General features: G+C 66.5%; 59 protein-coding genes and 4 tRNA genes (2 of these 63 only partly in view). 43 read left to right on the plus strand and 20 right to left on the minus strand.

The window, feature by feature from the left end; genetic code table 11:
* The 6 genes from mbhE to MSB02_RS00335 all read right to left on the minus strand — a co-directional run.
* On the minus strand, positions 1-644 hold the 5' portion of the coding sequence (gene mbhE / locus MSB02_RS00310) for a hydrogen gas-evolving membrane-bound hydrogenase subunit E (protein ID WP_267193233.1). Its footprint begins 301 nt before the window's first position; the window shows 644 of its 945 coding nt (coding positions 1-644); the start codon lies at positions 642-644; the stop codon falls past the left edge of the window.
* A complete protein-coding gene (gene mnhG, locus MSB02_RS00315; RefSeq protein ID WP_267193234.1) occupies positions 641-958 on the minus strand; it encodes a monovalent cation/H(+) antiporter subunit G in 318 nt (105 codons plus the stop codon). The genes mbhE and mnhG overlap by 4 nt, the downstream gene beginning before the upstream one ends.
* Complete coding sequence (locus tag MSB02_RS00320; RefSeq protein WP_267193235.1) at positions 955-1,215, minus strand: monovalent cation/H+ antiporter complex subunit F; 261 nt, start codon at positions 1,213-1,215, stop codon at positions 955-957. Before MSB02_RS00320 ends, mnhG begins: the two co-directional genes overlap by 4 nt.
* Positions 1,212-1,724, minus strand: coding sequence for a Na+/H+ antiporter subunit E (locus MSB02_RS00325; RefSeq protein ID WP_267193236.1), 513 nt, complete (start codon positions 1,722-1,724; stop codon positions 1,212-1,214). The genes MSB02_RS00320 and MSB02_RS00325 overlap by 4 nt, the downstream gene beginning before the upstream one ends.
* 146 nt (positions 1,725-1,870) lie before the next feature.
* Positions 1,871-1,944: transfer RNA gene (locus tag MSB02_RS00330), tRNA-Cys, on the minus strand.
* A gap of 89 nt (positions 1,945-2,033) precedes the next feature.
* Positions 2,034-2,109, minus strand: a tRNA-Gly gene (locus MSB02_RS00335).
* 113 nt (positions 2,110-2,222) lie between these two features.
* Between MSB02_RS00335 and MSB02_RS00340 the strand changes: the two genes are divergently transcribed.
* Positions 2,223-2,297 (plus strand) — tRNA-Val (locus MSB02_RS00340).
* Positions 2,298-2,406: 109 nt separating this feature from the next.
* Here MSB02_RS00340 and MSB02_RS00345 read toward each other — a convergent pair.
* Both MSB02_RS00345 and MSB02_RS00350 read right to left on the minus strand, forming a co-directional pair.
* Complete coding sequence (locus MSB02_RS00345; protein WP_267193237.1) at positions 2,407-3,546, minus strand: tyrosine-type recombinase/integrase; 1,140 nt, start codon at positions 3,544-3,546, stop codon at positions 2,407-2,409.
* On the minus strand, positions 3,524-4,357 hold the full coding sequence (locus MSB02_RS00350) for a hypothetical protein (protein ID WP_267193238.1): 834 nt from the start codon (positions 4,355-4,357) through the stop codon (positions 3,524-3,526). The genes MSB02_RS00345 and MSB02_RS00350 overlap by 23 nt, the downstream gene beginning before the upstream one ends.
* 71 nt (positions 4,358-4,428) lie before the next feature.
* On the opposite strand from MSB02_RS00350, the gene MSB02_RS00355 reads away from it, so the two are divergent.
* The 8 genes from MSB02_RS00355 (at position 4,429) to MSB02_RS00390 (ending at position 9,975) form a co-directional block, all read left to right on the plus strand.
* On the plus strand, positions 4,429-4,608 hold the full coding sequence (locus MSB02_RS00355; RefSeq protein ID WP_267193239.1) for a helix-turn-helix domain-containing protein: 180 nt from the start codon (positions 4,429-4,431) through the stop codon (positions 4,606-4,608).
* On the plus strand, positions 4,605-5,606 hold the full coding sequence (locus MSB02_RS00360; RefSeq protein ID WP_267193240.1) for an AAA family ATPase: 1,002 nt from the start codon (positions 4,605-4,607) through the stop codon (positions 5,604-5,606). Before MSB02_RS00355 ends, MSB02_RS00360 begins: the two co-directional genes overlap by 4 nt.
* Positions 5,607-5,710: 104 nt before the next feature.
* Positions 5,711-6,088, plus strand: a complete 378-nt coding sequence (locus tag MSB02_RS00365; protein ID WP_267193241.1) for a hypothetical protein — start codon at positions 5,711-5,713, stop codon at positions 6,086-6,088.
* Positions 6,081-8,363: a tape measure protein gene (locus tag MSB02_RS00370; RefSeq protein WP_267193242.1), complete on the plus strand. Its 2,283-nt coding sequence runs from the start codon at positions 6,081-6,083 to the stop codon at positions 8,361-8,363. Before MSB02_RS00365 ends, MSB02_RS00370 begins: the two co-directional genes overlap by 8 nt.
* Positions 8,364-8,390: 27 nt before the next feature.
* Positions 8,391-8,591, plus strand: coding sequence for a hypothetical protein (locus tag MSB02_RS00375; RefSeq protein WP_267193243.1), 201 nt, complete (start codon positions 8,391-8,393; stop codon positions 8,589-8,591).
* 10 nt (positions 8,592-8,601) lie between these two features.
* Positions 8,602-9,318, plus strand: a complete 717-nt coding sequence (locus MSB02_RS00380; protein ID WP_267193244.1) for a tetratricopeptide repeat protein — start codon at positions 8,602-8,604, stop codon at positions 9,316-9,318.
* Positions 9,318-9,563 carry a hypothetical protein gene (locus tag MSB02_RS00385; RefSeq protein ID WP_267193245.1) on the plus strand — a complete coding sequence of 82 codons (246 nt, stop codon included), beginning with the start codon at positions 9,318-9,320 and terminating at the stop codon, positions 9,561-9,563. The genes MSB02_RS00380 and MSB02_RS00385 overlap by 1 nt, the downstream gene beginning before the upstream one ends.
* 73 nt (positions 9,564-9,636) lie before the next feature.
* A complete protein-coding gene (locus tag MSB02_RS00390) occupies positions 9,637-9,975 on the plus strand; it encodes a hypothetical protein (protein WP_267193246.1) in 339 nt (112 codons plus the stop codon).
* A gap of 79 nt (positions 9,976-10,054) precedes the next feature.
* On the opposite strand, the gene MSB02_RS00395 is transcribed toward MSB02_RS00390, so the two are convergent.
* The gene (locus MSB02_RS00395; protein ID WP_267193247.1) at positions 10,055-10,204 is read right to left on the minus strand and encodes a hypothetical protein; all 150 of its coding nucleotides are present in this window, start codon (positions 10,202-10,204) and stop codon (positions 10,055-10,057) included.
* A gap of 323 nt (positions 10,205-10,527) precedes the next feature.
* On the opposite strand from MSB02_RS00395, the gene MSB02_RS00400 reads away from it, so the two are divergent.
* Entirely contained in the window at positions 10,528-12,234 is a 1,707-nt protein-coding gene (locus MSB02_RS00400; RefSeq protein ID WP_267193248.1) for a cell wall-binding repeat-containing protein, read from the plus strand.
* Here the strand turns inward: MSB02_RS00400 and MSB02_RS00405 are convergent, their stop codons facing one another.
* The gene (locus tag MSB02_RS00405; protein ID WP_267193249.1) at positions 12,235-13,182 is read right to left on the minus strand and encodes a diacylglycerol/lipid kinase family protein; all 948 of its coding nucleotides are present in this window, start codon (positions 13,180-13,182) and stop codon (positions 12,235-12,237) included.
* A 95-nt stretch (positions 13,183-13,277) separates the two neighbouring features.
* Between MSB02_RS00405 and rnd the strand changes: the two genes are divergently transcribed.
* The 10 genes from rnd (at position 13,278) to hemG (MSB02_RS00455) (ending at position 25,127) form a co-directional block, all read left to right on the plus strand.
* On the plus strand, positions 13,278-14,459 hold the full coding sequence (gene rnd, locus MSB02_RS00410) for a ribonuclease D (RefSeq protein WP_267193250.1): 1,182 nt from the start codon (positions 13,278-13,280) through the stop codon (positions 14,457-14,459).
* A complete protein-coding gene (xseA, locus tag MSB02_RS00415; RefSeq protein ID WP_267193251.1) occupies positions 14,452-15,789 on the plus strand; it encodes an exodeoxyribonuclease VII large subunit in 1,338 nt (445 codons plus the stop codon). The genes rnd and xseA overlap by 8 nt, the downstream gene beginning before the upstream one ends.
* Positions 15,790-16,032, plus strand: coding sequence for an exodeoxyribonuclease VII small subunit (gene xseB, locus MSB02_RS00420; protein ID WP_267193252.1), 243 nt, complete (start codon positions 15,790-15,792; stop codon positions 16,030-16,032).
* Positions 16,029-16,388: an HIT domain-containing protein gene (locus MSB02_RS00425; RefSeq protein ID WP_323748470.1), complete on the plus strand. Its 360-nt coding sequence runs from the start codon at positions 16,029-16,031 to the stop codon at positions 16,386-16,388. The genes xseB and MSB02_RS00425 overlap by 4 nt, the downstream gene beginning before the upstream one ends.
* 4 nt (positions 16,389-16,392) lie before the next feature.
* A complete protein-coding gene (locus MSB02_RS00430; protein ID WP_267193253.1) occupies positions 16,393-17,241 on the plus strand; it encodes a DegV family protein in 849 nt (282 codons plus the stop codon).
* Positions 17,242-17,732: 491 nt separating this feature from the next.
* The gene (gene acs, locus MSB02_RS00435) at positions 17,733-19,724 is read left to right on the plus strand and encodes an acetate--CoA ligase (protein ID WP_267193254.1); all 1,992 of its coding nucleotides are present in this window, start codon (positions 17,733-17,735) and stop codon (positions 19,722-19,724) included.
* 195 nt (positions 19,725-19,919) lie between these two features.
* Positions 19,920-20,990 (plus strand): uroporphyrinogen decarboxylase, encoded by a 1,071-nt coding sequence (hemE, locus tag MSB02_RS00440; protein WP_267193255.1) that lies wholly within the window; start codon positions 19,920-19,922, stop codon positions 20,988-20,990.
* Positions 20,991-20,998: 8 nt separating this feature from the next.
* Positions 20,999-21,994, plus strand: a complete 996-nt coding sequence (gene hemH, locus MSB02_RS00445; RefSeq protein ID WP_267193256.1) for a ferrochelatase — start codon at positions 20,999-21,001, stop codon at positions 21,992-21,994.
* A 61-nt stretch (positions 21,995-22,055) separates the two neighbouring features.
* Positions 22,056-23,561, plus strand: a complete 1,506-nt coding sequence (gene hemG / locus MSB02_RS00450; RefSeq protein WP_267193257.1) for a protoporphyrinogen oxidase — start codon at positions 22,056-22,058, stop codon at positions 23,559-23,561.
* Between the two features lie 57 nt (positions 23,562-23,618).
* Entirely contained in the window at positions 23,619-25,127 is a 1,509-nt protein-coding gene (gene hemG, locus MSB02_RS00455) for a protoporphyrinogen oxidase (RefSeq protein ID WP_267193258.1), read from the plus strand.
* Here hemG (MSB02_RS00455) and MSB02_RS00460 read toward each other — a convergent pair.
* Positions 25,124-25,933 carry an inositol monophosphatase family protein gene (locus MSB02_RS00460; RefSeq protein ID WP_267193259.1) on the minus strand — a complete coding sequence of 270 codons (810 nt, stop codon included), beginning with the start codon at positions 25,931-25,933 and terminating at the stop codon, positions 25,124-25,126. The two genes, hemG (MSB02_RS00455) and MSB02_RS00460, sit on opposite strands and share 4 nt — an antisense overlap.
* A gap of 84 nt (positions 25,934-26,017) precedes the next feature.
* Between MSB02_RS00460 and MSB02_RS00465 the strand changes: the two genes are divergently transcribed.
* From MSB02_RS00465 to MSB02_RS00475, 3 genes are all read left to right on the plus strand, one after another.
* Complete coding sequence (locus tag MSB02_RS00465; protein ID WP_267193260.1) at positions 26,018-27,934, plus strand: transketolase; 1,917 nt, start codon at positions 26,018-26,020, stop codon at positions 27,932-27,934.
* Between the two features lie 78 nt (positions 27,935-28,012).
* Positions 28,013-28,699 carry a response regulator transcription factor gene (locus MSB02_RS00470; protein WP_267193261.1) on the plus strand — a complete coding sequence of 229 codons (687 nt, stop codon included), beginning with the start codon at positions 28,013-28,015 and terminating at the stop codon, positions 28,697-28,699.
* On the plus strand, positions 28,696-29,829 hold the full coding sequence (locus MSB02_RS00475; protein WP_267193262.1) for a sensor histidine kinase: 1,134 nt from the start codon (positions 28,696-28,698) through the stop codon (positions 29,827-29,829). The genes MSB02_RS00470 and MSB02_RS00475 overlap by 4 nt, the downstream gene beginning before the upstream one ends.
* On the opposite strand, the gene MSB02_RS00480 is transcribed toward MSB02_RS00475, so the two are convergent.
* The 4 genes from MSB02_RS00480 to MSB02_RS00495 all read right to left on the minus strand — a co-directional run bounded on the left by MSB02_RS00480 (position 29,826) and on the right by MSB02_RS00495 (position 34,106).
* A complete protein-coding gene (locus tag MSB02_RS00480; protein WP_267193263.1) occupies positions 29,826-30,443 on the minus strand; it encodes a hydrogenase maturation protease in 618 nt (205 codons plus the stop codon). The genes MSB02_RS00475 and MSB02_RS00480 overlap by 4 nt on opposite strands.
* Before the next feature lie 148 nt (positions 30,444-30,591).
* On the minus strand, positions 30,592-31,224 hold the full coding sequence (locus tag MSB02_RS00485; protein ID WP_267193264.1) for a cytochrome b/b6 domain-containing protein: 633 nt from the start codon (positions 31,222-31,224) through the stop codon (positions 30,592-30,594).
* A gap of 81 nt (positions 31,225-31,305) precedes the next feature.
* Positions 31,306-32,892: a nickel-dependent hydrogenase large subunit gene (locus MSB02_RS00490; protein WP_267193265.1), complete on the minus strand. Its 1,587-nt coding sequence runs from the start codon at positions 32,890-32,892 to the stop codon at positions 31,306-31,308.
* A complete protein-coding gene (locus MSB02_RS00495) occupies positions 32,892-34,106 on the minus strand; it encodes a hydrogenase small subunit (protein ID WP_267193266.1) in 1,215 nt (404 codons plus the stop codon). Before MSB02_RS00495 ends, MSB02_RS00490 begins: the two co-directional genes overlap by 1 nt.
* A 512-nt stretch (positions 34,107-34,618) precedes the next feature.
* Between MSB02_RS00495 and MSB02_RS00500 the strand changes: the two genes are divergently transcribed.
* Entirely contained in the window at positions 34,619-34,879 is a 261-nt protein-coding gene (locus MSB02_RS00500) for a DUF2249 domain-containing protein (protein ID WP_267193267.1), read from the plus strand.
* A gap of 7 nt (positions 34,880-34,886) precedes the next feature.
* On the opposite strand, the gene MSB02_RS00505 is transcribed toward MSB02_RS00500, so the two are convergent.
* Positions 34,887-35,582: an HAD family hydrolase gene (locus tag MSB02_RS00505; RefSeq protein ID WP_267193268.1), complete on the minus strand. Its 696-nt coding sequence runs from the start codon at positions 35,580-35,582 to the stop codon at positions 34,887-34,889.
* Between the two features lie 221 nt (positions 35,583-35,803).
* Here MSB02_RS00505 and MSB02_RS00510 point away from each other — a divergent pair, with 221 nt between their 5' ends.
* The gene (locus tag MSB02_RS00510; RefSeq protein WP_044352235.1) at positions 35,804-36,448 is read left to right on the plus strand and encodes a Crp/Fnr family transcriptional regulator; all 645 of its coding nucleotides are present in this window, start codon (positions 35,804-35,806) and stop codon (positions 36,446-36,448) included.
* Positions 36,449-36,537: 89 nt separating this feature from the next.
* A complete protein-coding gene (locus MSB02_RS00515; protein ID WP_044352236.1) occupies positions 36,538-36,765 on the plus strand; it encodes a cytochrome b5 domain-containing protein in 228 nt (75 codons plus the stop codon).
* Here the strand turns inward: MSB02_RS00515 and rlmD are convergent.
* On the minus strand, positions 36,762-38,090 hold the full coding sequence (gene rlmD, locus MSB02_RS00520; protein WP_323748471.1) for a 23S rRNA (uracil(1939)-C(5))-methyltransferase RlmD: 1,329 nt from the start codon (positions 38,088-38,090) through the stop codon (positions 36,762-36,764). The two genes, MSB02_RS00515 and rlmD, sit on opposite strands and share 4 nt — an antisense overlap.
* Before the next feature lie 100 nt (positions 38,091-38,190).
* On the opposite strand from rlmD, the gene MSB02_RS10515 reads away from it, so the two are divergent.
* The 6 genes from MSB02_RS10515 to MSB02_RS00555 all read left to right on the plus strand — a co-directional run bounded on the left by MSB02_RS10515 (position 38,191) and on the right by MSB02_RS00555 (position 43,610).
* Entirely contained in the window at positions 38,191-39,903 is a 1,713-nt protein-coding gene (locus tag MSB02_RS10515; protein WP_323748472.1) for a PilT/PilU family type 4a pilus ATPase, read from the plus strand.
* Positions 39,904-39,973: 70 nt separating this feature from the next.
* The gene (locus MSB02_RS00535) at positions 39,974-40,414 is read left to right on the plus strand and encodes an OsmC family protein (RefSeq protein WP_267193270.1); all 441 of its coding nucleotides are present in this window, start codon (positions 39,974-39,976) and stop codon (positions 40,412-40,414) included.
* Positions 40,407-41,117, plus strand: a complete 711-nt coding sequence (locus MSB02_RS00540) for a glycosyltransferase family 2 protein (RefSeq protein ID WP_267193271.1) — start codon at positions 40,407-40,409, stop codon at positions 41,115-41,117. Before MSB02_RS00535 ends, MSB02_RS00540 begins: the two co-directional genes overlap by 8 nt.
* Positions 41,110-41,790, plus strand: a complete 681-nt coding sequence (gene bshB1, locus MSB02_RS00545) for a bacillithiol biosynthesis deacetylase BshB1 (protein ID WP_267193272.1) — start codon at positions 41,110-41,112, stop codon at positions 41,788-41,790. Before MSB02_RS00540 ends, bshB1 begins: the two co-directional genes overlap by 8 nt.
* Positions 41,791-41,794: 4 nt before the next feature.
* Complete coding sequence (locus tag MSB02_RS00550) at positions 41,795-43,375, plus strand: hypothetical protein (RefSeq protein ID WP_267193273.1); 1,581 nt, start codon at positions 41,795-41,797, stop codon at positions 43,373-43,375.
* Positions 43,376-43,433: 58 nt separating this feature from the next.
* On the plus strand, positions 43,434-43,610 hold the full coding sequence (locus tag MSB02_RS00555) for a ferredoxin family protein (RefSeq protein WP_267193274.1): 177 nt from the start codon (positions 43,434-43,436) through the stop codon (positions 43,608-43,610).
* A gap of 66 nt (positions 43,611-43,676) precedes the next feature.
* Here MSB02_RS00555 and MSB02_RS00560 read toward each other — a convergent pair whose 3' ends face one another.
* A complete protein-coding gene (locus MSB02_RS00560; RefSeq protein ID WP_267193275.1) occupies positions 43,677-44,399 on the minus strand; it encodes a glycerol-3-phosphate acyltransferase in 723 nt (240 codons plus the stop codon).
* Positions 44,396-45,298: a diacylglycerol/lipid kinase family protein gene (locus MSB02_RS00565; RefSeq protein ID WP_267193276.1), complete on the minus strand. Its 903-nt coding sequence runs from the start codon at positions 45,296-45,298 to the stop codon at positions 44,396-44,398. The genes MSB02_RS00560 and MSB02_RS00565 overlap by 4 nt, the downstream gene beginning before the upstream one ends.
* A gap of 101 nt (positions 45,299-45,399) precedes the next feature.
* Between MSB02_RS00565 and MSB02_RS00570 the strand changes: the two genes are divergently transcribed.
* A tRNA-Arg gene (locus MSB02_RS00570) sits at positions 45,400-45,475 on the plus strand.
* Between the two features lie 81 nt (positions 45,476-45,556).
* Here MSB02_RS00570 and fusA read toward each other — a convergent pair.
* Positions 45,557-47,620 (minus strand): elongation factor G, encoded by a 2,064-nt coding sequence (fusA, locus tag MSB02_RS00575; protein WP_267193277.1) that lies wholly within the window; start codon positions 47,618-47,620, stop codon positions 45,557-45,559.
* Between the two features lie 314 nt (positions 47,621-47,934).
* On the opposite strand from fusA, the gene MSB02_RS00580 reads away from it, so the two are divergent.
* The 10 genes from MSB02_RS00580 to MSB02_RS00625 all read left to right on the plus strand — a co-directional run.
* The gene (locus MSB02_RS00580; protein ID WP_267193278.1) at positions 47,935-48,432 is read left to right on the plus strand and encodes a peptidylprolyl isomerase; all 498 of its coding nucleotides are present in this window, start codon (positions 47,935-47,937) and stop codon (positions 48,430-48,432) included.
* 13 nt (positions 48,433-48,445) lie between these two features.
* Complete coding sequence (locus MSB02_RS00585; RefSeq protein WP_267193279.1) at positions 48,446-49,735, plus strand: tetratricopeptide repeat protein; 1,290 nt, start codon at positions 48,446-48,448, stop codon at positions 49,733-49,735.
* A 105-nt stretch (positions 49,736-49,840) separates the two neighbouring features.
* Positions 49,841-50,245: a nucleoside-diphosphate kinase gene (gene ndk / locus MSB02_RS00590; RefSeq protein ID WP_267193280.1), complete on the plus strand. Its 405-nt coding sequence runs from the start codon at positions 49,841-49,843 to the stop codon at positions 50,243-50,245.
* 58 nt (positions 50,246-50,303) lie between these two features.
* A complete protein-coding gene (gene rsxC / locus MSB02_RS00595) occupies positions 50,304-51,602 on the plus strand; it encodes an electron transport complex subunit RsxC (RefSeq protein WP_267193281.1) in 1,299 nt (432 codons plus the stop codon).
* Positions 51,602-52,603, plus strand: coding sequence for an RnfABCDGE type electron transport complex subunit D (locus tag MSB02_RS00600; protein ID WP_267193282.1), 1,002 nt, complete (start codon positions 51,602-51,604; stop codon positions 52,601-52,603). Before rsxC ends, MSB02_RS00600 begins: the two co-directional genes overlap by 1 nt.
* A complete protein-coding gene (locus MSB02_RS00605; protein ID WP_267193283.1) occupies positions 52,596-53,195 on the plus strand; it encodes an FMN-binding protein in 600 nt (199 codons plus the stop codon). The genes MSB02_RS00600 and MSB02_RS00605 overlap by 8 nt, the downstream gene beginning before the upstream one ends.
* Positions 53,192-53,830: an electron transport complex subunit RsxE gene (gene rsxE / locus MSB02_RS00610; RefSeq protein ID WP_267193284.1), complete on the plus strand. Its 639-nt coding sequence runs from the start codon at positions 53,192-53,194 to the stop codon at positions 53,828-53,830. Before MSB02_RS00605 ends, rsxE begins: the two co-directional genes overlap by 4 nt.
* Positions 53,818-54,444 (plus strand): electron transport complex protein RnfA, encoded by a 627-nt coding sequence (locus MSB02_RS00615; RefSeq protein ID WP_323748473.1) that lies wholly within the window; start codon positions 53,818-53,820, stop codon positions 54,442-54,444. Before rsxE ends, MSB02_RS00615 begins: the two co-directional genes overlap by 13 nt.
* An 18-nt stretch (positions 54,445-54,462) precedes the next feature.
* Positions 54,463-55,350 (plus strand): RnfABCDGE type electron transport complex subunit B, encoded by an 888-nt coding sequence (locus tag MSB02_RS00620; RefSeq protein ID WP_267194091.1) that lies wholly within the window; start codon positions 54,463-54,465, stop codon positions 55,348-55,350.
* 2 nt (positions 55,351-55,352) lie between these two features.
* Positions 55,353-55,654, plus strand: the 5' portion of a protein-coding gene (locus MSB02_RS00625) for a NusG domain II-containing protein (protein ID WP_267193285.1). 58 nt of this gene lie beyond the right edge of the window; only the first 302 of its 360 coding nucleotides appear in the window; the start codon lies at positions 55,353-55,355; the stop codon falls past the right edge of the window.

Raw genomic sequence — 55,654 nt, forward strand, 5'->3', positions numbered from 1 at the left:
GCTCCTCCCGGCTCGGACGAGCCGATCCACACGAGGTGGCCGGCGATCAGGAGCATGAAGGGAGTGACGATGCGGGTGAACGAGCCCAGGAGGGGGCCAGCGAAGCCGGCGAGGCGACGGCCAAGGATGTCGGGCGCGTCGCGAAGCGAGAAGACGGCCACCGTGGCGAGCATCAGCACCGCGATCTCAAGCAGCGTGTCATAGCCCCGGAAGTCGAGCAGCACCGCGGTGACCACGTTCTTGATCCCGCTGTCCTCGGCTCCCGCCGTCATGAGGGGCGCGAGACCGTCCGCCTCGGCAGGCAGGTTCACAACGAGCAGGGCGAGCACGAAGAACACGATAACGCTTGCGAGAAGCGGTAGAGGGGCGACGCCGCGCCTGACGTGACGTTCCGGGATCGGCCCCGGCGTACGTTGGCGGAGATGGCCTGCGGCGTCGAGCAGGATGACGCCTGTGACCCCTGCGCCGATGGCCGCTTCAGCGAGTGCGACGTCAGGTGCGCCGAGGCGCACCCAGCCGAGTGCCATGAACAGTCCGAATACCACGAACATGACCACCGACTTGTACACTCCGCGTGGCGACAGCGAGCCGAGGGCGATCCATACGATCACGGCCATGAGCATGATGTCGAAGACGAGCATCATGAGGTCTCACGCACCCAGGGCTGGATGCCCTTCTCGCGCGCCGCGCTGGCAACGAGATGGCAGGCGGTCGCGCCGGTGAACACGATGAGCAGCCACACGACGAACAGTTTCGCCGCGGCGGTCCATGAACCGGAGCGGAGCGCCAATCCAACGACCAAGAGGCCGAGGCCGAGGTTGTCGGCCTTGGTGAGGGCGTGGAGGCGCGTGAAGACGTCGGGGAACCTGACGAGACCTACCGATCCGGCGACGAAGAAGAACCCGCTTCCGATGAAAGCGAGCACGCTCACGGTGTCCAGGACGGTCTGGATGCTCATTCGTCAGGCCCCCAGGCGCGCTTCACGAAAGCAACAGTCGTGAGTGCTCCGAGGAGTGCGAACACGAGCGCCACGTCGTAGAGGCTATGGATGCCCTCGATCTCTGCGAGGAGCAGCGTGAGGGCGGTCCCCGAAGTGCCGAACAGCATCGGTGCGAGCATGCGGTCTGCGGCTGTGGGCCCTCGCTCGATACGGTAGATGCCGAGCGCCACGCTGGCGATGAGCACTATGGCGAGGATCTCGAGCGTCATCTTCATGCGAGATCCTCGATAGTCCGCGGTGCGAGTGTCTGCCCGAACACCGCGCCCACGCGGTCCTCCAGGGCGATGAGTCCCTCGATCGATCTCGCGCACATGTCCAGCATATGGACCTCGAGCCGGTCGCCGTCCATGCGAGCGCTTAGTGTGCCCGGCAACAGGCTGATCGTATCTGCGAACAGGACCCGCGCCGGCCTGCCGGTGATCCGGATCGGATACCAGATGCACCCGGGATCGAGCGGAAGGGAGGGGCGCAGCGCCCGCGCGGCCACATCGATGCCCCCGAGGACCGATTGGACGACGAAGAAACCGATGTAGCGCAGCGTTCCCCGGACACTGATGCGTGGCATGTCGCTGCGTATGAGCGCAGTGGAGAGCACTGCTGCGAGCACGGCGAACGGAACGCCCATGACGAGCGAGCCGAGATCGGCCTCGCTGACGATGATCCACGCCAGAACGAACCACGCCGTACGGAGCAGTATCCGCCGTACGGTGGTCGCAGTGGTCATGGATGCGGTTCTCTGCTGCATCGTCCCTGTTCTACGCGGTCGCCCTGGCGATAGTGCGCATCATGATAACGCACCGACCGCCGCCATCATCAGGCCTGAAGCACGACGGGCCCACCCGGTTGTCCGGACAGGCCCGTTGTCAGGTCTGGAGGCGACGCCCGGATTCGAACCGGGGATAAGGGCTTTGCAGGCCCCTGCCTTGCCACTTGGCCACGTCGCCGTTCAAAAGGAGCAGTCGATCCGTTGTCAAAGAAGGTCGGCCACGTGGGCCATCATACCTGCCCTTCGGGCCGACCTCCGAGGTGTCGATGGAGCGGACGACGGGATTCGAACCCGCGACCCCAACCTTGGCAAGGTTGTGCTCTACCAACTGAGCCACGTCCGCGCGCAGGGGGTAGACTACCACGGACGAGAATCGGCGTGCAACAGCCTTGATAGAGGGGGCTAGCGCATCGCTCGCCGACTGCTACAATAGGCGTCGCTGTTCGCAGCTACCATGGGCGCTTAGCTCAGGGGGAGAGCACTTCCTTGACGCGGAAGGGGTCAGAGGTTCAAATCCTCTAGCGCCCACCATGGAAACCGCAGGTGAGGGGCCGTTTTTCGGGAAACCGGGGACCGGCCTCTCACTCGTTTTCGGGCCCTGTGTAGCCACCCGTGTAGCCACTGCTCATCCTCCCTTCGTTCAGAGCCCGATCGCCGCGGCGCTGGCCGTCACGGCGGCCCGTGCCACCTCGGCGCTCACGTGCCCGTACACGTCCGCCGTGATGCGGATATCAGCATGCCCCAGAAGCTCGCTCACGGCTTTCAGATTGACGCCGTTCTCGAGCCACATGGTGGCCGCCGAGTGCCTGAGCGTGTGCACTGTAGCGCCCTCCACGCCGGCGTGCTCCGCGGCCGTCGTGAGCGCTCTCAGGACGTTCCGCGGCTCGAAAGGCGTGCCGCAGGGCGTCGTGAACACGTATCCGCCTTCTTGCCAGATGTTCGCGGCCCTCAGGCGCTCCTCGAGCTGCTTCTTGCGGGTGTCCTTCAGCAGACGCACCATCCCGGGCGACAGCGCGAGCACGCGGCGGCTCTTGGCCGTCTTCGGCTCTGTGACCACGAGCTCGCCGTCGATCCGCGCGAGCGTGCCCCGCACGTGCACTGTCCCGGCGTCGAGATCCACGTCGGCCCACCTGAGCGCGAGCGCCTCGCCCCGCCTGAGGCCGAGCGCCGCGATCGTGGCAAGCACCGCGTAGTACCGGGTGCGGCGTGCCGCTTCGAGGATCCGCCTCGTCTCGTCCTGCGAGAGGAAGCGGGCCTCCTTGCGGGCCACCTTCGGCTGGGCGATCGCTGCCGCCGGATTGCGGGCCATGAGCCCGTCACGTACCGCATCGGCGAGCGCCATGCGCAGCACGTTGAACACGCGTTGCACGGTCGCCTCGGAGAGGCCCCGCGCCCGGAGGGCGATGATGAGCCGCTCCACGTCGGCCGGCCTGAGCCTTTCCAGGCTGACGGCACCGATAGCGCCCGCCTCGAGGTGCCGCTTCGCGAGGCATCCGTAGTTCGCCTTGGTGGTCGCCTTCCGGCTGGAGGCCGCGAGCGTGGTCTGCCGCCACTCGGCGAGCCACTGCGCGACCGTGGCCGATGAATCACGGACGGGCCCACCGCCGTCGATGCGGTCCCGCGCTGCCTTCATCTTGGCGCGGGCCTCGGTCTTGGTCCTGCCGTAGAACGTCTTGCGCCCACGTTCGCCGGTGGTGGGGTCCTCGTAGCGGAGAGACGCGCACCACTTGCCGTCGCCGCGCTGGTACAGACTGCCCTCACCGTTCGCTCTCTTGCCCATTCGTTTCACCTCCCTTGTGATCTAAGTAGTTCCGCAGTCTGTCGACATCAGATTCCGTCAACCAAGACAGCGAATCAGAGAGATCTCGGAGCTGATCAAGGAACCAGGGCCGCCACGACTCCCGGAATCTCAGATCGTAGTACCAGCGCAGCCCCTTCTCGTCCCCGGTAAGTGTCTTCGCGGCCTTCTGAAACGCGTTCTGAAGCTTCAGCGCATCCCGGTAGCTCCACTCCGGATATCGTGCATTCCACACCTCAGTACGCTCCCTCCACGTGCTCCCTGGTGCCGCCTCTAAACAGACGAATCTCACCAGCGCGAGCTTACGATCACCCAGAGACCTTCGGGTCTTGATGTCGGTGGCGGCGCGGAGACGTGGCCATGCTTTCTGCAGCTTGGAGTACATCGCCTGCAGCGACAGCCGATCGTCGAATCTAATAGTGACCCATCCGTGAGGCGGGATTACGCCAGCGAAATGGAGCCAGATGCCGTGTGCTGGCTCGTGCTCCACTACAAAGGTGGGTTCAGGAGCGAACTCCGATTCGTAGTCACCGCGCGCGCGCTCAAGGTCATGCAGCAGCCGCCACTGTGGATCCACGTCTCCGAGATCCTGCGTATCCACTACGCGCGAGGGGAGAGGGGCGTTACCACGGAACGCATCCAGAACACGTCGCGCCAGCTTCAGGGCTGCTGCGCGCGCGTCATCACTCTTCGCTTGCTCGAGCAAAGCCACGAGACCAGCTTCGGCCAAGAAGACACGTTCACGTGGTGAACGACAGTCCAGCGCGGACCACAACGCATCCGATGTTCCCACTTTGCACACCTCCCAATGGAAACAATACGCTCATACGTAGAAACACGTCAAGCGGAAGGGAGACGACAAGCATGGACAGTAGGCTACTAAGTGTGGACGAGGCCCAGAAAGCGCTGGGCGTGCACAGGTCGACGCTATACGAGCTCATGAGGAGTGGCGACATCGAGTCGGTGAGGATCGGCCGGCGCCGCCTCATCCCGGTACAGACGATCGAGGCGTTCATCGAGGGCCTACGGGCGGTGGCGCGATGAGCGACGATGTGCTCGTCGACGGCTTGCTCAAAGTAGGTGACGTGGGGGTCCTGGCGGCGCCACCGAAAGCGGGCAAGACCTTGGCACTCGAGGATCTCGCTGTCGCGCTGGCGGGATCCCACGTCGGAAGGCAGGAGTGGATGGGCCGCCGCTGTGAGCCCTGGGAGTGTGAAGGCCCCGACGACATCCTGGAGCGGATAGTGCTCTACCTCAATCTCGAGATACCGGCTGATGAGCGCCGTGCGCGGCACCGCTCCGCGCTTGCGGCCCGCGGCCTCACCGAGGAGGACGTGAAACACTCCTACTTCGCGATGGACCTGCGTGACACTGAGGGCGCCTGGGACTTCGATGCCCTGTGGCAGCAGGTGAAGTGGCACGTGAACGCCGTCAGCGACCTGGAGTACGTCGACCTGATCGTCATCGATCCGATCTACATGTTGGTGGACGGCGATGAGAACAGCAACAAAGCCATGGCCGCGTTCCTGAGCCAGGAGATCGCGGCGTTCCGGGACGTGTACCGATGCGCAGTGGTCTTCAGCCACCACTTCATCAAGGCGTGGCGCAGCGTGAAGAGTCACGAGGACCGCATCGCGGGCGCGGGCACCCTGAGCCGCTATCCCGACTCGATCATGACGCTCAGCCCCGCCACGGCCGGGCGCACCGAGTTCAACGCCACCACGCGCAGCATGGACTTCCACGACATACGCGGCCTGATGCTCATCCAGGACGGCCCCCGGTTCGTCGAGTGCAGCGACACCGCCGCCGAGGCCATCGCAGGCGATCCGTTCGAAACGAAGCTGCGCGCGGCATTCGATGAACTGTCCACGAGTGGCCCGGTCCGGGTGTCGGAGCTCGCGAAGAAGCTCAGAAAGGACCGGTCGTCGTTGTACGGACGGCTTCCGAAGTACGGATTCAACATCACCAAAGGTGTTGTGACCCCCTCTGTTGTTGGTGTTGAGCCCGACCCAACAACAGATAACAACTCTGGTGGTGTGTGAGGTCCGTTTGCGTGTGTGTGTGGGCCTCTCTCTAAAGAGAGGTCCCAACACAACACAGAACGCAACGGAGCGACCCACACACGAAAGGACGAAAGGACGAAACGATGGGACCCGACGAACACGCCATCATCGCCAAGCGGGTGATGGAGGCCGACATCGACTTCCTGGCCCCCGAAATCAACCGTGCGATGGACGATCTCAGCGAATGGCTCAAGATGCACCACGAGCTCGCGCAGGAGGGCGCGCTCAAAGACGACGAGCTGGTGATCCACAACGCCATCGCGCACCGCATCCTGAAGGCGCTCATCGAGGTGTTCGGCCCGGACGACACGGAGATCTTCCGTGGCGTGGGGCTCGCGGTCTCGGGGCTCGTGGTGGCAGCGGCGACCGTCAACTACATGCGCTTCAGCGCCGAGGACGCGGTGGTCACGGCCGAGGCGATCGCACGCGAAGCGGCGAAGTGGGGTGACACCGATGTCTGACGGCCAGGTGGTCATCGACATAAAGGCCGACGACAAAGCCTTCCGGCGCGAGGTGGCCGACCTCGGCAAGAACGTCCAGCGCAGCCTCAAGGGCGTCGAGGGCGTGTTCTCCAGGACGGGATCGGCGTTCACGCGGTACGTGACCGCGCCCATCGTGGCGGGGACCACGGCGGCCGTCGTGTTCGGCATCAAGACCGCCGCCAGCTTCGAGCAGACCGAGGTGGCGCTGGAGACGATGCTCGGGAGCGCCGAGGCCGCCAAGCAGATGCTCGACGACCTCAAGACGTTCGCGGCCAAGACGCCGTTCGAGATCCCCGGACTCATGGACGCCACCAAGCGCCTGCTCGCCTACGGGTTCGCCGCCGAGGACGTGATCCCGATGCTCACGAGCGTCGGCGACGCGGCGGCCGGGCTCTCTCTCGGCACGGACGGGCTGAACCGCATCATCGTGGCGCTCGGCCAGATCAAGACGAAAGGCGCCGTGCAGGCCGAGGAGATGCGCCAGCTGGCCGAGGCCGGCATCCCGGCGTGGGACGCGCTCGCGACCAAGCTCGGCGTCACCATCCCCGAGGCGATGAAGCTCGTGGAGCAGCGGGCCGTCGATGCCGACGACGCGATCGCGGCGATCACCGAGCGCATGGACCGCGACTTCGGCGGGATGATGCTCAAGCAGGCCGACACGCTCTCCGGCCTGTGGAGCAACCTGAAAGACGTGTTCTCCATCAAGCTCGGCGAGGCTTTCCAGGAAAATGCCGAGCCCATCAAGCAGACCCTGCGCGAGCTGATAGAAGTCTCCGGACCGCTCATCGACGCGCTCATGCCCGCGTTCGTCTCCGCGATGGACGCGCTAATGCCGATGCTCGAAGACGGCGCGGACCTGCTCCAGAAGTTCGCCGACGCCGACGAGGACACGCAGGAGGCCATCATCAAGATGGTCGCCGCTCTCGCGCTCCTCGGCCCCGCCCTCAAGATCACCGCAGGCGGGCTCGGCATGGTCAACTCGGCCATCGGCGTCATGACGAGCGCACGAGTGGCGTCGGCCCTCGGCGAGTGGCGCACCGCGCTCAGCCTCGTGACGCAGAACGCGGGCACCTCGGCCACCGCGCTCGCGGGGCTGTCCACGCAGACCGCTGCGGTCTCGGCCGGGTACGTGGCGCTCGCCGGAGCGGTAGGCTACGGCGTCGGGACGCTCATCAACAGCATCCCGGCCGTGGAGCAGACCGCCGACGCGCTCGCCGAGGCGGCAGGCGAGGCCGACAGCCTCGGCGAGTACCTCGCGACAGCGGGCGAGCGGCAGAAGACGTGGGTGGACTACGTCGCGCCCGGCATCCCGGCGATACAGACGCTGGCGGGCGCGCTCGGCCACCTCGCGGGGCAGACGGAGGACGTGACGGGCCTCACGAGCGACCTGGGCCTGGTGCTCGACGAGAACGGCGTACCGACCCAGGCGAGCATCGAGGCGGCCAGGGAGCGCAACGAGCTGTTGCGCCAGGCAGCGGAGGCCACGCGTACGCTCATGGGCGTGACGGACGAGGGCACGCGAGCCTTCCGTGACTACGAGGACGCGCTGGTCAGCGTCAAGGACGAGCAGAGGGGCGCCGAGCGGGCTGACATCGACCTCGAGCGTGCCAAGCTTCGCCTCACCGAGTCGCAGCAGCGTGTGACCGACGCGCTCGACGAGTACGGGGAGAACAGCCCCGAGTACCAGCGCGCGGTGCTCGACCTGCGAGACGCGGAGCTCGACCTGCTCGACGCGGAGGAACGCGCGGCCCAGGCGGCGACAGACCTCAACGACGCGATAGCCGCGATACCCAAGCCCAACGGCGGCAGTCTGCAGGCTTGGATGGAGTACTACCAGAAGATCGGCGACAAGGCCGCATACGCAGCCGCTCAGGCGCTGCTCGCCACCGGGGCGATGAGCAGCGACGGCAGAGCCCGCTCGTCGACCGGTGGCTACAACATCCCGGTCTACGGCACCGGAACTTTCGCCAGATACCCGCATCTCGCGATGGTCGGCGACGAGCCTGAGGTCATCATCCCGCTCGGCGACAAAGCCGCGGCCGACAAGTATCTGCCGATGGTGTTCGACTCGCTGCCTGGCGGCTCGACGGGCGGTCCATCCGTCGCCCCGTCCTCGGTGGCCGGACGCACGACGAACTACTACCTCGGCGACATCCAGGTCCCGCCGGGCGACGCGCAAGCCGAGCAGGTGTTCGCGGGGCTGATCGAGATGGCGGAGCGCTACGGGCGCATGGTCCCGGTAGAGGAGATGTAGATGCAGACCGACGGAAGGAGCACGACGATGGGTCAAGAGCCTGTAGTGCACGTCTACGAGAACGGCGTGGAGGTCGGCAAACCGGTGGGCGAGGAGGCCGACGAGACCACCAAGGAGGGCTCGGCCGGCCTGCCTCCTCGCGGGGTCGGCCGGACGGAAGACGACGAACGCTACGCGGGTGTGAAGACGCTCGCGCTCGGAGGCTATGCTTCCGGGCTCATCGACTAGGAGGAGACACATGGAACCGACGCAGGTGATCGCGGATTTCGAGGAGCTGAGCGAGCGCGGGCACAGGACCGCCGCTACAGGCGAGTTGCTCACCATGATGCGGCTCGTCCGTGAGAAGCGGGTAGAGGACTCGGCTGTCGAGAGCATGCGGATAGCCGTGGCCAACCGGAACATGGCGGAGGTGGAGCGCGCCCGCCCGATCGTCACCGCGGCTTGGACGGCCGACGAGGAGCGCTTGCAGGCGCTCGTGGAGGCGTTCGTAGCAGAGGAGCTCGTGGCCGCGTGGAGGCCCCGGGAGACGTGGTCCAACCTTGTTGGGCAATACGACAACATGGCAGACGGCCTGACGCGCATCCTCCGCCGCGTGGACCCCGACAAGGCGATCGGCCCGGAGATGTTCGACTTGGTCGACCCCGGTGTGCTCGACGACATCAAGAGCGTCCCTGAGGTCACAGGGCACATCGACCGATTCCTCGACACGATGTGCCTCGTGATCCGCATGGCAGGCGTTCCGGCGGGCTTCGACCGCACCGATCCCGCGCACATGATCGCGGCGTTCTGTGACACGTCAGAGGCCGCAGGAGCGGCGGACCTGCCCGCGCTGTGGCGAGCCACCGGAAGCTCGCGTGCGGGGCGCTGGAAGGCACTCGTGGCCGCAGGCTGCATCCCGAAGGCCGCGCCCTCCCTCTCGGCGATCGCTCTTCCGAAGAAGAAGGGCGGCCGGTGATGGGCGTCCTCTCCAGGCGCAGCCGAAGCTTGCCGGATGTCACGATCCACGAGGCCCGGTACGAGCGCACCGGTCGGCACAGTTACTTCGACGTGTACGCCGTCACGATCGACGGCCGACAGACCATTCTCGAGCTCGACCGGCGCACCGGCGGCGCAGGCGCCATCGGCAGGCTCGAGCGCCACGTCGTCTCGGAGCTCGTGCGTCTCGGCTATCCGGAGTCTGGTGATCTCCGCTGGTGCTGACGCACTCGACACGGGGCCCCGCCCGTGTGACTCCTCTCCGGACGGGGCTCCATCAGACGAAAGGACGTGCGGAGTGGAGGAGTACGACGAACTGTTCGGGTTGTTGCCGGTAGAAGCGCAGCAGACGATCGCGAGGGGCGACGTGACGCTCGAGGATCTGCTCGAACGCGTGACGAGCTCCGAGGGTGCGGAGCTGTGCCCACACTGCGCCAGGCGCCCGATACGGCACCCCCGGCTCGGACTGTGTACCGCGTGTGCCAGGAGGAGTCTCGCCGACGCACACAACGAGGCGTACGCGGAGCTCGAGGCCCAGCGTGAGTACGACGTCGCCAAGCAGCGTCTGAAACGTGTTCGCGAGGAGCTGGGCGTCACCGCGCCGAGGCAGCGGAACCGCCCCGCAACCTCCCCCTAATCTCGCCCCCTAACCTTGGGATAATCTTGGGGTAGCGAAGGGGCCGCCCCGAAGGACGGCCCCTGCTCGTTCCGCTCTATCAGCTGAGGCGCTCGAGAAGCTCGCCAGGCTCGAAGCCCAGCCGCTCCGCCAGCGCTTCAAACTCCGACACGCGCATCTTCTCGACGCCCGGCACCGAAGGCTCGTCTTCGCGTGCCTCGCGCGGATCCTGCGACGTGATCTCCCTCATGTCCGTTCCTCTCTCTCATGTAGCCAGCGGTGTAGCCACTGCGCTCTTACACTGTCTTACACTTCCATCCACTTTACAACGATACGGGCTATCTGACCTGGGGTTTCCCTACATCAGCGTACTTCCACGGACGTGCCTCCGTTGGTTGACGCGGAAGGGGTCAGAGGTTCAAATCCTCTAGCGCCCACCATGGAACACGAGACCCGCTCCGGCGATGCTGCCGGGGCGGGTCTTTTCTGTCGTTCCTCCAGCAAACAACGCGGGATGCCGATATGATGTCCCAAAGCAGGATCGATGACAGCCTCCGTTCCGAGGGAGACTCGATGTTCCGGATCACACACATGAGGCCCGCACTCTTCCTGATCACCGTGCTCCTGACACTCGGCGTTGCTGCGTCCGCAAGCGCTGCGACCTGGCCTGCAGACACCCACCAGGTGTCGCTCGCGGTCGACAGGGTCGAGGGCGCCGACCGGTACGCCACGGCGGTCGCTGTGGCCAAGGCCGGATGGCCCGGCTGGGCGGGGATCGATCGCGTGATCATCGCCTCGGGAGAGCCCCGTTCGTACGCCGACCCTCTCGCGGCGGGCTCACTCTGCTGGGCGTACGACGCGCCGTTGATGCTCGTGGAGAGCGATCGTGTGCCTTCAGCGGTCAAGAGCGCCCTTGCCGCCATCCACTCGGCCAACGGTGGTGTGGATGTGACGATCGTGGGCGGCCCTGGCGCGGTAAGCGGCGCGGTGGTGAGTGAGCTGCGGTCGCTCATCACCTCGGGCACCGTCGAACAGCCGTGGACGGTGGGGGATAGGTACACCACCGCCGCGCGAGTGGCGGCACGCTCCGCACAGGTGGCCAGCGAGACGTCACGGACGGTCCCGGCACGCGCGTTCATCGCGAACGGCACGGATCGCTTCGGCTTCGTGGACGCGCTCGCGCTGTCCGCGGTCTCCGCGCGCACAGGTGTGCCCGTTCTGTTGGTGCAGCCGGGTGAGGTCCCCCTGTCAACGGCCTCTGCGTTGAGATCGCTTCCCATCGGGGATGTCATCGTTGCCGGCGGTACGACCGCGGTCACCAACACCGTGTACTCACGCGTAGGCGCCACGTCGCGCTGGGGAGGCCCCGACCGCTATGCCACAAGCGTCGCGATCGCCCGCGGAGCCCGCACCGAGGGGTGGCTGACCGGTGAGACGGTAGGTGTGGCCGCGGCGATCCCGGATGCGCTGACCGGATCGACTTACGCGGCGAAGCTGGGCGGGCCGCTGTTGTACTCGGAAAAGACGGCCCTTGCCCCGGCCACGGCGTACTACCTCGCAGGGATGCAGGGCACGGTCTCCTCGGCAGTGGTCTTCGGAGGCCCGAACGCGGTCTCCACGTCACAGGAGCGGGAACTGGGTGGTGCGCCGTCCGCGCCCTTGCTCGTGGCCCCTTCCGACAGCTCGTATGTGGCCAAGAAGGCGAACGTGCGAGTCCGCACGGGCGTGAACACCAGTGAGGTGAAGCTGTTCGTCGGGAGCACGCTGATCGCCACAAGGCCAGCGACTTCGTACGCGGTGGTGGACTTCGGACTCGTCGCGGTGCCTGCCGAAGGTATCTCGCTGCGGGTCGTCGCCACCAACCCTGACGGCAAGGTGACCGAGACGAGTGCGAAGTACCGGCGACTCGCGTATCCGGCGGCGACGTCGATCGTGATCGACAAGTCGGACTTCCGCATCTACCTGGTACAGAACGATGTGCTCGTCGAGAGCTACCCGATCGCGATCGGCCGTCCGGGCATGGAGACTCCCACGCGGCTGTGGAAGATCAACTCCAAGTACTACACCGACCCGAACGGGGTGTACGGGCCGCGGAAGATGCGCCTCTACGCTCAGGCAGGTTCCACCTGGGTGTACACGGCGTACGGGATACACGGCACGAACGAACCGTGGGTCATCGGCACGAAGGCTTCGCACGGCTGCATCCGGCTGTACAACGAAGACATACTCGACCTGTTCCCGCGGGTGCGGCTCGGCACGCTCGTGCTCACACGCGAGTGATCAGCGGTCCCGGCGCGCCGCTCCGAAGTCATCCGACGGAAGAACGTCATCATCGGCAACGATGAAGGTGGCGGCACGGGGCAGGACGCGCGCGGTCATCGGCGTCGCTGCCGGTGTGACCTCGCCGTCGTACTGCACGGGGAGCGGCGGGTCGGCAAGCACTCTCACCTGTGAGGCCGTATGGATCTCGAGCCCGGGCCGCTCCGGATGCGATTGGAGACGGTCGAGCAGAGCCGCCCAGATCGCGGGGAGCAGGCCCGCCGGGTGTGACGTTTTCACGACCACCACTTCGAAGAGACCGTCCTGGGCGTCGCTTCCATGGGTCACCTCGATGTCGAACTGGATGCGCGCCAGGTTCATGATCATCACGGCGATACCCTCGGTGCGCACGGTGCCCTCGTCGAGATCGAGCGTGAATCGCGACACCCGTGGATTGAGGTTCTGCAGCGCTCCGAGCACGTATGCGCCCTCACCCAGGGTGGGCTTGAGTCCTGCGGCGGCCTCCATGATGGCAGCGTCGAAGCCCGCTCCCGCCGAGATGGCGAAACCGGCCGTCACTTCCTTGCGCGCTCCGGATCCGGGGAGGTGCAGCTCGCCGAGGTCGATCGTGACCGTGCGGCCCGCGATGAGGGCGACCGCCAGGTCCACGGGGTCAAGGGGGAGGCGGAGGTTGCGTGCGATCAGATTGGCGGTACCGGCGGGATACGCGAGAAGCGGGATGCCTGTGTCGCGGAGCGCGTATGCGATGGCCGAGACCGTGCCGTCGCCCCCGGCCGCGACAACGCGAGCGTAGTCCTTCACATCGCGCAGGAGGTGCGCGAGGTCCGCTCCCTCGTTCAGGAAGCGCAGCGTGACATCCACGTGATGGGACCCCAGCTCGCGCACGAAATCATAGAGGCCGGGGTCTCCGAACCCCGAGCGCAGATTGGTGATCATGAGCACGTTCACCGGCTGACTCCTCGTCTGAGCTTCACCCTTGGGCTACACTCGAACGACACACCCGAGACCTGCTCGGAACGATACCCGAGACCTTCGGAGACTCATTGTACATCCGGGACACTGAATCACTTGCCGACACGATCGAGACCCTTATGGCGGCGCCTGTCGTGGCGGTTGACACGGAGTTCATGCGCGAGCGCACGTACTATGCCCGGTTGTGCCTGGTGCAGCTCGGTACGGCCGAGGAGAGCTTCGTGGTGGACGCCGTGGCGCTGGAGGGCAAGCTCGAGCCCCTCGCGCGCCTGCTGACGGCTCCGCACGTCGTGAAGGTCGTGCATGCCGGCTCGCAGGACGTAGAGATACTGCTGCGGGCCACCGGCTCCACTGTGGCCCCGGTGTTCGACACGCAGATCGCGGCGACTCTGGCGGGCTTTCCAGTCCAGGTGGGGTATGCGCAGTTGGTCAAGGACCTCCTCGGCGTACATGTGGACAAGTCGGATACGTTCACCGACTGGGCGGCGCGTCCGCTCACGCCGGAGCAGGTCGAGTATGCCGAGGCCGACGTGCGCTACCTGCCGGAGGTCTACGAGCGGCTGCACGAGCGACTCGAGCGCGAAGGCAGGCTCGCCTGGCTCGCCGAGGACTTCGAGCGCCTCGCGGACCCGAAGACCTATGAGGTCGACCCCCGCGAGCAGTATCGCCGGGTGAAGCGCGCCTCGTCGCTCGACCGCAGGAGCCTCGCGGTGTTGCGCGAACTCGCTGCGTGGCGAGAGACGGAGGCGCAGCGAAGGGACACGCCCAAGCGGTGGCTGATCTCCGATGAGAGCCTCGTGGAGATCGCGAGGCGTACGCCGGGTTCCGCCGCCGAGCTCTCCGGGATCCGGGGTGTGAACGACAAGGTGGCGTCACGCAGCGGCGCTGCCGTCATCGCGGCCATCCGCGCGGGTCAGGCGGTCCCTGAGGACGAACTGCCCCGTCTGCCGCGCAAGGACCGTATCCCGTCGGGCGCCCAGGCGGTTGCGGACCTGCTGTCGGCGGTGTTGCGCATCAGGGCGCGGGAGCACAACGTGGCGACCACGCTGCTGGCCTCGCGCGACGAACTCGAGCGGTTCGCGGCAGGAGACCGGGACGGCCACCCCCTCTCCACAGGTTGGCGCCGCACGCTTGTGGGAGCCGAGCTGGCCGCGATAGCCGACGGCGCGACCGCAGTGCGCGTGAAGGACGGTCGCCTGGCCGTCATCCCGGTCGATCCGCCCTCCGAAGCCTCCGGGAGCGATGATGCCTGACCAGAAGCAGGCGCTTTCGGTATCCGATGCGATGGCGCTTGCCAAAGGCGCGCTCGAAGGCCTGCGGCTCAAGGTCGTGGGCGAGGTCTCCGAGGCGACGATCAAACCCGGCTACAAGGCCATCTACTTCTCGCTGAAGGACGGGCAGGCCGTGATGCCGTGCCTGATGTGGCGCGACCAGTACGACGCATCCGGGGTGACCCTCGAAGACGGCGCACTGGTGGAGGTCACGGGGAACTTCACCGCGTATGCCCCCAAGGGACGGATGCAGTTCCAGGTGCGTTCCGTGGAGGTGGCGGGCGAGGGGATGCTCCGGTTGCAGGTGGCGCGGCTGGCGAAGGCCCTCGAGGCCGAGGGGCTGATGTCGCCCGACCGGAAGCGGCCGCTGCCACGGTACCCCGAGCGGATCGGCGTGGTCACATCGCCGCGAGGGAAGGCGGTGCACGACATCATCCGCACGCTGCGGCGCCGGTACCCTGTAGCCGAGCTGGTGATCGCAGGCGTCCAGGTGGAAGGAGATGGCGCCGCCGCCGAGATCGTCCGCGCGCTGGAGGCGGTGGGGGCCGAGCCGGGTATCGAGGTGGTCATCCTTGGGCGCGGCGGGGGCAGCTACGAAGACCTCATGCCGTTCAACACCGAGGAAGTGGCCCGCGCTGTGGCTTCGTGCCCCGTCCCAGTGGTGACGGGGATCGGTCACGAACCCGACACCAGCATCGCCGACATGGTGGCCGATGTCCGCGCATCCACTCCCACGGCCGCAGCCGAAGCCGTGGCTCCCGACGTTGCTGAAGTGGTCCGGACACTGGACGCAGGTGGGACGCGCCTCGGTCGTGCGCTCACACACCTCGTGGCAGGCCTGTCGCATCGCCTCGGACTCCTGGCCGACCGGCCCGTGTTCTCCTCGGCGGACGCGCTGCTCGCAACACCCGGGCAGACGCTGGACATGCTTGCCGACGGGCTGGAGCGGGCGCTTCCGGGGTATCTCTCCCGCAGCGAAGAGGCCATCGTGCGTGCGCGGGAGGCTCTGGCGCGGGTCGGTCCGCGTCTCACGGAGCAGCACGCGTCCCGCCTGGAGCGTGAGCGCGATCGGGTGGTGTCGGCCGGCAGACTGCTCGTGGAGACAGCCGACCGCGACGTCGGTCAGATGGCCGCCCGCCTGGAGGACCTGTCGCCGCTTGCGATACTGGGCCGCGGATACGCGGTATGTTACGAAGAGGATGGTGCGGTGCTTCGCTCGGCTGCTGATGTCGCGCCGGGCGACCGCGTGGATGTGCGTCTCGCCGAGGGGATCCTCGGCTGCATCGTTGAGTCAGTTGGATCGGAGGGGTAGATGTCAGACGAGGTCGTTGCGCCGGCGGACATGACGTTCGGGGCCGCGTTGGCGGAGCTCGAGCAGATCGTGCGCGCGCTCGAAACGGGACAGCTCGAGCTTGAGGACAGTCTCGCCCGCTACGAGCGGGGGGTCGCTCTGCTGACCGCCTGCCAGAAGAAGCTGAGCGAGGCCAGGCAGAAGGTCACCGCCCTGATCGGCGAGCTCGAAGGAGCCGAGGCGGAGGAGGCTGACGGATCGTGACCGATGAGTGCGTTTTCTGCATGATCGCCAACGGGGAGATACCCGCCACAGCGGTGTACGAGGACGAGACGGTGTTCGCGTTCGACGACATCGCCCCGCAGGCCCCCGTGCACGTGCTCATCGTTCCGCGCGCCCATCACTCGGATATCTCCGACGACGTTCCCGATGATGTGTTGTTGGCGCTGATGCGCGCCGTGCCCAAGGTGGCTGCCGCCAAGGGCGTCGCCGCGTCAGGATACCGGGTGATAGCGAACACGGGGGAGGACGCCGGGCAGACCGTGCACCACCTCCACGTCCATGTGATCGGCGGGCGCCCGCTCGGCGAAGGCATGGTCCGTCCAATGGAAGGGGAATGACGCGATGGGATCTCCACAGGGCGTGTGCATCGTCACCGACTCGACGTCGGACATACCTCGCGAGGTGGCGGCCGAGCACGGCATCACGGTCGTTCCGCTGAGCGTTTCGATCGAGGGTGAGACGTTCCCGGACGGCACCATCTCACTCGAGGAGTTCTTCCGCAGGATGGACGCGGCCAAGGAGCTGCCGAAGACATCGCAGCCTCCGGTGGGCGCATTCGTGGAGACGTTCAAGGAGAAGCTGGAGACGTTCTCCGACGTGGTATGCATCACCATCTCGAACCGCCTGTCCGGCACGTACGAGTCGGCGATGGAGGCTGCCCGCTCAGTGGGGGATCGCGTGCACGTGCTCGACTCGCTGAACCTGTCGTGGGGCGAGGGCTATCAGGTGGTGGAGGCCGCCAAGGCGGCAGCGTCGGGCGACACCGTGGCGCAGATCAAGGACCGCTTCGAAGCGCTTCGCGGACGTGTGAACATGATCGTCGGCCTGGACAGCGTCGACAACCTCGCCAAGGGCGGGAGGATCGGGCGCGTGACGGCTCTGGTGGGGGGACTCCTCAAGATGCGGGTCATGCTCACCGTGGCCGAGGACGGCGCTTTCGAGCCGGTGGGCCGCGCACGTGGAGCCATTGCCGCGCTCCAGGCCAGCGTGGACTGGGTCGCGACCCGCGTGGACGAGAAGCTGCCCGCCGACTTCGCGGTGCAGCACGCGCTGTCGCCGGACAAGGCCGAGTGGCTCGAGAACGCGATACGCAGCCGCTTCAACGTGCGTGAGCTGCGGGTCGTGGAGGCCGGCGCGGTGATCTCCACGCATACGGGCACGGGCTGGGGGATAACCGCCGTACAGGTGTGACGCGAGGTCCGGCATCACTGACGAGAATGGGAACGGCCCCGACCTTCGGGTCGGGGCCGCCCTGATTCCTTCCCTGTTACCCCTGAGTCCTCAGGCGGCTATACACGGCGTGACCGCCGAGCATCGGGATGCCGGTCACCGATGAGCCGCAACCGCGGTGGGGCGGATTCCCCGCGACACCGCATGTTAGGGAAGGGAAACTGTCAACACCGTCACGCTACCCGCTCGGCCGCCAGAATGCAACTTCTCCGGCCGCGAACGGTAGGTTTCGGACCGTGTGCGGCAGACACATCGGCGTACGCCGGACACCGGCCGGTGTATGCCGTCCACCGAAGCATGGGGGCCGTTCGGCCGCCTCGACGTCGCTGCAAGGGGGTCTAGCCCTTACGATTGTCGTACGTCGCTAGAGCGGCATCGGGCAGTTCGCGGGCAGTATCCATCTCCCGCGATCACCGACCGTAAGCAGATGCCGAGGAGAGGAGACCGACCCTATGACGGAATCGAATGCGATCGAGTCCCTGTCGCAGGAGTACCGCGTGGTCCAGCCGCCGGCCTGGGTGACCGAGCGGGCGCACATCCAGACCATGGAGGAGTACGAGGAGCTTTACAAGCGCTCGATCGAGGACCCCGAAGGGTTCTGGGCCGACATGGCCGAGCAGATGCTCCACTGGGAGAAGAAGTGGGACACGGTCCTCGAGTACGACTTCGACAAGCCGTACGTGAAGTGGTTCCAGGGCGGCAAGCTCAACGTCACTCACAACTGCATCGACCGCCACCTGAACGGTTGGCGCCGCAACAAGGCGGCGCTCATCTGGGAGACGGACGAGGGCCGCACGAAGATGTACACCTACCAGTCGCTGTACTACAAGGTGTGCAAGTTCGCCAACGTCCTCAAGAAGCGCGGCATCAAGAAGGGTGACCGCGTCGCCCTGTACCTGCCGATGATCCCCGAGCTTGCGATCGCGATGTTGGCATGCGCGCGCATCGGCGCCATCCACTCGGTGATCTTCGCCGGGTTCAGCTCGGCGGCGCTGCGCGACCGTATCCAGGACTGCGGCGCCAAGATGCTCGTCACGGCCGATGAGGGTCTGCGCGGCGGCCGTATCGTCCCATTGAAGGCCGAGGCCGACGCGGCGCTCAACGAATGCCCTTCGATCGAGGCGGTCATCGTCGTTTCCCGTGCACGCACCCGCGTGGACATGGAGCCCGGGCGCGACTACTGGTACCACGAAGAGGTGCGCGCCGACGATATCTCCCAGCACTGCGATGTCGAGTGGATGGATGCCGAGGATCCTCTCTTCATCCTGTACACCTCCGGATCGACCGGCAAGCCGAAGGGCGTCCTGCACACGACCGGCGGCTATCTCCTGTATGCCGCCACGACGTTCCGCTACGTCTTCGACTATCACGATGAGGACGTCTTCTGGTGCACGGCGGACATCGGTTGGGTCACCGGCCACAGCTATATCGTGTATGGCCCGCTTGCAGTGGGCGCGACCACGCTGATGTTCGAGGGCGTCCCCACTTATCCCGACGCCGGCAGGTTCTGGGAGATCGTGGAGAAGCACGGCGTCAACCAGTTCTACACGGCGCCTACCGCCATCCGCGCGCTCATGAAGCAGGGCGACGAGTGGCCAGCCAAGCACGATATGTCCACTTTGAGGGTGCTCGGCACGGTGGGTGAGCCGATCAACCCCGAGGCATGGATGTGGTACTTCAAGAACATCGGTCGGGAGAACGTGCCGATCGTGGACACGTACTGGCAGACGGAGACCGGCGGACACATCATCACCAACCTGCCCGGCATCACTCCCATGAAGCCCGGCTCGGCCACGAAGCCGTTCTTCGGCATCGAGCCTGAGATCCTCAACGAGGACGGCACGCCGACCCCCACCGGTTCCGGCGGGCGCCTGTGCATCAACAAGCCGTGGCCCGGGATGATGCGCGGCACGTGGGGAGATCCCGAGAATGCGCTGATGAAGAACGTCTACTTCACCGCCTTCCCGGGTCGCTACTTCACCGGTGACGGCGCTCGTGTCGACGCCGACGGCTACTACTGGCTCCTGGGCCGTGTGGACGACGTCATCAACGTGTCCGGTCACCGCATGGGTACCGCCGAGATCGAGAGCGCGCTCGTGAGCCACGCGTCGGTGGCCGAGGCCGCGGTCGTCGGCTACCCGCATGAGGTCAAGGGCGAGGGCATCTACGCCTACGTCATCCTCAAGACCGGCGTGGACATCCCCGACGGCATCGAGAAGATCCTCCGTGGCCACGTGCGCGAGGAGATCGGGCCGATCGCCAGCCCGGACTTCATCCACATCGTGCCCGAGCTGCCCAAGACACGATCCGGCAAGATCATGCGGCGCATCCTTCGCAAGATCGCCGGTGGCGACCGGAACGTGGAAGCCTTCGGCGACATCTCCACGCTCGCTGATCCCTCGATCGTGCAGACGATCATCGATACGGCGCCACAGGTCGGCTAGAACCGCCTGTGTCGGCAACCGCAAGGCCCCGCTTCGGCGGGGCCTTGCCGCGTCTTCGGGCTGGTGTGGGGTGCGAACTGTCGCGTCGCTCGAGTCGGGCCCGTGTGGAGCGTATGGCTGGTTCTCATGAGGCTTAGGCATGATAAACTGTCCCACGTCCCATGACGCCCCGTTGCATCGGAGGTACACCCCCGTATGGCTTTCAACGACCTTCTTCTGCGCGCTGCGCGCCGCGAGCCCACTGAGAGCACGCCTGTCTGGATGATGCGGCAGGCCGGACGATATATGGCCGAGTACCGGGAGATCCGCGCGAAGCACGGCTTCCTCGAGATGTGCCGGACGCCCGAGTTGGCCGTCGAGGTGACGATGCAGCCGGTCGACCTCGTCGGCGTCGACGCGGCGATCCTCTTCAGCGATATCCTGGTGGTGTTCCCGGGCATGGGTCTGGACCTGGAGTTCGCCAAGGGCGAAGGCCCGGTCATCCACAACCCCGTCCGTACGGCCTCCGACGTGCACAACCTGCGCATCTCGGATCCGATCGCCGACACCGGCTACGTGATGGAGAGCCTGCGGATCCTCCGCGGCGAGCTCGAGCACAAGGTCCCGCTGATCGGGTTCGGCGGCGCACCGTTCACGCTTGCGAGCTACATGATCGAGGGTCATGGCACGCGCGATTATGAGTACACCAAAGCGCTGATGTGGGGCGAGCCGGCGCTCTGGGCCGAGTTGATGGAGAAGATCACCGAGACTGTCATCGCGTACCTCTCGGCGCAGATCGATGCCGGCGCGCAGGTCATCCAGGTGTTCGACAGCTGGGTCGGCTATGTGGCGCCGCGTGACTACGAGCGCTACGTCCTGCCGTATACCACACGTGTGATCGAGGCCCTCACGGAGCATGGCCGCAAGGTCGTGCCCGAGGGCGTGCCGATCATCCACTTCCCCAATGGCGCCACCTCGATGCTCGATCTGGCCCAGAAGGCGGGCGGCGACGTCATCGGCGTGGACTGGCGCCTCGACATGAAGCGCGTGGTCGAGCAGGTGGACGAGCGTTTCGCCATCCAGGGCAACATCGATCCCGTCGCCCTCTTCGCGCCCGATGACGAACTTGAGCGCATGGTCGTGGAGATCCTCGAGGCGGTGGGCACGCGTCCGGGACACATCTTCAATCTCGGCCACGGCATCCACAAGACGAGCGACCCGGAGAAGGCCCGCACGATGATCCGCTTCGTGCACGAGCACTCGGCCCGCATCCGCGGCGGTAAGTAGTCGTCGGCGTGCCGGTCCGAACAGGCGTGCTGCTCACGGCGTTCGGTGGCCCCGACTCGCTCGAGTCTGTGGGTCCGTTCATGTCCCGCTTCATGGGGCGTGAGCCGTCGCCGCAGATCGTGGCGTCCGCCCGGGAGAAGTACCGCGCCATAGGCGGGTACTCGCCGCTCCCCGGGGTCGCGGGCGGCATCGCCGTGTCGCTCGAGGCTCATCTGCGGGATTGCGGCCACGATGTCGTGGCGGCCGCGGGTATGCGGTACTGGGAGCCGTCGATCGATTCGGCGCTCGAGGACCTGCAAGCGCGCGGCGCGGAGCGTGTCGCGATGGTCTCTCTCTCGGCGTTCGAGTCGCAGGTCACGTGTGAGGCGTTCCGCACGTGCGCGCTCGAGGCCTCACAGGGTCTCGAGATCGAGGACGTGTGCGAGGCGCCGATGCTTCACAAGGCGCCGCAGTATCGGGCGTTCTTCGCGGAGGAGTGCGCCAGGGCGCTGGATTCGATCGAGGCGGAGCGACCGCTCGTGATGATGACCGCTCACAGTCTCCCGGTGGCGGACCTCGTTCCCGACGATCCGTACCCCGGCGGTCTCCGGGAGGTCGCCGGGGCGGTCGCGGCGAGCGCCGGGCTGGCCGAGGGGGCCGACTTCGTCGACGATGATAGGTTGCCGGGCGTGAGTGCGTTCGGGTCGCTCGAGGGTCCGGTGGCGTGGCTGCAGGGCTACCAGTCCAAGGGTGCGCGGCCCGGTGCGTGGCTCGGTCCCGATCTTGCGGGTGTCATGGCGATCGCGGCGGAGAACGGCTACGATGCCGTGGTGGTCGTGCCGATCGGTTTCGCCATCGACCACATGGAGACGCTGTGGGACCTGGACATCGAGGCCATGGAGCAGGCTGATGAACTCGGCCTACGCTTCACGAGGACACCCGTTCCCAACGACGATCATCGCTTCATAGAGGCGCTTTCCTGGGCGGTGGAGCCGCTGCTCTCCGTCGGCAACGATCCCGACTGACACGAGAAGACGGTAGTGCGGCGGCCGGCACCGCCCGTGAAGGACGAAGGAGCCGTGCAGCATGCATATCATCATCATCGGTGGCGGGATCGCGGGCCTTGGCGCCGCGTACAAGATCAGGCGGGCGGCCGAAGCCGGGCACGAGGTGACGTTCACCCTCGTCGAGCGTGACGATCGGATCGGCGGCAAGATCTTCACCGACATCGCGGAGGACTCCGACGGGGGTCGCTACATCGCCGATGGCGGGTCCGACTCGTTCCTGACCGACAAGACCGCCGTGCATCGCGTGGCGAAGCTCCTCGGCGTGTTCGATCACGAGGTAGGGACGGTCGAGGAGACCAAGAAGACCTTCATCGTGAAGGACGGCAGGCTCGTGGAGATGCCCGATGGCATGATGATGTTCGCTCCCACCAAGCTCATCCCGCTCGCCACCACGTCGCTCTACTCGTGGCCCGCCAAGTTCCGCATGGCGCTCGACTGGTTCCTGCCCCGCAAGGTCCGCTGGGCGGACGGCGAGACCGCCGCGGACCACGACGAGACGCTCGAGAGCTTCGTGGTCCGGCGTCTCGGCAGGGAGGCGCTCGACCGGCTTGCCGAGCCGCTCGCGGCGGGCGTGAACGGCGATGAGCCGTCGGAGATGTCGGTGGCGGCGAGATACCCGATGCTGCTCGACATGGAGCAGAAGCACGGCTCGCTGATCCGGGGCTTCCTCGCCCAGCGCAAGAAGGTCGAGGAGATGCGCAAGAAGTATCCGCCGAAGCCCGGGCAGAGGCGCCGCACCATGTTCTCCTCGTTCCACGACGGACTGCAGTTCATCTGCGACAGGATGGCGGATGCTGCGGGCCGCGAACATATCCGCACCGGGGTAGGTGCCGCCGCCATCGCTCAGGATGGCGACGGCTGGTCCGTGACGCTGAGCTCCGGCGAGACGCTCCGGGGTGACGCGGTGATCATGGCCACGGAGGTCTGGGCCGCGGCGGGACTCACCCGGCCGGTGGATGGCTCGCTGGCGGACCTTCTCGAGACCATCCCGTGCTCCTCGTCGGCCACCGCGATCCTCGCCTTCGACAGGTCGGACTGTCCGTTCGATCTCAGCTGGCACGGCATCCTCTCGCCGATGGTGGAGCGGCGACCCCTCACTGGTGTGAGCCTCATGAGCTCGAAGTGGCCGGATCGCGCGCCGGAGGACAGGGTGCTCTTCCGGGGCTTCCTCGGAGGACCGCGTGATGAGGCGGTGCTCGAGGCGAGCGATGAGGATCTGCTCGAGCTCGCGCGCACGCAGATGGTGGCACTCCTCGGCATCAAGGCGGATGCCCGGCCGCGCTACGCCAAGCTGTTCCGGTGGGAGAAGGGCATGCCGCAGTACACGCTCGATCACCTCAAGCGTGTGGACGAGATCGAGCGGCTCGAGTGCGGAGTGCGTGGGTTCGCGCTTGCCGGAAACGCGTACAGGGGCGTAGGCGTGCCCAACGCGCTTGAGAGCGGTGAGCGCGCCGTTTCCAAGGTGCTCGGCGAGGCGGGCATCGCACTCGAGGAGGACGCGGTCGAGGAGAAGCGGGTCTACTAGCACACGAAGCGCACCCGTGCGCTCCTCGGGGTGCGCATGTTACGAAAGGCGGGTCTCTTGAAGAGGATCATCATCATCGGCGGTGGAGCGGCAGGACTCGGCGCCGCCTACAAGGTGCGTCGGGCTGCCGAAGCCGGGCACGATGTCGACTGCGTCGTGATCGAGAAGGAAGAGCGTGTAGGCGGGAAGCTCGTCACCGACATCCTGGAAGATCCCGAGGGCGGGCAGTACGTCGTTGACGGCGGGAGCGACGCTTTCGTGTCGACCAAGCCGGCTGTCGGACGGATCGCGCGGATGCTCGGCATCGCCGAGGAGATGGTGCCCGCTCGCGAGGAGAACAAGAAGACGCTCATCGTGAAGGGCAAGCGTCTGGTCGAGCTCCCTGACGGCATCATGATGTTCGCGCCCACCAAGCTGCTGCCACTCGCCACCACGTCTCTGTACTCGTGGCCCGGCAAGTTCCGCATGGCGCTGGACTGGTTCCTGCCGCGCAAGGAGCATTGGGCCGAAGGTGAGAGCGCGCAGGACCACGACGAGACGCTTGAGGCGTTCGTGGTCCGGCGCATGGGTCGTGAGGCGCTGGACCGAGTGGCCGAACCGCTCGTGGGCGGCGTGCACGCGTCCGATCCCACCCAGATGTCGTTGGCGGCGACGTTCCCCAACTTCCTTGAGATGGAGCAGGAGTTCGGCTCGGTGATCCGCGGATTCCTCAATGAGCGCAAGAAGCGCGAGGAGATGCGCAAGAAGTACCCGCCGAAGCCCGGCGGCAAGCCCTGGGCGTTCTTCAACACCTTCCATCGCGGCATGCGGGACCTTACCGACGGGATGGCCGACGCCGTGGGCCGCGAGCGCATCAAGACCGGCGTCGCGGCAACCATCATCGAGCGGGCAGGCGACGGGTGGAAGGTCACGTTGGACAGTGGGGAGGTCGTGGAGGGCGATGCGCTGGTCGTGGCGACCGAGGCCTGGGCGGCGACCCGGCTCATGCGCGACGTGGATGCAGCGATCTCCGACCTGCTGGCGTCGATCCCGTGTTCGTCCTCGGCCACCGTCTCGCTCGCGTTCCGCGAAGAGGACTGCCCCTTCGACACCCGGTGGTTCGGCATCCTCTCGCCGATGGTCGAGGACCGTCCGATCCTGGCGGTCACGTTGTCGTCCTCCAAGTGGCCGGATCGCGCACCGTCCGGGAGGGTGCTGCTCCGTGGCTTCATCGGAGGGCCCGGGAACCAGCATCTGCTCGAGGCCACCGATGACGAGCTGGTGGAGACCATCCGCACGCAACTCGTTGAGCTGCTCGGCGTGCGTGCCGATGCGCAGCCGCTGATCGCCAAGGTCTATCGCTGGACCGGAGGCATGCCGCAGTACACGCTCGGCCATCTCGACCGCGTGGACGAGATCGAGCGGCGTAGCGCATCGGTACCAGGGCTCGCCCTCGCGGGCGGCGCCTTCCGCGGCGTAGGCATCCCCAACTGCATCGAAAGCGGGGAGCGGGCGGTCACCAAAGTGCTGACGGATCTGGGCCTGGAGTATGACGAACCGAAGGAGACGCGCCGCGGACCGCGCTAGGCGGTGTCCGCGTCCATGATGAGGCCGAGCAGGACCTCGTGGAGCGCAGGGTTGGCCGCCACCACGCAGCTGGTCTGAACCGACCAGGGGGATCCCTCGAGGTCGGTCACGCGACCACCCGCCTCGGCGACGATCAGGACGCCGGCCGCCATGTCCCAGGGCTTGAGCCCTGTCTCCCAGAAGCCGTCCACACGCCCGATGGCCACGTTGGCGAGGTCTATAGCGGCCGAGCCGTCGCGCCGCACGTCGTGCGACGGGCGCATGACCCGCTCGAAGATCCGGAGCTGCCGGTCAAGCGGCTCTCCTCTGTCGTACGGGAACCCGGTGGCGATGAGCGCCTCGGACATCCGCGATGCGCCCGTGCAGGTGAGCGGCCTGCCGTCGAGCGAAGCGCCGGCGTCAGCGGCGGCAGACGCCATCTCTCCCGCGGGGACGTTGAAGACCGCTCCGGCGACCGGAAGGCCCGAGCGGAGGCACGCCACGCTCACCGAGTAGCACGGGTAGCTGTGGACGAACGAGGTTGTGCCGTCGAGCGGATCGACGACCCAGACCTCGTCATCGCGGAGGTCCCCCTGGACCACCCCGGCGAGGTCGTAGACCTCCGGCTCCTCCACCACGAAGCGCGCATCCGGCAGGGCATCGGCTATTGACCGTGCCACGGCCACGCCGGAGGCGATGTCGGCCGCTGTGACCACGTCCGCTGCGCTGCTCTTCGTCCGGAGGCCGGTGATGTGGCCTGCATGTGCGGCAAGAGCGGCGCCGCCGGCGCGGGCGGCCTCCTCGGCGATCCGGCGTAGGTCGGGCATGTGGGCTCCTCGGGTATGGGTTCGGGTATCCTCAAGTGTAATGGTTGGCAGCGCGCATGCGCGGGTCTGTCGGGAGGAGGCGCCATGGTGGAGCGTGGGTTCGCCGAGCCGTCGCTGGATGAGGATACGATCCGCGACATGGAGGCGCGTGCTCGCAGGCTGAGGGGCGCGATCCTCACGATGACCTCGCTTGCCGGATCCGGTCACCCCGGCGGGTCGATGTCGTCGCTCGAGATCTACCTCACACTCACGCACTTCGCCGCGATAGACCCTGCGCATCCCCGGGCCGACGGACGCGACCGCATCGTCATCAGCCACGGGCATACGTCACCCGGCGTCTACTGCGCCCTCGCCGACGCGGGGTTCTTCGACCTGGAGGACGCCGTTGCGCACTTCCGTCAGGCCGGCAGCGTTTTCGAGGGGCACGTGGAGCGTTCCGTTCCGGGCGTGGAGTGGGGCACGGGAAACCTGGGACAGGGGCTCTCGGCCGGCGTGGGATTCGCGCTCGCTTCGCGGATCGCGGGCCATGCGAGCCGGACCTTCGTGGTGATGAGCGATGGCGAACAACACAAAGGGCAGGTGGCCGAGGCCCGTCGCCTGGCGGTCAAGGAGGGCCTGGTCGACCTGACGGTGCTGGTCGACTGCAACGGTATACAGATCTCCGGCCACACGGAGGACGTCATGCCGGTCAACATCGGCGGTGGTTTCGCCGCCGACGGCTGGCGTGTCATCGAGATCGACGGTCACGATCTCGGCGCGGTGTACGAGGCGATCGCCGAGGCGGTGGCCGATCGGGAGCGACCGGTGGCCATCGTCGCCCGGACGGTCATCGGCAAGGGGGTCTCCTTCATGGAGGGGGACCACGAGTTCCACGGACGCGGGCTCACGGCCGAAGAGTACGAGCGGGCCCTGCAGGAGCTTGGTGTCGAGTCCACGATCGAGACCGCCCGTCGGCGACGGGGCGGTATGACGCTCACACCGGCGTTGCACCACGTGCGTGAGCCGCTGGACCTCGATGTGGGCGTGCCGCGCACGTACACGCGTGAGACACGTACGGACAACCGCTCGGCGTGGGGCTCGGCGCTGGTCGATCTGGCCGAGGCCAACCCGGATATGCCGATGGCAGTGTTCGACTGCGATCTCGCCGCAAGCGTGAAGACCGGAGGGTTCTCCGATGTGCGTCCTGGGGGATTCGTACAGGCAGGCGTGGGCGAGCACAACGCCGCCACGGCCGCCGGCGCGCTCTCGACCACAGGTGTGCTTACGTTCCTTTCCGACTTCGGTGTGTTCGGTGTGGACGAGGTATACAACCAGCAGCGGCTCAACGACATCAACGAGGCGTCTCTGAAGCTCGTTGTGACGCACTGCGGTCTCGACGTGGGGGAGGACGGGAAGACCCACCAGTGCCTCGATTACGTTGGCGCGTTCCGCAACCTCTTCGGGTGGCGCGTGATCGTGCCCGCAGACCCGAATCAGACCGATCGGGCGATCCGGGAGGCGGCGAGGATGCCCGGATGCGTCGCGGTCGCGATGGGCCGATCCAAGCTCCCGGTGATCCTGGACGTCGCCGATCGCCCGCTCTTCGGTGACGGGTACGCGTTCGAGTACGGGGTCGCCACCTGGGCGAGACAGGGTGACGACGGCGTCATCATGACGATGGGGGCCGTGGCCGGGAGCGCGGTGGAGGCGGCCGACGAGCTCGCCCGAGAGGGTCTCTCGGTGGGTGTGTGCATCGTCTCCTCGCCGCTCGATCTGGACGACGGGGCCATGGAGCTTGCGACTCGTGCCCCCTGGCTTCTCGTGGCCGAGGACCACGGCTGGCGGACCGGCCTATGGGCCTCCGTGGCCGAGTGGACTGCGCTCCACGCAAGCGTGGCGAGCCCGGTCCCGCATGGCGTTGAGGGCTACCAGAGCTCGGGCGCCGCAGAGGCGCTGCTCGCCCGGGCGGGCCTGGATGTCGCAGGCATAGCCGGGCGCGTCCGTGAGCTGGCGGGCAGGTAGTGCGGTACGGCCCGGCGTCCGGGCGTTCACAGGTTCTTCATGCCGGGTGGATAGACTCCGTACCGGAGGTGGCGAGCGGTGTCCCGTGAAGTGCTGGTGGTCGATGACAACGACAAGATCGTCGAAGTGCTCACCGCATACCTCGAGCAAGAGGGTTTCGTCGTGAGGACGGCCTCCGACGGGCCGTCAGCCGTCGCGGAGGTGGAGCGCGCGGTCCCGGATATCGCGCTGCTGGACGTGATGTTGCCCGGCATCGACGGCATCGAGCTGACCAAGCGCTTCCAGAAGGAGCACGACCTGCCGGTGATCCTCGTCACCGCGAGATCCGATGAGGTCGACCGGTTGATCGGCCTCGAGGTCGGAGCGGACGACTATGTGTCGAAGCCGTTCAGCCCGCGCGAGGTCGTAGCACGAGTGAAGGCCGTTCTCCGGCGCGCTGAGGGACCGCGCTCGGCTGGCGAAGCGCTCCGTATCGGTGCGCTCATCATCGACCTGGGTCGGCGATCGGTGAGCGTGGATGGCGTCGTTGCAGACCTCACGCGCACCGAGTTCGACATCCTTGCGGCGATGGCGGCCCATCCCGGGCGCGTGTACACACGGCTGCAGCTGCTGGAGATAGCCACCGGCGACACGTTCGAGGGTTACGAGCGCACCATCGACGCGCACGTGAAGAACATCAGGAAGAAACTCGGCGATGATCCCAGGCGGCCACGTTACGTCCACACCGTGTTCGGCGTCGGGTACAAGGTGGAGGCGCCGGAATGAAGCGTTCGAGCCTCATCGTACAGGTCTTTCTCGCGATCCTTGCCGTGTCGCTCGCGGCGGTGCTCGCCTCCGGGCTTGTCACCCGCGGCACGCTGTCCGGCGCCTTCGAGCGGTATCTGTCGGGCGGTATGGGTCCGATGATGGGTCCCGGCAGCGGCATGGGACGCCAGGTGTTCTTCGGAACGGCCGAGCAGGCGTTCCTCACCGGCGTCGATCGGGGGATCATCGTCTCCGCGCTGGTGGCGGTCGCGCTGGCCGCTCTAGGCGCGTGGCTGCTTGCGCGCTATCTCGTGCGTCCGTTGCGAGACCTGACCGCGGCGTCGCGCGCGTTGGCGAAAGGCCGCCTTGAGCATCGGGTCGAGGAGGCCGGGCCCGAGGAGGTGGCCGGTCTCGCTTCCGCCTTCAACGAGATGGCCGACTCGCTCTCGGAGTCGGAGGAGCTGCGCAGACGGATGGTGAGCGATGTCGCGCACGAGCTTCGCAACCCTATCGCGGCGCTGCGGGCGCAGATCGAAGGCATCGCCGATGGCGTGCTCGTTGCAGACGACCGGCAGGTCGCCTCGCTCGTGGAGGATGTGGGCACGCTGTCACGGCTGGTGGACGATCTCCAGGAGCTGTCGGTGGCCGAGGCAGGCCGCTTGCGCTACGACCGTACAGTCATCGACATCCGCGACACCGTACGGACGGCGGTGGAACGCGCGGGTGTCATCGCTCCCGCCTCCGTGGCCGTGACGACCCGGGTGCCGGATCAGCTGGTGAGCGTGGACGCTGACGAGTTCCGCATCGGACAGGTGGTGAGGAACCTGCTCTCCAACGCGTTGCGTCACACCGGCGAAGGGAGCGTGACCGTGAGCGTCGAGCTGGCGGACGGGAGCCGTGCGCGCGTGTCCGTCACCGATACCGGCGAAGGCATACCCGCCGACGACCTGGCGCACATCTGGGAGCGCTTCTATCGCGCCGACGCCGCGCGCTCGAAGGGGACGGGCGGCACAGGGCTGGGACTGGCCATCTCGCGTCGCATCATCGAGGACCACGGCGGCCGCGTGTTCGCGAGCAGCGCCGAGGGGCAGGGGAGCACGATCGGCTTCGAGATCCCGCTTGCGGCAGGGGCTCCCGCCGAAGGACGCTAGCTCTGCGCCTCTTCGGTCGGTGGGGTGCCTGCAGCGGCGCGCTCCGCCTGACGACGGGCGATATCCTCCTTGGCCTCGGCCACTGTGTCCCGGAACGCGTCGTCCGCATCCGGGCCCTCCAGGGGCTGGACCTCCACGCCACGTTCCTCGAGCACGTACAGGACCGCGGCGACCGCGCGCGGCACCGCCGCTTCCACCGGCTCAGAGAGTCCGATCGTGATCTCGGCAGGGCTCATGTCCTGCACCTGGATGCCGATGCAGTCGGCCTCGGGCATGAGCCCGATCAGCTTGGCGGCCTCGAGCACGTCCACGAACCGGATGTCATGGAGGGAGTGCATCACCTGGTTGGGGGCGAAGTCTTCAGGAGCTATCCGTACCACCGTGCCGGGCGGGTGGCCGCTGCCGTCCATGGCGTCCACTACGAGCATGAATTCGACACCCCGGAAGAGGTGCATCATCCCGAGTCCCATGGTCCCGGCGTCCATGATGCGCACGTCGTCGGGGAACCGGTAGTTCTTCTCGAGGTCCACGGCGACGCGGTTGCCGATGCCTTCGTCGAGCATCAGGACGTTGCCGATGCCGAGAACGAGGATGCGGGGTTCGATATCAGGCACGGTGCTGCTCCCTTTGGGGCGTGACGCCCGTCATGGTCGGCGCGGAGCGAGATCCCACGCAGACCTCCGGTCAAGGGCCGGGCCCCGAAGCGCTCGGCTCCGGGGCCCGGCTGCCCGTGACGGCGGCGCCGTCACGCTGTGGCGGAGACTAGTGCTCCGTCTCCTTCCACAGGAAGATGATCTTGCTCGGCGAGAAGTTGTAGATGTTTGCGAGATACGCATGGATCATCGTGAACACGATGAACACCCACATCATGAAGTAGTGGATGATCCGCATGTTCATGGGGCCACCGACCAGTGCGGTGCCGCCGCTGAAGAATCCCCAGTCAGCCGTCGGGCCGTACAGGGCGAAGCCCGTGTACGCCATCAGGTAGGTGAGGGGCACGGTCGCCAGATAGGCGATCTTCTGCAGTGAGCCGTACTTGGCCGAGATGACGCCTTCCTTGCGGAAGAACAGGTAGTACTTCACCGTCTGCCAGAGCTGGTGCCTGTTCTTCTCCTGCGGCAGCCAGTTCTTGATGTCCGTCTCCACCTCACGCGAGCCGAGGTCGGTCGCGGTCTTCACGAAGAAGGCTGCGATGACCCGGAAGGTGAGGTTGATGATGATCACGAACATCGCGACGAAGTGCATGCCGCGGGCAACGCCCATGAAGCCGTCGAAGAACGGATAGTGGATGTAGAACCCGGAGAAGGCGAGCATGATCATGCAGATCAGATTGATCCAGTGCGTGATCACGAACACCAACGGGTGCGCCTCACGATAATGCGCCTGGGACGACATCTACATCACCCCCATGGGTGAGGACATCACAGTCGCTTCCTTGCCGGTCGCCGGTTCAAACACGTGAACCGCACATCCGATTCAAGGATCGAAGCTGTGGGCGATACGAAGCGCCTCGAGCGGCTTCTCCGCGTCCGCGATGGGTGCACCGATAAGCGCCTGCTCCATCGGGCCGGGCGTGCCGCTGGCGTCACGGGGAGCGATGTCCCACGTGGTGGGAGCGACCACCTGATAGTGATCGATCTTGCCGCCGTTGATGCCGATCCAGTGCGCGACCGAACCGCGGGGGGCCTCCCATGCGCCGACGCCGTCGCCGGTGTCCTTCTCGGCTGCCTTCCAGAAGCTGAGGTCGGTACCCTTCATGGCTTCGACAAGCTCGTTGACCCACACGAGCGCGAGGTCTGCCACGTACGCGGCCTCGAGGTTGCGTGCAGCAACACGGCCGAGCAGGGACACGAGCACCTCAGGCTTGCCGGCGACGCCGAGCGCCTCGAGGGTCGAGTCGATGAGCGCTGCAGGGGTACGAACGCCTGCGGCTCCACCGGTGAGGTCCTTGCCGCCCTTCTCGTGGAGGTACGCGACCACCATGCGGGCGAGAGGACCGGACTCGGTCGACTCTTCCTTGCAGCGAACAGCCTTGCCGTAGGAGTACTTGTCCTCGGTGTTGTATTCGGTGAACTTGACCTTCGTCTCCCCGTCCTTGGGGTTGAGGCCGGTTCCCGACTCATACCAGGAGTGCTCCACGTACTCGGTGACATCGTCCGGGCTGACGTCCTCGAGGGACAGGCCACGACCGAAGCCACGGGGCAGGAAGCGGTTGACCGGGTCGCGGTCGGCTGCTTCGAAGACACCCCAGCTGAGGAAGTTGCCGGTACCGCCGCCGTACGTCGTCGCATCCAGGATGAACGGCGCGATGGCAAGCGTGTCCGGGATCAGCGCGGTGTCGATGAACTCCTTCACGCGCACGAAGCGGTAAAGGATGTCGTCGAGCTTGTCCACGGTGGGGACGAACGCCGTGCCGCCGGGCACCGATGTCATCGGGTGCGAGAACTTGCCGGCGATGATGGCCACGATCTCGTTGGCGACAGCCTGCACTTCGAGCGCCTCGAGATAGTGCGCAGTGGCGATCAGGTCCAGCTCCGGCGGAAGCACGTAGCCGGGGTGGTCCCAGTAGTGGCCGGTGAAGATGGAGAGCTGGCCGTTCTCCGCGAACGCGGCGAGACGGGCAGCCACGGCGCCGAAATCGGCGGGGCGGGTGCCCGCGGCCTGCGCCAGCGCGTACGTGTCGGCGATGTCCGCGCTAAGCGCGTTGATCGGGTTGACGTAGTCGAGCGCGGCGAGGTGGTAGAACCACAGGATGTGGCTGTGCAGGAACTGCGCTGCCTCGAGCAGGTTACGCACGAGACGTCCGCCTTCAGGGATCTCGATGCCGAGCGCATCTTCGGTAGCCTGAGCGGACGCGTGGCTGTGCGAGATCGGGCAGACGCCGCAGATCCGCTGCGTCACGTAGAACGCGTCTTCGGGGCTGCGGTCGAGCATGACCGTCTCCATGCCACGGTACAGCGTGCCGGAGACCCATGCATCCACGACCTTGTTGTCCTGGACCTCTACCTCCACGCGGAGGTGACCCTCGATACGGGTGACGGGGTCGATAACAGAGCGTGCCACTACTTATCGCCTCCCTTCTTCATCCGCTTGCGGTCATGGACCTTCATGTCCTCCATGGGAGGACCGTCGCCGATGCGGCCGGCGGCCTTCATGCCGAGACCGTGTGCGACGAGGGCCGCGGCAGCGACGCCGCCGACGACAGCACCCACGCTGCCGGGCTGGACGTTGCCGAGGGTGTCGCCCATCTGCATGCTCGACAGGCGCTTGAAGAACGGAGCGTTGTTGTCGACCCAGTTCAGGCCGCCGCAGCCGATGCACGGGGCGCCCGACTGTACACACCAGCTGACCGAACGGTTCCAGCGGGTGATGGGGCACTGCGTGTAGGTCTGCGGACCCTTGCAGCCGACCTTGTAGAGGCAGTAACCCATGGCCTCTTCGGGGCTGCCGAACTCGGTGACGAACTCACCGTTCTCGAAGTGTCCGCGGCGCGGGCAGTTGTCGTGGATCGTGGAGCCCACGATGTACTCCGGATACAGGAGTGTGACGTCCGCATCACGGTAGTTGTCGCGGTAGTCCTTTGCGAGCAGGGCTGTCTTGTCGAGGAACGTCGCCGGATCGTCTTCGGCGACGAGCAGCCACTGCACGACCATGGCGACGACCCACTCGGGGCTCGTCGGGCAGCAGGGGAGGTTGACCACCGGGGTGGCCACCTTCACGCTGTCGAGGAACGACTGGACACCGATGCCGCCGGCGGGGTTCGGGTGGGCATAGACCCAGCCGCCGTCCACCGCGCATGCGCCCACCGCGAGGATCGCCTGAGCGCCTGCGGCGGCCTTCTCCAGGATGTCCTTGCCCTTGTGGCCGTTGACGAGAAGGGTGTTCCCGTCCTCGCCCATCATGACGGCGCCTTCGTAGATCAGCAGGTAGTTGCCGGCCTCGATGGTGTCGTCGACGTTCTTCTCGGCGTACTCACCGGCGGCGGCCATGATCGTCTCGAAGTAGTTGAGTGAGAGCAGTTCGAGCACGATCGTGGCAACGTCGGGCGAGTCCACCTGAGCCATGGACTCCGTGCAGCCGGTGCACGAGCCGCCGTTGAGCCAGAGCGCGGGCTTCAGCTTCGCGCCTTTCTCGACGGCCGCAGCGATCTGCGGAGCGGCTGCTTCGGTGAGCCCGAGCATCGCGGCGACGTAGCCGCAGTACTTCATGAAGTCGCGACGGCTGACACCGCGTACCGCAAGCAGGTCGTAAATCGCACCGTGCGCCTCTTGCGCCATGCCATACACCTCCTTGGTGTTGGAACGTAGCCTACAGTGCGGTTGAAACTGAGTGACCGGGCCTTACGCCCGGCACGCGCGTATCCCTCCTCCCTCCTTTCGCGCGTACGGAAACGGGTAGCCTGAAACGCGGTACGCGGTGTCCCGGTGCGGGACGGTGCGGACCGCGAGGCCTTCTAAGAGAGGTGATCGAGCCGATGTAGGGAGGGGTGGGTCGGAGAGCATGGACCGACCAGTGCCAGAATGAGGCGCTGGTCGTGCATCCGTGGTCCGTGATGGGTAGCACTGGATACAATGAGCGTGCAGGCGCATAGGTCCCGTTATCCCCTCACCAAGCCGCGTCCGGCTCCGATGCATAGGATACATGCACCCGCTGTCTCGCGTCCATGCTCTTGGGGCAAGTGCTTCGTGTCACATATGTGTGCCGAGCGGGTCGCGGGACGGCAGGAATCGGCCCGCGCACGTCTAATAGTGACGTGTGGGCAACCGGCGGCGTGGAACGGGGTGAGCGGGTGGCGCAAGTGGCCAACGGGCTGGTCATCGATCTGCGGGGAGTGACGCCCTCGATGCGGCGCCCCCTCGTCTTCGCGGTCATCGACCGGATGGTCGACCTCGAGTGCGAGGACAGCATGGTGGTCATCTGCGACCACGACCCGTCCGGTCTGGGATATCAGCTCGACCTCAGACGCGAGTCCCGGGGCATGTTCGAGTTCGACTGCGATCAGCGGCTCGACGGCGCGTGGGTCGCGCTGATCCGACGCCGCCTCCGCTAGTCTCCGGTCAGAGCAGACGCGGCAGCAGGTCTGCCAGGTCGTCCAGATCGCCGGTGAAATCCGCGGGAACACCCTTGTGCGGCCCCACGTAGAACGTCTGCATGCCGATGTCGGACGCCGGCATGTCCAAGGCCCGGTCGTCACCCACCATCATGCAGTCGCGCGGATCGGTCTCGAGCATTTCGCATGTCTGCCGGTAGTACTCGGCAAGAGGCTTGCATGCCAGCATCTGCTCGTATGTGGTGACGACCTGGACGGGCAGGTCGTGGACGCCCGCCCAGCGCAGCCGGTGATCGATCGCCACGCGAGGGAAGATGGGGTTCGTGGCTATGGCCACGCGCAGGCCGAGGTCGATCGCTGTGGAGACCGCCCGCCGCGCGCCCTTGGCGGGGCAGGCCGCGCCGACGAGCGTAGGGAAGACCTCGGCGTAGAACGACTCGAACACGGGCCAGTGCAGCTCCATGTCCACTCCGGACCGCTCAAGCATGTGCGCGAAGAAGACATCACGGTTGGTGCGTCCCGGGTGGGGATCCATCATCGCCCGGACAGAGTGCGTGAGGGACTCCATGAATACGGAGCGCTCTCCATCCGATGCGAATATCGGACGTGCGGCGTCCTCCAGCGCGACGAAGTACCTGCGCAGGAAGGCGTCGAGGTCCAGGTCGAGCAGGGTGCCGTCGAGATCGAACAGGACCGCGCGCATAGAGAGAACCTCCGTTGGTGGTCGTGTGCCGTGCTCCGCGGGCCGCCAGAGCGGGTGCCCGGCAGACAGGCTGGCGTGCGTATCGCCCCGCCCTGCGCTTTGTGGACGAGCGCATCGTGTAGTGTTTCACTATGAAGCATTCGGCACAAACTGACGATGAGTAGGGTATGTCAACGGCATCAGCGAGATCGGTCATAGTCGCCAGACTCCGGGAAGACCCCGTGTTCGCTCCGCTCAGCGAGGACGAGCTCGACTCGTTGGCTTCCGTGATGTCATATCGCGAGTACCCCAAGGGAGCGTTCATCGTCACCAAGGGCGACCTGTCGAACGCGGTCTTCATGCTGGTCGGCGGTCGTGTGAAGATATCGCTTGCCTCGCCGGAGGGCCGGGAGCTGGCCCTAGATTACCTCGAACCGCCGTCGTACTTCGGCGAGATGGGAACCACGGACGTCGATGGGCGGTCGGCCGATGTGATAGCCACCACCGACGTGGAGGTGGTGATCATCGAAGAGAAGGACCTCGAGTACGTCTTCCGCATCCGTCCTCAACTCGCGGTGACCCTGGTCGCCTCGTTCTCTGACAGGCTGCGCGAGATGGTCACGCGTCTCGAGGGGATGGCGTTCCACGATGCGACCCACCGCGTCATGCGCGTGATGCTCAACGTGGCCACGGCCTCGTATGAGTCGCGGGGAGTCCCGGTCATCGAGGGCCTGACGCACTACGAGATCGCAACCTTGGCCGGGACGTCACGGGAGACCGCAAGCAGGGTCGTCTCGAACCTGGCGCGGGAGGGCGTCGTCGCCACGAAGGGCCGAAAGATCGTGGTCGACCTGTTCGGGTTGCGCGATCTCGTGGAGAAAGACTGAGCGTATCCGCTCTCATGGCGTGTCGCGTCCCATGTGTGCCTCGCGGGTATGAACCTTAGGTGTCCGGACCACATCCGAAGGGAGTCGCCGTGAAGGAGTTCACGCTCGAGGAGCTGAAGAAGTACGACGGCCAGGATGGGAGGCCCGCCTACGTGGCGTACGACGGCGTCGTCTACGACGTGTCGGACAGCGCGATGTGGGACGATGGCGATCACATGGGGGCGCATTCGGCGGGGGAGGACCTCACCGAGGCGCATGACGAGGCGCCGCACGACGTCCACATCCTCGACTACCCCAAGGTGGGGACGCTGGTCTAGGAGCGGCGCAGGACCGTGATCGTCTCCAGGTGGTACGTCTGAGGGAAGAGGTCGACCGGGACGAACCTGTCCGCCACGTATCCTGCCTCGGCGAGTCTGGAGACATCGCGGGCAAGCGTGGCGGGGTCGCACGATACATACACGATCGAAGGGATGCGGGCGCTCACGAGCGCTCGCATCCCGCGTTCGGAGAGGCCGGAGCGCGGCGGGTCGATCAGCGCCGCATCGAGATGGCCAAGGTCGGAGAGGGCGTATGCGGCATCGCCGGGCACGATGTCGGCGTCGAGATCCGCATTCTCGAGGTTCTGGCGGAGGTCGCCGAGCGCGTACTTCGACGCCTCGACCGCGACGACCTCACCCGCTGCCCTGGCAAGCGGTAGCGTGAAGGTGCCCACGCCCGCGTAGAGGTCGGCGACGCGCATCGTGCCGTCAGCGGCCAGGGCGGTCACCGCCTCCTCCCGGAGGAGGGCTGCCGCCGCGGTGTTCACCTGGAAGAAGCTGGGGGACGACACTTGATAGGCGTCGCCAGCGAGCTTCTCATGCCAGACTCCCTTGCCCGCGAGGACTTCGACCTGCGACACGTCCCTCACGTCGGATCCGAGCCTGACGATGGTCCGGGTCACGGAGCGCGCGCCGGTGGACTCGGCAAGGATCCTTGCGCCTATGGCACGCGGGAACGGACCGGGTGCGGTGCGAACATCCACGGCCACGTCACGCGATGATGATGCGCGTATGGATGCGCGGAGGATGTCGGTGGCGCCACGCGATGAAAGGAACGTGAGCGCGCCGGCCAGAGACTTGGGGAGCTTCGCGTGCGGTTTGGGGAGAAGCAGGCACGTATCGACCCTCACCACGTCGTTGGTGCCGGCCTTCGTGAAGCCGACCACAGGTCTGCCGCCGGCGCTGGCCACCGAGAGCTCGATCTTGTTGCGATAGCCGTACTCCTGTGGCGATGCGACCGTCTCGGCCACCTCGGGCCCGGTGAGGTGTCCGATGCGCGTCAATGCGTCGACGAGGATACGGCGCTTCTCGGCGAGTTGCCGATCGCGACTCACGTGCTGCCAGTGGCACCCGCCACAAACGCCGAAGTAGGGGCACGGCGGCTCGACCCGATCGGGTGAGGGGTCGTGGATCTCCGCGATGGAGGCGCGCACCCATCGGCCGTGATCCTCGACGACCTCGACCGTCGCTTCATCGCCGGGGCAGCCGAGCCTGACGAAGGCGGTCCGCCCGTCGGGAAGTCTCGCCACGCCGTCCCCGCCGTGTGCTAGGCTCTTTATCGTTACGCGCGCACGATCCATTCGCGTCCTTTCCGTCCGCACCATGATAGCCGGAGACCCGGGGGAACGGGTTGACCGTCGGACGGCCGAAACGGCCGCGCCCGATGGGCGCCGTGTGGTCTCACGAACGAGGAGGTTCCGTCAGGTGACACCGACACGTGTGCTGATCGTCCACGACGACGCGGCATTCTACGAGCGGGCGAAGCAGGGCATCGCCGAGGCGTTCCCCGGCGCCGAGGTCACAGGCGCCATCTCCGCCCCGCGGGCTCTGGGGATGGCCAAGGCGCAGAGGCCCGATGTGGTCATCGCCGATGGCGATCTCATGGGGATGGACGGGTACCAGTTCACGTCCGAACTCAAGGCCGACACAGAGATGGCGGCAACGCCGGTGCTGATCGTTGCGAACCAGCCCAACGAGGCGAGCGCGCTCAAGGCCCGGCAGGTGGGAGCCGCGGGACATCTCCCGGTGACGGTGGATACGGCCACGCTCGTTCAGAAGATATCGTCGGTGCTGATGGCCGATGGAGGTCAGGCGGCACAACAGCCGGCCGCCGTGAGTCCGCCGGCGACGCCTGTCGATCCGCTCGGGGCACAGGCCGGCCCCGGTCCGGCGCCCGGCGTGCCGGCGGCGCACACACCTCCTCCGGTGGGGGGCGCCCCGTCCGGGAATCCCGCACCGGCAGCGTATCCCGGTCCGGCCGCCGCGCCCGCACAGCCAGCACCGCCGCAGCCAGCACCGCCTTCGCCTGGCGCCGTCGGCTCCATCGCCGGCGGCGGCCCGATGGGTGACATACCCAACGTGGACGACCTGCTCCGGCACATGATCGACGTGGGGGGATCCGACCTCCACATCACGGTGGGAAGCGCCCCTGGCATCCGGATCCGCGGTGAGGTCACCGCGATCGAGAGCCAGAAGGTGCTCACCCCCAAAGACACGCAGGAGATGCTGCTGAGCCTCCTCTCGGAGGAGCAGCGTCGGCGGTTCGAGACCGAACTGGAGCTGGACTTCGCGTACAGCATCCCGGGCCTGTCCCGCTTCCGTACGAACATCTTCCAGCAGCGCAACTCCATGGGCGCCGTGTTCCGGGTGATCCCGCTGAGGATACCTACCCTCGAGGAGTTGCAGTTGCCGCGCGTGTGCAAGTTCCTGGCCGAGCGGCCTCGCGGCCTGGTCCTCGTCACCGGTCCGACCGGGTCCGGTAAGTCGACCACGCTGGCCGCGATGATCGACCACATCAACGAGACGCGGCCGGTCCACATCATCACGCTTGAGGACCCGATCGAGTTCATGCACAAGAACAAGCGGGCGTATGTGAACCAGCGCGAGATCGGCGAGGACACGCATTCGTTCACCTCGGCGCTGAAGCGCGTGTTGCGCCAGGACCCCGACGTCATCCTCGTGGGCGAGATGCGGGACCTCGAGACGATCTCGGCCGCGCTCACCGCGGCTGAGACCGGCCACCTGGTGCTCGCGACGCTGCACACGACGGGTGGTCCGGAGACCGTGGACCGTATCATCGACGTGTTCCCGCCGCACCAGCAGCAGCAGGTGAGGATGCAGCTGTCCACGACCCTCGAGGGCGTGCTGTCGCAGACGCTTCTCCGCTCCACCGACGGACGGAGCCGCGTGATGGCGATGGAGATCATGCTGGGCATCCCGGCGATCTCCAACCTCATCCGCGAGGGTAAGACCCACCAGATGGCCACGATCATCCAGGGCGGATCGTCGCTCGGGATGCAGACGCTCGACCAGCACCTCAAGGTGCTGCTGCAGGCGGGCAAGGTCACGTACGAGGAAGCGATCCAGAAGGCGAAGGAGCCCCGGGAACTCGCGCAGATGCTGGGCCGCAAGATGTAAGGACGCACGCGCCGCAAGGCGTGACAGGCGGGGTCGCGGATCCCGCCTGTGTCGTCACCAGGGAGGTCGCATGATGGATACCGTCAAGGTCAAGTGGAACGGCAAGCGCCGGTTCGTCGGGTGGGATGAGGCCGGTCACGGCCTGGTGATGGACGCGAAGGCCGAGTACGGCGGCGATGGCAGCGGTGCGTCTCCGGTGCAGCTCGTCCTCTACGGACTCGCGGGCTGCACGGCGATGGACGTGATCTCAATCCTCGAGAAGAAGCGACAGACGGTGCTGGACCTCGAGATCGAAGTGCGTGGGACGAAACGCACCGACGACTATCCCAAGATATACGAGCACATCGAGGTCGAGTACATCGTGACGGGTATCGGCGTGAAGCCCGAGGCCGTCGCCCGAGCCATAGAGCTCTCCGAGGAGAAGTACTGCTCCGTGAAGGGCATGCTCGGCCCCCAGGTGGAGGTCGTCACGTCGTACCGGGTGATCGAGGCGGACCTTGCCGGTGACTGATGCCCGCCGGGGCGTGGTGGTCCTGCCTGTCTACAACGAGGTCGAGACCGTCTCCGGGGTCGTGGACGCCGTCAGGAAGGTCTTCCCCGGTGAGGTGATCGTGGTCGACGACGGTTCGACCGATGGAACGTCGTCGTTGCTCGCCGGGCGGAGCGACATCCGCGTCATCACGCATGACACGAACCTCGGCTATGGCAGATCGCTCATCGACGGCTTCGACGCGGCGCTGAAGGCCGACGCCGGCGCCGTGGTGACCATGGACTGCGACGGCCAACACGAGCCCGCACACATCCCGGAGTTCCTTGCGGCGCTCGATGAGTGCGCCATCGCCTCGGGAAGCCGCTATCTCCCGGGCAGCCGGAGAGTGGGCACCGCGCCCCCGGAGCGGCAGGACGTGAATCGCCGCGTGACCGCGGTGATCAACGAGGTCACCGGATGGTCGATCACCGACGCCTTCTGCGGCTTCAAGTCGTACCGCGCCGAAGCGCTCTCGCAGCTCAGTCTGACGGAGCCCGGCTACGCGATGCCGCTCGAGCTGTGGGCGCAGGCGTACCGGGCAGGTCTATGCGTGGTGGAGCGTCCGGTGGAGCGCATATACTTCGACGGTGACCGCTCGTTCGGACAGGACCTCGACGACCCGGACCGGCGGTTCCGCTACTACCTCCGCGTGTGGGAAGAGGCGCTTGGGAGGGACGATGGCTGACATCGTATGCGTGGGTGCGCATCCCGATGACGTGGAGATCGGGATGGGTGGGGTAGCGGCGACCATGGCGCGCCGGGGCGCGGACGTGCTCATCGTGGACCTCACCGACGGAGAGCCGACGCCGTTCGGGACACACGAGCGGCGCATGGTCGAGGCCGCCGCCGCGGCCTCGACCCTGGGATGCCGTCGCATCACGCTCGGACTGACGAACCGCCGTCTGGCCGACGGCCCGGAAGCGCGCCAGGCGCTGGCCGAGGTGTTGCGCGCCGAACGTCCGGGTATCGTCTTCGCGCCGTATCCCGAAGACGCGCATCCCGACCACGAGGCTGCCGCCCGGATCGCGGAGGCCGCGCGGTTCTACGCGAAGCTCACCAAGAGCGCCATGGCGGGCGAGCCGCACTACCCGGCCCGTCTCTACCGCTACATGGCGGTGCATCTCAGGCTCTTGCGCGAGCCGTCGTTCCTTGTGGACGTCTCGGACACGCTCCCGCTCAAGCTCGAAGCCTTGCGGCGGTACGAATCGCAGTTCTCCGACAATCCGGCGAACGCGTCGCTGCTCGAACACGTCGAGCGCACCGCCCGTCACTGGGGCGACATCGCACGGGTCTTCGCAGCCGAGCCCTTCTTCTCCGCCGAGCCGCCGGTGGTGGCCTCGGTATCGGACCTGGTGTGAAGCGATGAGCGTACATGGCAGGATCGCACCCCCTGAGGGTCATGGCGAGGTCCTGTGCGACCCCCCGTACGCCGACTGGGCGGGGTTGATCCTGGCGAATCGCGCATCCGCCGAGGACTGGCCGGATACGTTGCGTTCGCTGCGGGCGGAGGCTCGCGCCGATGTGCTCGAGGCGGCGGACGCGTACTCGCGTGCACGTGGTATCGCCGACCTGGTGGACAAGGATGCCGCCCGGCCTATCGTGATGACCGGCCACCAGCCGGAGCTCTATCATCCCGGCGTGTGGGTGAAGGACTTCCTGCTCGATCTTCTGGCGTCCGAGGTGGATGCCGCGGCCATCGACCTGGTGGTGGACACCGACAAGGCATCGGCGTTGTCGCTCGGCATCCCGCGCCTGGGTCCGCCGGTGGACGTGCAGACCGCGACGCTGGCGCCCGAAGCGGCGGGTTCGTTCTGTCAGGCGTCCGTTCCCGACGAAGCCGCACGCGCTGCGTTCCGCGTCGAAGGCGTACGGGCGCTCTCGGAGCTGCCCGCCCCTGCGCTGGCGCACCACTTCGAGTCCTTCTGCGACGCGATCGATGAGGCCGCCGCCGTGGCGGAGGACCAGGCCGATCTCATGACGATCGCACGCCGCGTCTTCGAGAGCGCTGCGGGGAGCGCGTATCTCGAGCTTCCCGTGTCACACATGGCGCGCATGCCCTCGTTCGGCCGTTTCGCGGAGAGTATCGTGGCCGAGGCGGAGCGTTTCCGCTCGGCGATGAACGCTGCGCTCGGCGCCTATAGAGAGAGGACCGCCACCCGCTCCGCCGCACAACCGTTCCCGGACCTGGAGGCGGACGGCGACTTGGTGGAGCTGCCGTTCTGGCTGCTGCGTGACGGTCGACGGGAGCGGGTGTGGGCCCACGCCGCCGGGGGGCTGCACGCCGGCGAAGGCGAGGACCGCCAGCCGGTGTGGATGCCCGGTGACACGGGGGCGGTCGAGGGACTGTCCGCGCACGGGTGGGTGCTTGCCCCCAAAGCGCTCACGCTCACGCTCTTTGCCCGGCTGTTCGCCTCGGATCTGTTCATCCACGGTACCGGGGGCGGACGGTACGACCGTGTGACCGACGCGGTGATCAGGGCGTACTACGGGGTGGAGCCTCCGCGGTACGTGGTGGCATCCATGACCCTGCTGCTGCCGCTCGGCGCGCACGTGGCCACGGCCGAGGAGGTCTCAGCGCTCACCCAGGCTCTGCACCGGCTCGAGCACAACCCGGATGCGATGCTTGACGAGGTTGAGTTCGACGACGATGACGAGTATCGGGCGGCGCGTGCCCTGGCGGAGGAGAAGACGGCGCTCGTTGAGGCGATCGGCCAGCCCGACGCCGACCGCAAGCGGATCGGCACACGCATCCGTGAGGTGAACGCCTCGCTTGCGGAGCTGCTCGAGCCTGTGGCTGCAGACCTGCGCCTACGGCTCGACCGGGCACGTTCTGCGCACGATGCGGCTGAGGTGCTCATGGACCGTACCTACGCTTACTGCCTGTGGGACCCACGGGAAGTGATGGACAAGGTGCGCTGGCCTCGACACCCCGCACGGGGTTAGAATGCACGTCACCTGCCGATGAGGACCGGCACAACCGCTGAAGGAAAGGACCGTGACCATGGGTAAGCCTGTCGTCGATCCGGATCTGTGCACCGCGTGTGGCATCTGCGTGGATGAATGCCCCACCAGCGCCCTCGACCTCGGGGACATCGCCGTCCTGGCTCGTCCCGACGACTGTACCGAGTGCGGCACCTGCGCCGACGTGTGCCCTAACGAGGCCATCACGCTGCAGTAGCGCCCTACTCCAGAACGTTCGCACCGCCGATCGATGCCGGGCCCGCCGTGGCCCGGCATCGGCGCCTCAGCCCCTCGGCCCCCCGCGGTCGTGGATGTAGAACCGCGGCTCCTGACCTTTGAGCAGCCCCACGAACCGCCGGTGGTGTGCCGCGTAGACAAGGGCGCCCATGAGCACTGCGAACGGCAGGTCGGGAGAGCGGAGCACGAGTGCCGCGACAGGAAGGGTCACCGCGGCAACGACCTGGCCGGCCATCATGTAGCGTGTGAGGGCTATGACGGCGAGGCCGATGACGACGACGGCGACGAAGTAGCGCAGGTCGTATGCCAGCAGCGCACCCGCCCCGGTGGCGAGACCCTTTCCCGAACGGCCGAACCGCTTCTTGAGCAGCGCCATGAACGCCGAGTAGTTGTGACCGACCACCGCGCCCGCGACTGCCGCCATCGGCACGAGCCCGACACCGGCGTCACCGGTGAGCATCGCAACGCCGACCGGGGTGAGGATGTCTCCTCCGGTGAGGATCTTGGCCGCGGCCACCGGGGTCACTCCCTTGAGGATGTCGGCGAGCATGGCGACCACGAACCACCCCCAGGACCCCGTGGTGCGCCGCACGTTCATCGCCCCGACGTTGCCCGTGCCATGTGTCGTGATGTCCTCGCCGGTGACCGCGCGGACGATGATGTAGGCGAACGGGATCGAGCCCAGGACGTAGGAGATCGCGAACCAGGCGACGGCGAGCGGGAGGACCGAGGTCCATGCGGATGACGAGGTGAGCGCGTCGATGTTCATCGCTCGGCCGGCACGATGCACTCGACGGCTTCGGGCAGTATGGAGATCTCGAATCGGCGTTCCACCAGCACCTCGCCGTCGATCTGGGCGGGCATGGGCTCATCGGATTCGATGAGCACCGAGCGCCGCCGGGACATGTGCACGACCTTCATCCCCGTGTGCTTGCCGATGATCACGAACGGCAGGCGCAGCAACGCCTGTGGCAGTGAGAGGGGGTCGATCGTGCACACCTCGAGCAGGCCGTCATCGGGTACCGCATCAGGGGTGATCTTGAAGCCGCCCCCGTATGTGGCGCCGATGGTCGCCGCCACGATGAGGAGATCGGCCTCCTCGGTCTCGCTGCCGTCCCAGGTGATGCGAACGTGGTGGGGATACAACTCGTTCAGCAGCACGTGGATGAGCGCGGTGAAGTACAGCCAGAGGCCCGAGCGCTTCGTGGTGGCCTTGTACTCGACCGCCTTGGCGGTCACTCGTGCGTCGAGGCCAGCGGCGAACGAGTTGTTGAAGTACACGCCGTTGCATACGCCTACGTCGAACCGCCGTCTGCGCCCCGAGACCACCGCGAGGGTCGCCTCGGCGATATCCTCGGGAACGCCCAACGTGCGCCGGGTATCGTTCCCGCTGCCGGTGGGGATGAGCCCGAGGGCGGGGCGGTCGTGTTCTGGACGGGACATGATGCCGTTGAGCACCTCATGGACCGTGCCGTCGCCGCCCACGGCCACTATGGTGTCGTAGCTCGATGCTTCTCGCGCGATCTGTGCGGCGTGCCCCGTGTGCTCGGTCAGCCGGAGATCGTATTCGACGCACTGCAGCAACTGCTCGATCGCAGGGACGAGGGGGCCGGTCTCCCCGTGCCGCGCGGCGGGATTGACGATCAGGAGCATGCTGCCGGAGGTCATGGTGGCCACCTGGTGTCGTTGCGGGTCTTGGCCGAAAGCATAGCGGGCGGGAATCCTCTTGGAAACAGCACAGGCCGTGTGCTACTGTTCACGGGCGCCACGCCCTCTTAGCTCAGGGGATAGAGCGTCTGCCTCCGGAGCAGAAGGTCGTAGGTTCGAATCCTACAGAGGGCGCCACCGGGATACCAGAAGGGCCGGTCCATATGGACCGGCCCTTCGTGTATGCGCCTGGTGCGTGGCGGGCGGGAGACAGCGGGTCTAGTGGCCCTCGGCCTTCTCCTTCTGGTACTCCTCGACGAGCTTCTTCTGTACGTCACCGGGCACCTGCTCGTAGCTCTCGATCGAGAGGGTGTAGGTGCCGGTACCGCTGGTGATCGAGCGCAGATGCGGCGAGTAGTGCACGACCTCGGCATATGGCGCTTGAGCGTGGATCACCTGGACGCCCGCCTCCGGCGCATCCATGCCGAGGATGCGTCCGCGGATCGATGAGATGTCGCCCATCACGGCGCCGGCGTGCTCGTCGGGCACCTCGATGGAGAGCGTGGCGATCGGCTCGAGGATCACCGGGTCGGCCTTCTCAGCAGCGGCGCGGAATCCGATGCGGGCGGCGGTCTTGAACGCCATCTCGTTGGAGTCCACGGAGTGCATCGAGCCGTCGTAGACCGCCACTTTGACATCCACGACGGGGTAGCCGGCGATGGCGCCGGAGGTCATCGTATCCTGCACGCCCTTGTCGATGGCCACGATGAACGGCTTGGAGATCCTGCCGCCCACGATCTCGTCGAGGAACTCGTAGCCGGCGCCGGGATTCGGCTCGAGGCGGAGCCAGCAGTCAGCGAACTGACCGCTGCCGCCGGTCTGCTTCTTGTGGCGGCCCTGGGCCTGGGCGGTCTTGCGGATGGTCTCCCGGTAGGGGATGCGGATATCCACCAACTCGGCTTCGACGTGGAAGCGGTCGTGGAGCCGGTTGAGGAGAACGTCGATCGCCGCGTCGCCATACGAGGTGATGACCGTCTGATGGGTCTCCTCGTCGCGGCGCAGGATGAGCGACGGATCCTCCTCGACGATGCTCTTGAGTGCGCTGCCGAGCTTGTCCTCGTCCGCCTTCGTCTTGGCGACGATGGCCACAGGGTAGAGGGGTTCGGGTAGCGGGAGCGGTGCGAACGCGACGTCGCCCTTTGCGGACAACGTGTCGTTGGTGAGGGTGTCCGAGAGCTTGGTGAGGACCGCGATGTCGCCGGCGGGTGCTGCTTCGATGTCGGTCGTCTCCTTGCCGGTCATCTTGTACACGTGCGCAACGCGCTCCTTTTTGCCGGTGCGCGAGTTCACGAGCTCGTCTCCCGGCTTGAGCGTGCCGGACACGACCTTGACGAAGTTCATCCGGCCCACGTACGGGTCGGAAAGGGTCTTGAAGACGTGCGCGGCGACTTCGCCACCGGTGGTGATATGCATCTCGGAGCCGTCCACTGTGGTGAGCGGTCCGTGCGCGGTGGGCTCGGGGAAGAACGTCACGATGTCGTCGAGGAGGTCTTCGACTCCCTGCATCGCGGTGGCCGAGCCGACGAAGACGGGTATGAATGTCGACTGCGCGATCGCCTTGTCGAGAAGCGTCTCGAGCTCCTCCTGGGTGAGGCGCTCGCCCTCGAGGTACTTCATCATGAGGTCGTCGTCGGCCTCCGCTACGAGTTCGCACAGCTTGTCGCGCGCGGACTCGGCGGCATCCTTGAGATCGGCGGGGATCTCGAGGACCTGTTCCTTGTCCTCCTCGTGGTGATACGCCTTCATGCGGATGATGTCGATGACCCCGCGGAAATCCTCCTCGGCGCCGAGCGGTATCTGGACAGCGCCCACGCGGTGGCCGAACGCTTCCTCGAGCGACTTCATCGCGGCCGCGAAGTCGGCGTGCTCCTTGTCCATGCGGTTGATGAAGATAGCCTTGGCGATGCCCATCTCCGTGGCGAGCTTCCAGAGCTTGCGCGTCTGCACCTGGGGACCGGCAACGGCATCCACCACGAACAGCGCCATCTCCGCCGCCTCCATGCCGGCGATCGCGTCGCCGATGAAGTCGGCATAGCCCGGGGTGTCGATGATGTTGACTTTCACACCGTTGTGCTCAAGGGGGGCGAGCGCGAGATTGAGCGTGATCTTGCGTTTGACCTCTTCGGCCTCGTAGTCGAGGTTCGAGTGGCCTTCAGCCACGCTGCCGAGGCGCTTCGTCTGTCCTGCCATGAAGAGCATCGCCTCGGCGAGCGACGTCTTACCGGCATCTCCATGGCCAAGCAGGACGACGTTGCGGACCTTGTCGGTGCTGGGTGCTCCCATGAGCATCGCCTCCTCGCACAACACACGGACGGGCCTATCGTGCAGATAAGGCCGGACCCGTGGTGCCCGTGCGCCGCGGGAGGCGACGACGGCCCGAATCAGGGCCCGGTGCACACATCCCGCCTCCGCCGGTACCGGCGGTGACGTGATGCTCACGATAGCATATGGAGGCGGGGCGAAAAGCGGCTCTCTCGCGCTGACGTGCCGGGTGGTCACTGCTAGAATGAACCGGTCATGTCCCAGGGAATCTCCGGCAAGCGCCGTGGATGTCTTCCGTATCGTCCGGGGGCGTGGCCACACACGAGGAGGATCCGATGCACGAATCTACCGTGAAGGTCGCCGGTACCGAGAAGGCCGTGATGGTCACGTCCAAGGGCACGGTCACGCTGGAGTTCTATCCCGATGATGCGCCCAACACCGTGGCGAGTTTCATCGAGCTCGCCGAGTCGGGCTTCTACGACGGGCTGAAGTTCCACCGGGTCATACCGGGGTTCGTCGCGCAGGGCGGGGATCCGCTGACGCGCGACATGTCGCCACAGGAGGTCATCGCCGGAGGCCGCGGCGTGGGTACGGGTGGTCCGGGGTGGAACCAGCGGGCCGAGTTCAACAGCAGGCCGCACGAGACCGGGACGCTCTCGATGGCGCGGGCCCAGCACCCGGACTCGGCCGGGTCACAGTTCTATATCTGTCTTGCGCCCCAGCCGGCGCTCAACGGCCAGTACACGGTCTTCGGTCGTGTGGTGGACGGGATGGACGTGGTGATGGACATCGCGGTGGGTGACCTTATCGAGTCGGTCACGATCACCCGCTAGGAAGGGGAGCGCAGTGGACGAGGCCCGCCTGGCGGCAGGAGAGAAGGCGTACGCGGCGCAGGACTGGACGGTGGCGGCCCGGGAGTTCCTCGGCGCCGCCGCAGGGGCTGTCGAGGGCAGCGGCTATGCGTTCCACCGTGCGGGGAACGCGCTCATGAAGCTGAGGCGCATCGAGGACGCATGCGCCGTCTATGAGCGTGCGCTGGGGGATCCCGGCTACCAGGATGCGGCCGCTGTGGCCCGCAACCTTGGAACGGCACGGATGTCCCTCGGGCAGCATGATGAAGCCGCGCATGCGTTCGAGCGAGCGCTTGCGGGGTCCGACGAGGCGTCGCGGCACAAGGCGCTGCAGGGTCTTGCCGGAGCGCTCTACGAGATGGGCAGGATCGAGGAGGCCGCCGAGATGTACCGGCAGGCCGCGATCGATCCGCGCAACCCCGCCCCGGGGAAGGCGCTCAACAATCTCGGGCTGTGCTTCATGGCGCTCGACCGGCCCGAGGACGCGGTGGAGGCGTACCGCGCCGCGGTGGAGGTTGCCGGCTACCAGGGCCGCGGACGCGCTGCGGCGAACCTCGGGATGGCGTATGCGGCGCTCGGCATGCACGACCGTGCCGTGGCTTCGTTCGAGCGGGCCCGTGCCGAGTTCGGGCACGAGTTGTCGCCGCAGGTGGAGGCCGCATATCGGGCGAGCAAGGCGGCGAGGACCCCCGCCGAACGGGTGGAGGGGTGGTCGACCGGTGAGATGCCGCCGGTCGCGCAGGTACGACCGGCCGTGGGCATCTTCGAAGACGACGGCAGTGAGGCCGATGACGGCGACACGCAGTTCTTCACGATGACCGACGAGGAGATGCGCGCCGCCGACCGCGAGGCACGGCGGCTCGACCGCACGGCGAAGCGCGAGAGCAAGCCGGTGTGGGTGAGTATCCTCGTGTGGGGTGCGGTCGCCGTCGTGGTGGCTGGCCTCCTCGTGGGAGCGTATCTTCTCGGCTTCGGGTATCCCACGCAGCAGATGACCGTGAACGGGGCGCTCGGAGCTTACTCGGCCGGTGAGGCGGTGGACCCCTACTGGGTAGCGGTTCCGGCTGCCGATGTCGACAAGGCGATGTCGAGCCTGCCTCCGACGTGGCAGTCGTACACCGTGGGCGCGATCGAGCGTTCGGCGCGCGCGTCGACCGTCGAGGTTTCCATCGTTCACGAGCAGGGCGGCGAGATCGCATACCAGTTCTCGCTCGCACGTGAGGGTGTGGGCTGGAAGATCAACGGCGTCGTCACGGCGTTCGATTCAATGGAAGGCGGTATCTGACCTTCCTCTCTTCCGGCGGCTGCGCAGGAGAACGCGGCCCTCTGGTCGAATCACTGTTGGAATAGCCTCACAAGGGCTTGGTAGTCATCTAACGAAGGAGCGAGCGTGGATCAGAAGACCTACTGCATGATCAAACCCGACGCCGTCGCGCGGGGCCTCATCGGCCGCATCGTGGGACGCTTCGAAGACGTGGGGCTCATCGTTGAGCGGATGGAGCTCGGCGTGGTAACGCCGGAACAGGCGGCCGCCAACTACGCGGAGCACGAAGGCAAACCGTTCTACAACGGACTCGTGGAGTACATCACCTCCGGGCCGGTCGTGAAGATGGTGCTGTCCGGCCCCGACGCAGTGCCCGTGGTACGCAAGCTGATGGGTGCGACGAATCCCAAGGAGGCGGCGCCGGGCACGATCCGTGGCGACTACGGCCTCACTCTCGATGCGAACATCGTGCACGGATCCGACTCGCCCGAGAGCGCCGAGAGGGAGATCGCGATCTTCTTCGGCCAGTGATCGTGGGCCTGTGATGATCGCGCTGCAGTGAGCGACCCGTACCGGGGAAGGGGTATGCGTGGGCAGGTCTGCGTTCATGGGCGGAGTACACCCGCCCGGACACAAGGAGAGGACGGCGGCGTCCGCCGTCGAGCGGGCGCCGGTGCCGGAGCGCCTCGTGGTGCCGCTGAGCCAGCACCTTGGCGCTCCGTGCGCTCCGCTGGTGGGCAAGGGCGATCGGGTGGAGCGAGGCCAGATGATCGGGGATGTGGACGCCATGGTGTCCGCGCCCGTTCATAGCCCGGTATCCGGCGTGGTGACCGAGGTGGGCGTCACGCTCACGGCCGGAGGCCAGCGCGTAGCCGCGGTGACGATCGAGCCAGACGCGCCGCAAGATCTGGGGTCTTTCGTGCCGGTGGAGGACAACGGCGATGCGCGGGCCAGAGTGCGAGCAGCCGGCATCGTGGGTATGGGCGGTGCGACGTTCCCCAGCGTGGTGAAGCTGAGCCCACCCAAGGGTATGGCCATCGATACCGTGATCCTGAACGGCTGCGAGTGCGAGCCCTTCCTCACCTGCGACCATCGCCTGATGCTCGAGGAACCGGAACGCGTGGTCGCGGGTGCGCGGCATATACGCGATATCGTCGGCGCGTCACGTGTGATCATCGGGCTCGAGGACAACAAGCCCGACGCTGCGGCCGCGCTGCGAAAGGTCGCAGGTTCGGACATAGAGGTCACCGAGCTTCCCACCATGTATCCGCAGGGCGCCGAGAAGCAGCTGATCTACGCGCTGCTCAAGAAGGAAGTGCCTCACGGGAAGCTGCCGGCGGCCACCGGAGCGCTGGTCCATAACGTAGCCACGGCAGCGGCCATCGCCGATGCCCTGGAGCATGGACGGCCGCTGATGGAGCGCATCGTGACGGTCACGGGTGCCGTCGCCCGGCCCGGCAACTACCGGGTGCTTCTCGGAACGCTTGTGAGCGATCTGATCGAGCACGCGGGCGGCTTCGTCGGCGATGTGGAGCGCGTGATCGCCGGCGGACCGATGACGGGGCAGGCGCTCGGGACGCTCGACGTGCCGATCGCGAAGGGGTCGTCCGGCGTCGTCGCCCTGGAGAAGGGAGTGGCCGCACGGGCCATCTCCGACGACCAGCCGTGCATCCGTTGCGGGCGTTGTCCCGAGGTATGTCCGATGGGACTGGAGCCGTACATCCTGGCGACCTACTCGGGGCGCAGGATGTGGGATGCGGCGACCGCGAGGAACGTCATCGACTGCATCGAGTGCGGCGCATGCTCCTACGTGTGCCCCACCAAGCGCCCGTTGCTGCAACTCATCAGGGTCGGCAAGTCCGCGGCGATGTCGAAGGGGGCGAAGTGATGAGCGATCCCCGGGTTCAACAGCACATCGTCGGCCCCTCGCCGCACATCACATCGAAGGCGACATGCTCGGGCATCATGCTGTGGGTGGTCGCCGCCCTCGCCCCCGCGGCGATATGGGCCATCGTGAACATGGGTCTCGTGGCCGTGCAGCTGCTGGTCGTGACGATCGGCGTGGCCATCGGGACGGAGGCGGCATGGAATGCCATCGCGCGCCGTCCGCAGACCATCCTCGACGGCAGCGCGCTTGTGACGGGACTTCTGCTTGCGCTGGCCCTGCCGCCGCGCACGCCGTGGTGGATGGCGGCCGTGGGCGCCTTCATCGCCATCGCGCTCGGCAAGATGGTCTTCGGCGGGCTCGGACACAACCTGTTCAACCCCGCGCTCGTGGGACGGGCCTTCGTGGCGCTCTCGTGGGCGGGAGTGCTTGCCGGGGTCGAGAACCGCGGTTGGTTCCGCACTCTCGCCGATGTGAGCGCCGAGGGATACGACACGATCTCGGGCGCGACGCGCCTTGCAGTGGCGGCCGCCGATCGCGCGGCGTCAGGCGGCTACGGTTTCGACCTGGCCGCGCAGTACGAGCCGCTGTTGCTCAAGAACCTCGAAGGCTCCCTCGGAGAGATCTCGGCCGCGCTGCTGATCCTGGGCGGGGCGGTTCTGATCATCAAGGGCATCATCGACTGGCGCATCCCTGCCGGTTACATCGGCACCATGGGGATCGTATCGTGGGCCTTCGGCTCCGATCCCGTCTTCCATGTGCTCGCGGGCGGTGTTCTGTTGGGCGCCTTCTTCATGGCCACCGACTATGTCTCGTCGCCGATGTCCAAGAAGGGGCGCCTCATCTACGGCATCGGTTGCGGGCTCTTCAATGCGCTGGGTCGATTCGTGGGACCGATGCCCGAGTCGACAACCTTCGCCATCCTGTTCATGAATGGCCTGGCGCCGCTGATCGACCGGATGACGCGTCCGCGGGTGTTCGGGGTGGTGAAGAACGATGAGTAATCTGTTGAAACTCGTGATACCGGTGCTCGTGACATGCGTGGTGGCTGCGGCCGGGCTGTCGGTCACATACGCGGTCACGGCGCCCAAGATCGCCGAGCAGGACCGCCTGGCCGAGGAGCGTTCGCTGCAGGCGGTGCTCCCGGACGCCACGTTCACATGTCTCGAGGACTCGCGGATCGCCACCGAGATGGACGATGCATCCGATCCGGTCGAGGTGCTCGACGCGTTCTACGCTGCTGCCGATGGTGAGCAGGTGGGCTGGGCGCTCAAGGTCTCGTCGCGCGGATACGGTGGTCCGATGGTGGTCGTTATAGGAATGGATACATCCGGTTCAGTGACGGGTGTCAGCATCCTGTCCCATAACGAGACCGCGGGGCTGGGGACCAAAGTCATGAGCGAGGAGTGGTTCCTGCAGCAGTTCGCGGACCTCGGCGCGGGCTTCGCCGATGACGATGTCCGCTCGCTGGACGTGATCAGCGGTTCGACGAAGTCGTCCAACGGCGTGCGGAACGGCGTTGCGGCCGCGGGACGCGTGTACACCGGTGTCCTGAGCGGATTGGACGTGGGCGGATTGGAGGGGGGTTCTCAATGAGCGAGTGGCTTCGCGTGTTCCGCCGCGGGATCGGCATCGAGAACCCGCTGACCGTGCTGATGATCGGGCTCTGCGCCACACTCGCGGTCTCCACGCAGTTCCAGAACGCACTGTTCATGGGCTTCGCGGTGATCTTCGTCCTTGCGATGAGCAACGTGCTCGTGTCGCTCTTCCGCAAGGTCATCCCAAGCCAGGTGCGCATACCGATATTCATCGTCGTCATCGCGTCGTTCGTGACCATCGTCGACCTCGTGATGAAGGCTTTCGTCCCGAGCATCTACAGCGTGCTCGGCATCTGGATCCCTCTTATCGTCGTCAACTGCATGATCCTGGGTCGTGCCGAGGCGTTCGCGTACCACAACAAGGTGGGCTTCGCGATCGCCGATGGTCTTGGCATGGGCATCGGGTTCTCCACCGTGATAGTGCTCCTTGCGTTCATCCGCGAGATCCTCGGCACCGGCAAGATCGTCTGGTTCGATTCGACGCTCATCAGTCTCCCGGCGGGTTTTGCACCGCCGAGCCTGTTCCTGTTGTTCCCGGGGGCGTTCCTGGTGTTCGCGTTCATGATCGTGGGCGCGCGATGGATCAATGAACGTCTCGATGCACGGAAGGAGGGTCCGGCATGTCGGGTGTGAGTCAACTCGCGCTGTTGTTCATCGGTGCGGCGCTCATCAACAACATCCTGCTCACCCGTTTCATCGGCCTGTGCCCCTTCTTCGGCGTGTCGGGCAACATGGAGACGTCCATCGGCATGAGTCTCTCGGTGATCTTCGTCATGGTGATGGCGTCCACGGCCACCTGGGTGGTGTGGGAGTTCATACTCGACCCGCTCGGCGTCGGGGAGTTCCTGTACATCCCGGCGTTCATCCTGATCATCGCTTCGCTCGTGCAGTTCGTTGAGATGTACCTGCGCAAAGCCAGTCCGGTCCTCTACCGTGCGATGGGCATCTACCTGCCGCTCATCACCACGAACTGCGCTGTGCTCGCCACCGCCACGGAGGCGGCCAAGCCGGGATTCTTCAAGATGAACATCGCACTCGGCGCCTCGTTGAGCCTGGGTGAGGCGCTCGTCTACACGCTGGGCGTCTCGGTCGGTTTCGGCTTCGCGCTGATCACCTTCGCGGCGCTGCGGGAGCGCCTCGAGCTCGTGCCTGCGCCGCGGCTGATGAAAGGCACTCCCATCGCGTTCATCACCGCGGGACTGCTTTCGCTGTCATACCTGGGGATGTCCGGCTGGTTCGGTCTGTGAGGTAACGACGTGGATCTGATGCTCATACTCAAAGCCGTCGGCGCCCTGTCGGTGATCGGCGTGATCACCTCGACCATCCTGGCTACCGCAGCGAAGCGCTTCTACGTCGAGGTTGACCCCCGGGTCGAGGCAGTGGCGGCCGCGCTACCCGGCTCGAACTGTGGTGCGTGCGGGAATCCGTCATGCTTCATGTCGGCCGAGAAGATGGTCTCCGGAGAACTGGAGCCTAACGCGTGTGTGGCAGGCGGACAGTCCGTGACCGATGCCGTGGCGGCGATACTCGGCGCCGACACGTGTGATGCGATCGCCATGATCTCGGCGCGACACTGCGGCGGTGGCGATCGCGCGGTGCGGGCGTACGAGTATGCCGGGGTGCGTTCATGCGCCGCGGCCAACCGCCTCGCGGGCGGTCCGCTCGCGTGCTCTGCCGGCTGCCTCGGCTATGGCGACTGTGTACGCGCGTGTCCGTTCGATGCCATCCACCTCGACGAGCGGGGCCTGCCTGTCGTGGACCCGGCCAAGTGCACAGGGTGCGGCATCTGCGTGAAGGAGTGTCCGCGCGGCCAGATCACCCTGCTCGAGATGGTGCCCGAGAGCGCACCGGTCGTCGTCCGCTGTAATGCGCACGACAAGGTGAAGGCGCGCAAGGCCAACTGCTCGGCATGTTGCATCGCCTGCAGGAAATGCGAGCGCGAATGCCCGGCGGACGCGATCCACGTCATCGACATGCTGGCAGTGGTGGACTACACGAAGTGCACCGGTTGCGGTACGTGCGTCGAGGTGTGTCCGCAGGACTGCATCGATCTCTACGGACGTGCGGCCGCGGTCGACACCATGGCCGCTGACGGCCGGGGCGGCGGCGCCATCACGAACGTGACGGGCAAGCGCATCGAGGCCGGAGCCTGACGATGACGCGCGCCGACAGGATCCTGATAGCCGTACTCGCGTGCGCAGCGCTGCTGGCGTGGCCGTTGGTCGCCAGTGCGGGTGTCGCTTCCGGCGAGGCGGTCATCGAGGCGCCTGCTGGCCGCACCACCATCGCGCTGGCGGATGACGCCATCTACCAGGTCGCCGGAGCCCGGGGTACGGTCGTCGTCGAGGTCGCTGACGGCAGCGTCCGGGTGCTCGAGTCGGACTGCCCGGACCAGGTGTGTGTGCGCACGGGCGCGGTGTCCGCCTCCGGATCTGTGATCGCGTGTGTTCCCAATGG

Origin of the sequence: Anaerosoma tenue (assembly GCF_023161965.1) — a bacterium.
In the GTDB taxonomy this organism is placed as follows: domain Bacteria; phylum Actinomycetota; class Coriobacteriia; order Anaerosomatales; family Anaerosomataceae; genus Anaerosoma; species Anaerosoma tenue.

Excerpts from the sequence above, each read along its gene's own strand:
- mnhG (WP_267193234.1), bottom strand. The coding sequence starts at position 958 with ATGAGCATCCAGACCGTCCTGGACACCGTGAGCGTGCTCGCTTTCATC.
- MSB02_RS00320 (WP_267193235.1), bottom strand. The coding sequence starts at position 1,215 with ATGAAGATGACGCTCGAGATCCTCGCCATAGTGCTCATCGCCAGCGTG.
- MSB02_RS00325 (WP_267193236.1), bottom strand. The coding sequence starts at position 1,724 with ATGACCACTGCGACCACCGTACGGCGGATACTGCTCCGTACGGCGTGG.
- MSB02_RS00345 (WP_267193237.1), bottom strand. The coding sequence starts at position 3,546 with ATGGGCAAGAGAGCGAACGGTGAGGGCAGTCTGTACCAGCGCGGCGAC.
- MSB02_RS00355 (WP_267193239.1), top strand. The coding sequence starts at position 4,429 with ATGGACAGTAGGCTACTAAGTGTGGACGAGGCCCAGAAAGCGCTGGGC.
- MSB02_RS00360 (WP_267193240.1), top strand. The coding sequence starts at position 4,605 with ATGAGCGACGATGTGCTCGTCGACGGCTTGCTCAAAGTAGGTGACGTG.
- MSB02_RS00365 (WP_267193241.1), top strand. The coding sequence starts at position 5,711 with ATGGGACCCGACGAACACGCCATCATCGCCAAGCGGGTGATGGAGGCC.
- MSB02_RS00370 (WP_267193242.1), top strand. The coding sequence starts at position 6,081 with ATGTCTGACGGCCAGGTGGTCATCGACATAAAGGCCGACGACAAAGCC.
- MSB02_RS00375 (WP_267193243.1), top strand. The coding sequence starts at position 8,391 with ATGGGTCAAGAGCCTGTAGTGCACGTCTACGAGAACGGCGTGGAGGTC.
- MSB02_RS00380 (WP_267193244.1), top strand. The coding sequence starts at position 8,602 with ATGGAACCGACGCAGGTGATCGCGGATTTCGAGGAGCTGAGCGAGCGC.
- MSB02_RS00385 (WP_267193245.1), top strand. The coding sequence starts at position 9,318 with ATGGGCGTCCTCTCCAGGCGCAGCCGAAGCTTGCCGGATGTCACGATC.
- MSB02_RS00395 (WP_267193247.1), bottom strand. The coding sequence starts at position 10,204 with ATGAGGGAGATCACGTCGCAGGATCCGCGCGAGGCACGCGAAGACGAG.
- MSB02_RS00400 (WP_267193248.1), top strand. The coding sequence starts at position 10,528 with ATGTTCCGGATCACACACATGAGGCCCGCACTCTTCCTGATCACCGTG.
- xseA (WP_267193251.1), top strand. The coding sequence starts at position 14,452 with ATGCCTGACCAGAAGCAGGCGCTTTCGGTATCCGATGCGATGGCGCTT.
- xseB (WP_267193252.1), top strand. The coding sequence starts at position 15,790 with ATGTCAGACGAGGTCGTTGCGCCGGCGGACATGACGTTCGGGGCCGCG.
- MSB02_RS00430 (WP_267193253.1), top strand. The coding sequence starts at position 16,393 with ATGGGATCTCCACAGGGCGTGTGCATCGTCACCGACTCGACGTCGGAC.
- acs (WP_267193254.1), top strand. The coding sequence starts at position 17,733 with ATGACGGAATCGAATGCGATCGAGTCCCTGTCGCAGGAGTACCGCGTG.
- hemE (WP_267193255.1), top strand. The coding sequence starts at position 19,920 with ATGGCTTTCAACGACCTTCTTCTGCGCGCTGCGCGCCGCGAGCCCACT.
- hemG (WP_267193257.1), top strand. The coding sequence starts at position 22,056 with ATGCATATCATCATCATCGGTGGCGGGATCGCGGGCCTTGGCGCCGCG.
- MSB02_RS00460 (WP_267193259.1), bottom strand. The coding sequence starts at position 25,933 with ATGCCCGACCTACGCCGGATCGCCGAGGAGGCCGCCCGCGCCGGCGGC.
- MSB02_RS00465 (WP_267193260.1), top strand. The coding sequence starts at position 26,018 with ATGGTGGAGCGTGGGTTCGCCGAGCCGTCGCTGGATGAGGATACGATC.
- MSB02_RS00475 (WP_267193262.1), top strand. The coding sequence starts at position 28,696 with ATGAAGCGTTCGAGCCTCATCGTACAGGTCTTTCTCGCGATCCTTGCC.
- MSB02_RS00485 (WP_267193264.1), bottom strand. The coding sequence starts at position 31,224 with ATGTCGTCCCAGGCGCATTATCGTGAGGCGCACCCGTTGGTGTTCGTG.
- MSB02_RS00495 (WP_267193266.1), bottom strand. The coding sequence starts at position 34,106 with ATGGCGCAAGAGGCGCACGGTGCGATTTACGACCTGCTTGCGGTACGC.
- MSB02_RS00505 (WP_267193268.1), bottom strand. The coding sequence starts at position 35,582 with ATGCGCGCGGTCCTGTTCGATCTCGACGGCACCCTGCTCGACCTGGAC.
- rlmD (WP_323748471.1), bottom strand. The coding sequence starts at position 38,090 with ATGGTGCGGACGGAAAGGACGCGAATGGATCGTGCGCGCGTAACGATA.
- MSB02_RS00535 (WP_267193270.1), top strand. The coding sequence starts at position 39,974 with ATGATGGATACCGTCAAGGTCAAGTGGAACGGCAAGCGCCGGTTCGTC.
- bshB1 (WP_267193272.1), top strand. The coding sequence starts at position 41,110 with ATGGCTGACATCGTATGCGTGGGTGCGCATCCCGATGACGTGGAGATC.
- MSB02_RS00550 (WP_267193273.1), top strand. The coding sequence starts at position 41,795 with ATGAGCGTACATGGCAGGATCGCACCCCCTGAGGGTCATGGCGAGGTC.
- MSB02_RS00555 (WP_267193274.1), top strand. The coding sequence starts at position 43,434 with ATGGGTAAGCCTGTCGTCGATCCGGATCTGTGCACCGCGTGTGGCATC.
- MSB02_RS00560 (WP_267193275.1), bottom strand. The coding sequence starts at position 44,399 with ATGAACATCGACGCGCTCACCTCGTCATCCGCATGGACCTCGGTCCTC.
- MSB02_RS00565 (WP_267193276.1), bottom strand. The coding sequence starts at position 45,298 with ATGACCTCCGGCAGCATGCTCCTGATCGTCAATCCCGCCGCGCGGCAC.
- fusA (WP_267193277.1), bottom strand. The coding sequence starts at position 47,620 with ATGGGAGCACCCAGCACCGACAAGGTCCGCAACGTCGTCCTGCTTGGC.
- MSB02_RS00580 (WP_267193278.1), top strand. The coding sequence starts at position 47,935 with ATGCACGAATCTACCGTGAAGGTCGCCGGTACCGAGAAGGCCGTGATG.
- MSB02_RS00600 (WP_267193282.1), top strand. The coding sequence starts at position 51,602 with ATGAGCGATCCCCGGGTTCAACAGCACATCGTCGGCCCCTCGCCGCAC.
- MSB02_RS00605 (WP_267193283.1), top strand. The coding sequence starts at position 52,596 with ATGAGTAATCTGTTGAAACTCGTGATACCGGTGCTCGTGACATGCGTG.
- rsxE (WP_267193284.1), top strand. The coding sequence starts at position 53,192 with ATGAGCGAGTGGCTTCGCGTGTTCCGCCGCGGGATCGGCATCGAGAAC.
- MSB02_RS00615 (WP_323748473.1), top strand. The coding sequence starts at position 53,818 with ATGTCGGGTGTGAGTCAACTCGCGCTGTTGTTCATCGGTGCGGCGCTC.
- MSB02_RS00620 (WP_267194091.1), top strand. The coding sequence starts at position 54,463 with ATGCTCATACTCAAAGCCGTCGGCGCCCTGTCGGTGATCGGCGTGATC.